At 64.0% G+C, this 57,671-nt stretch carries 49 protein-coding genes (1 of these 49 running past the window's edge); 31 read left to right on the top strand and 18 right to left on the bottom strand.

Annotated features, from left to right (window positions below):
* Window positions 1–186 precede the first annotated feature (186 nt).
* From nadC to purN, 6 genes are all read right to left on the bottom strand, one after another.
* Window positions 187–1,098 carry a carboxylating nicotinate-nucleotide diphosphorylase gene (nadC, locus tag FVF58_RS21320; RefSeq protein WP_149671836.1) on the bottom strand — a complete coding sequence of 304 codons (912 nt, stop codon included), beginning with the start codon at window positions 1,096–1,098 and terminating at the stop codon, window positions 187–189.
* Window positions 1,098–2,237 (bottom strand): quinolinate synthase NadA, encoded by a 1,140-nt coding sequence (gene nadA, locus FVF58_RS21325; protein WP_149671837.1) that lies wholly within the window; start codon window positions 2,235–2,237, stop codon window positions 1,098–1,100. The genes nadC and nadA overlap by 1 nt, the downstream gene beginning before the upstream one ends.
* A gap of 130 nt (window positions 2,238–2,367) precedes the next feature.
* Window positions 2,368–3,564, bottom strand: coding sequence for a DesA family fatty acid desaturase (locus tag FVF58_RS21330; RefSeq protein WP_149671838.1), 1,197 nt, complete (start codon window positions 3,562–3,564; stop codon window positions 2,368–2,370).
* A 202-nt stretch (window positions 3,565–3,766) separates the two neighbouring features.
* Complete coding sequence (locus FVF58_RS21335; RefSeq protein ID WP_149672008.1) at window positions 3,767–5,098, bottom strand: mechanosensitive ion channel family protein; 1,332 nt, start codon at window positions 5,096–5,098, stop codon at window positions 3,767–3,769.
* A 95-nt stretch (window positions 5,099–5,193) separates the two neighbouring features.
* On the bottom strand, window positions 5,194–6,453 hold the full coding sequence (locus FVF58_RS21340) for an RsmB/NOP family class I SAM-dependent RNA methyltransferase (protein ID WP_149671839.1): 1,260 nt from the start codon (window positions 6,451–6,453) through the stop codon (window positions 5,194–5,196).
* Window positions 6,450–7,103, bottom strand: a complete 654-nt coding sequence (gene purN, locus FVF58_RS21345; RefSeq protein WP_149671840.1) for a phosphoribosylglycinamide formyltransferase — start codon at window positions 7,101–7,103, stop codon at window positions 6,450–6,452. The genes FVF58_RS21340 and purN overlap by 4 nt, the downstream gene beginning before the upstream one ends.
* A 116-nt stretch (window positions 7,104–7,219) precedes the next feature.
* Between purN and FVF58_RS21350 the strand changes: the two genes are divergently transcribed.
* The 6 genes from FVF58_RS21350 to dut all read left to right on the top strand — a co-directional run bounded on the left by FVF58_RS21350 (window position 7,220) and on the right by dut (window position 14,616).
* Window positions 7,220–8,215, top strand: a complete 996-nt coding sequence (locus tag FVF58_RS21350; RefSeq protein WP_149672009.1) for a bifunctional riboflavin kinase/FAD synthetase — start codon at window positions 7,220–7,222, stop codon at window positions 8,213–8,215.
* Between the two features lie 167 nt (window positions 8,216–8,382).
* On the top strand, window positions 8,383–11,220 hold the full coding sequence (ileS, locus tag FVF58_RS21355; RefSeq protein WP_149671841.1) for an isoleucine--tRNA ligase: 2,838 nt from the start codon (window positions 8,383–8,385) through the stop codon (window positions 11,218–11,220).
* The gene (lspA, locus tag FVF58_RS21360) at window positions 11,220–11,738 is read left to right on the top strand and encodes a signal peptidase II (RefSeq protein ID WP_149671842.1); all 519 of its coding nucleotides are present in this window, start codon (window positions 11,220–11,222) and stop codon (window positions 11,736–11,738) included. Before ileS ends, lspA begins: the two co-directional genes overlap by 1 nt.
* 112 nt (window positions 11,739–11,850) lie before the next feature.
* Window positions 11,851–13,065 carry a bifunctional phosphopantothenoylcysteine decarboxylase/phosphopantothenate--cysteine ligase CoaBC gene (coaBC, locus tag FVF58_RS21365; RefSeq protein WP_149671843.1) on the top strand — a complete coding sequence of 405 codons (1,215 nt, stop codon included), beginning with the start codon at window positions 11,851–11,853 and terminating at the stop codon, window positions 13,063–13,065.
* 71 nt (window positions 13,066–13,136) lie between these two features.
* Entirely contained in the window at window positions 13,137–14,153 is a 1,017-nt protein-coding gene (locus tag FVF58_RS21370; protein ID WP_149671844.1) for an LLM class flavin-dependent oxidoreductase, read from the top strand.
* A 16-nt stretch (window positions 14,154–14,169) separates the two neighbouring features.
* Window positions 14,170–14,616: a dUTP diphosphatase gene (gene dut / locus FVF58_RS21375; RefSeq protein WP_149671845.1), complete on the top strand. Its 447-nt coding sequence runs from the start codon at window positions 14,170–14,172 to the stop codon at window positions 14,614–14,616.
* Window positions 14,617–14,763: 147 nt separating this feature from the next.
* Here dut and clpA read toward each other — a convergent pair whose 3' ends face one another.
* Window positions 14,764–17,061, bottom strand: coding sequence for an ATP-dependent Clp protease ATP-binding subunit ClpA (clpA, locus tag FVF58_RS21380; protein WP_149671846.1), 2,298 nt, complete (start codon window positions 17,059–17,061; stop codon window positions 14,764–14,766).
* On the bottom strand, window positions 17,058–17,372 hold the full coding sequence (gene clpS, locus FVF58_RS21385; RefSeq protein ID WP_006050100.1) for an ATP-dependent Clp protease adapter ClpS: 315 nt from the start codon (window positions 17,370–17,372) through the stop codon (window positions 17,058–17,060). Before clpS ends, clpA begins: the two co-directional genes overlap by 4 nt.
* A gap of 550 nt (window positions 17,373–17,922) precedes the next feature.
* Here clpS and FVF58_RS21395 point away from each other — a divergent pair.
* Window positions 17,923–18,129, top strand: coding sequence for a cold-shock protein (locus tag FVF58_RS21395; protein ID WP_007180614.1), 207 nt, complete (start codon window positions 17,923–17,925; stop codon window positions 18,127–18,129).
* Window positions 18,130–18,303: 174 nt separating this feature from the next.
* Here FVF58_RS21395 and icd read toward each other — a convergent pair whose 3' ends face one another.
* A complete protein-coding gene (gene icd / locus FVF58_RS21400) occupies window positions 18,304–19,560 on the bottom strand; it encodes an NADP-dependent isocitrate dehydrogenase (RefSeq protein ID WP_149671847.1) in 1,257 nt (418 codons plus the stop codon).
* A 340-nt stretch (window positions 19,561–19,900) separates the two neighbouring features.
* Between icd and FVF58_RS21405 the strand changes: the two genes are divergently transcribed.
* From FVF58_RS21405 to FVF58_RS21455, 12 genes are all read left to right on the top strand, one after another.
* Window positions 19,901–20,470 carry a pseudouridine synthase gene (locus tag FVF58_RS21405; RefSeq protein WP_149671848.1) on the top strand — a complete coding sequence of 190 codons (570 nt, stop codon included), beginning with the start codon at window positions 19,901–19,903 and terminating at the stop codon, window positions 20,468–20,470.
* Between the two features lie 423 nt (window positions 20,471–20,893).
* Window positions 20,894–21,085, top strand: a complete 192-nt coding sequence (locus tag FVF58_RS21410; protein ID WP_149671849.1) for a hypothetical protein — start codon at window positions 20,894–20,896, stop codon at window positions 21,083–21,085.
* 145 nt (window positions 21,086–21,230) lie between these two features.
* The gene (locus tag FVF58_RS21415) at window positions 21,231–21,740 is read left to right on the top strand and encodes a DUF192 domain-containing protein (protein ID WP_149671850.1); all 510 of its coding nucleotides are present in this window, start codon (window positions 21,231–21,233) and stop codon (window positions 21,738–21,740) included.
* Window positions 21,741–22,019: 279 nt separating this feature from the next.
* Complete coding sequence (gene fusA, locus FVF58_RS21420; RefSeq protein ID WP_149671851.1) at window positions 22,020–24,125, top strand: elongation factor G; 2,106 nt, start codon at window positions 22,020–22,022, stop codon at window positions 24,123–24,125.
* A 204-nt stretch (window positions 24,126–24,329) separates the two neighbouring features.
* Window positions 24,330–24,845 (top strand): cupin domain-containing protein, encoded by a 516-nt coding sequence (locus tag FVF58_RS21425; RefSeq protein ID WP_149671852.1) that lies wholly within the window; start codon window positions 24,330–24,332, stop codon window positions 24,843–24,845.
* 18 nt (window positions 24,846–24,863) lie between these two features.
* A complete protein-coding gene (locus FVF58_RS21430; protein ID WP_149671853.1) occupies window positions 24,864–25,883 on the top strand; it encodes a HoxN/HupN/NixA family nickel/cobalt transporter in 1,020 nt (339 codons plus the stop codon).
* Window positions 25,884–26,224: 341 nt separating this feature from the next.
* Window positions 26,225–27,892: an ABC transporter substrate-binding protein gene (locus tag FVF58_RS21435; protein ID WP_149671854.1), complete on the top strand. Its 1,668-nt coding sequence runs from the start codon at window positions 26,225–26,227 to the stop codon at window positions 27,890–27,892.
* 31 nt (window positions 27,893–27,923) lie between these two features.
* A complete protein-coding gene (locus tag FVF58_RS21440; protein WP_149671855.1) occupies window positions 27,924–28,934 on the top strand; it encodes an ABC transporter permease in 1,011 nt (336 codons plus the stop codon).
* Window positions 28,931–29,797 carry an ABC transporter permease gene (locus FVF58_RS21445; RefSeq protein WP_149671856.1) on the top strand — a complete coding sequence of 289 codons (867 nt, stop codon included), beginning with the start codon at window positions 28,931–28,933 and terminating at the stop codon, window positions 29,795–29,797. Before FVF58_RS21440 ends, FVF58_RS21445 begins: the two co-directional genes overlap by 4 nt.
* Complete coding sequence (locus FVF58_RS21450) at window positions 29,794–31,989, top strand: ABC transporter ATP-binding protein (RefSeq protein ID WP_149671857.1); 2,196 nt, start codon at window positions 29,794–29,796, stop codon at window positions 31,987–31,989. Before FVF58_RS21445 ends, FVF58_RS21450 begins: the two co-directional genes overlap by 4 nt.
* Window positions 31,990–32,286: 297 nt before the next feature.
* Window positions 32,287–33,111, top strand: coding sequence for a hypothetical protein (locus FVF58_RS51555; protein ID WP_188130891.1), 825 nt, complete (start codon window positions 32,287–32,289; stop codon window positions 33,109–33,111).
* 376 nt (window positions 33,112–33,487) lie between these two features.
* Window positions 33,488–33,961, top strand: a complete 474-nt coding sequence (locus FVF58_RS21455; protein WP_149671858.1) for a hypothetical protein — start codon at window positions 33,488–33,490, stop codon at window positions 33,959–33,961.
* 60 nt (window positions 33,962–34,021) lie between these two features.
* On the opposite strand, the gene FVF58_RS21460 is transcribed toward FVF58_RS21455, so the two are convergent.
* Window positions 34,022–34,867 carry an aldo/keto reductase gene (locus FVF58_RS21460; RefSeq protein WP_149671859.1) on the bottom strand — a complete coding sequence of 282 codons (846 nt, stop codon included), beginning with the start codon at window positions 34,865–34,867 and terminating at the stop codon, window positions 34,022–34,024.
* 189 nt (window positions 34,868–35,056) lie between these two features.
* Between FVF58_RS21460 and FVF58_RS21465 the strand changes: the two genes are divergently transcribed.
* Window positions 35,057–35,803, top strand: a complete 747-nt coding sequence (locus tag FVF58_RS21465; protein WP_115780853.1) for a GntR family transcriptional regulator — start codon at window positions 35,057–35,059, stop codon at window positions 35,801–35,803.
* A gap of 115 nt (window positions 35,804–35,918) precedes the next feature.
* Here FVF58_RS21465 and FVF58_RS21470 read toward each other — a convergent pair whose 3' ends face one another.
* On the bottom strand, window positions 35,919–37,310 hold the full coding sequence (locus tag FVF58_RS21470) for a CoA transferase (RefSeq protein WP_149671860.1): 1,392 nt from the start codon (window positions 37,308–37,310) through the stop codon (window positions 35,919–35,921).
* Between the two features lie 128 nt (window positions 37,311–37,438).
* Between FVF58_RS21470 and FVF58_RS21475 the strand changes: the two genes are divergently transcribed.
* The gene (locus FVF58_RS21475) at window positions 37,439–38,680 is read left to right on the top strand and encodes a citrate/2-methylcitrate synthase (RefSeq protein WP_149671861.1); all 1,242 of its coding nucleotides are present in this window, start codon (window positions 37,439–37,441) and stop codon (window positions 38,678–38,680) included.
* Between the two features lie 176 nt (window positions 38,681–38,856).
* On the opposite strand, the gene FVF58_RS21480 is transcribed toward FVF58_RS21475, so the two are convergent.
* Entirely contained in the window at window positions 38,857–39,162 is a 306-nt protein-coding gene (locus tag FVF58_RS21480) for a DUF2917 domain-containing protein (protein WP_149671862.1), read from the bottom strand.
* A gap of 179 nt (window positions 39,163–39,341) precedes the next feature.
* Between FVF58_RS21480 and FVF58_RS21485 the strand changes: the two genes are divergently transcribed.
* The 3 genes from FVF58_RS21485 (at window position 39,342) to FVF58_RS21495 (ending at window position 43,811) form a co-directional block, all read left to right on the top strand.
* Window positions 39,342–40,760, top strand: a complete 1,419-nt coding sequence (locus tag FVF58_RS21485; protein WP_149671863.1) for an aminotransferase-like domain-containing protein — start codon at window positions 39,342–39,344, stop codon at window positions 40,758–40,760.
* A 78-nt stretch (window positions 40,761–40,838) separates the two neighbouring features.
* Window positions 40,839–42,296 (top strand): multidrug transporter subunit MdtD, encoded by a 1,458-nt coding sequence (gene mdtD, locus FVF58_RS21490; protein ID WP_149671864.1) that lies wholly within the window; start codon window positions 40,839–40,841, stop codon window positions 42,294–42,296.
* Between the two features lie 240 nt (window positions 42,297–42,536).
* Entirely contained in the window at window positions 42,537–43,811 is a 1,275-nt protein-coding gene (locus tag FVF58_RS21495; RefSeq protein ID WP_149672010.1) for an EAL domain-containing protein, read from the top strand.
* Here FVF58_RS21495 and FVF58_RS21500 read toward each other — a convergent pair.
* Window positions 43,767–44,768 (bottom strand): sigma-70 family RNA polymerase sigma factor, encoded by a 1,002-nt coding sequence (locus FVF58_RS21500; RefSeq protein WP_149671865.1) that lies wholly within the window; start codon window positions 44,766–44,768, stop codon window positions 43,767–43,769. The genes FVF58_RS21495 and FVF58_RS21500 overlap by 45 nt on opposite strands.
* A gap of 262 nt (window positions 44,769–45,030) precedes the next feature.
* Between FVF58_RS21500 and clpP the strand changes: the two genes are divergently transcribed.
* Both clpP and FVF58_RS21510 read left to right on the top strand, forming a co-directional pair.
* Window positions 45,031–45,678: an ATP-dependent Clp endopeptidase proteolytic subunit ClpP gene (clpP, locus tag FVF58_RS21505; protein WP_149671866.1), complete on the top strand. Its 648-nt coding sequence runs from the start codon at window positions 45,031–45,033 to the stop codon at window positions 45,676–45,678.
* Window positions 45,679–46,064: 386 nt separating this feature from the next.
* Window positions 46,065–47,516 (top strand): NYN domain-containing protein, encoded by a 1,452-nt coding sequence (locus FVF58_RS21510; RefSeq protein WP_149671867.1) that lies wholly within the window; start codon window positions 46,065–46,067, stop codon window positions 47,514–47,516.
* A gap of 471 nt (window positions 47,517–47,987) precedes the next feature.
* Here FVF58_RS21510 and FVF58_RS21515 read toward each other — a convergent pair whose 3' ends face one another.
* From FVF58_RS21515 to xseA, 3 genes are all read right to left on the bottom strand, one after another.
* Window positions 47,988–48,557 carry a glycine zipper family protein gene (locus tag FVF58_RS21515; protein ID WP_149671868.1) on the bottom strand — a complete coding sequence of 190 codons (570 nt, stop codon included), beginning with the start codon at window positions 48,555–48,557 and terminating at the stop codon, window positions 47,988–47,990.
* A gap of 943 nt (window positions 48,558–49,500) precedes the next feature.
* Window positions 49,501–50,079 (bottom strand): superoxide dismutase [Fe], encoded by a 579-nt coding sequence (gene sodB, locus FVF58_RS21520; RefSeq protein WP_149671869.1) that lies wholly within the window; start codon window positions 50,077–50,079, stop codon window positions 49,501–49,503.
* Window positions 50,080–50,298: 219 nt separating this feature from the next.
* Window positions 50,299–51,678 (bottom strand): exodeoxyribonuclease VII large subunit, encoded by a 1,380-nt coding sequence (gene xseA / locus FVF58_RS21525; RefSeq protein ID WP_149671870.1) that lies wholly within the window; start codon window positions 51,676–51,678, stop codon window positions 50,299–50,301.
* Between the two features lie 635 nt (window positions 51,679–52,313).
* Here xseA and lpxK point away from each other — a divergent pair.
* The 5 genes from lpxK to FVF58_RS21550 all read left to right on the top strand — a co-directional run bounded on the left by lpxK (window position 52,314) and on the right by FVF58_RS21550 (window position 56,382).
* On the top strand, window positions 52,314–53,330 hold the full coding sequence (gene lpxK / locus FVF58_RS21530) for a tetraacyldisaccharide 4'-kinase (protein ID WP_149671871.1): 1,017 nt from the start codon (window positions 52,314–52,316) through the stop codon (window positions 53,328–53,330).
* Window positions 53,311–53,514: a Trm112 family protein gene (locus FVF58_RS21535; RefSeq protein ID WP_007180583.1), complete on the top strand. Its 204-nt coding sequence runs from the start codon at window positions 53,311–53,313 to the stop codon at window positions 53,512–53,514. The genes lpxK and FVF58_RS21535 overlap by 20 nt, the downstream gene beginning before the upstream one ends.
* A 138-nt stretch (window positions 53,515–53,652) precedes the next feature.
* Window positions 53,653–54,462 carry a 3-deoxy-manno-octulosonate cytidylyltransferase gene (gene kdsB, locus FVF58_RS21540; protein WP_149671872.1) on the top strand — a complete coding sequence of 270 codons (810 nt, stop codon included), beginning with the start codon at window positions 53,653–53,655 and terminating at the stop codon, window positions 54,460–54,462.
* Between the two features lie 224 nt (window positions 54,463–54,686).
* Window positions 54,687–55,352, top strand: coding sequence for an adenylate kinase (gene adk, locus FVF58_RS21545; RefSeq protein WP_149671873.1), 666 nt, complete (start codon window positions 54,687–54,689; stop codon window positions 55,350–55,352).
* 271 nt (window positions 55,353–55,623) lie between these two features.
* Window positions 55,624–56,382, top strand: a complete 759-nt coding sequence (locus FVF58_RS21550; RefSeq protein ID WP_149671874.1) for a 3-hydroxyacyl-CoA dehydrogenase — start codon at window positions 55,624–55,626, stop codon at window positions 56,380–56,382.
* 109 nt (window positions 56,383–56,491) lie between these two features.
* Here the strand turns inward: FVF58_RS21550 and FVF58_RS21555 are convergent, their stop codons facing one another.
* Together FVF58_RS21555 and murJ are read right to left on the bottom strand one after the other, a co-directional pair.
* Complete coding sequence (locus FVF58_RS21555; RefSeq protein ID WP_149671875.1) at window positions 56,492–57,334, bottom strand: SirB1 family protein; 843 nt, start codon at window positions 57,332–57,334, stop codon at window positions 56,492–56,494.
* Between the two features lie 5 nt (window positions 57,335–57,339).
* Window positions 57,340–57,671 carry the final stretch of a murein biosynthesis integral membrane protein MurJ gene (gene murJ, locus FVF58_RS21560; RefSeq protein WP_149671876.1) on the bottom strand. It continues 1,219 nt past the right edge of the window, so the window shows 332 of its 1,551 coding nt (coding positions 1,220–1,551); its start codon lies off the right edge, out of view; its stop codon occupies window positions 57,340–57,342.

Below are 57,671 nucleotides of genomic sequence, written 5' to 3' on the forward strand. Positions count from 1 at the left end.
TCCACGCTTCCTCCCCACACTCGGTCACCCTCGTGCAGTTGCGCTTCGCTTCGCTCGCTGTGATCAACTCGCGGCGGGACTTGCACCCACAAGAGTGCGCCCATGCTGGGCGCACACGAAAAAGCCATCGCCGGATTCCTCCGGCGATGGCTTTTCTCAACAAGTGCATGCGCTAACGCGCGAGTATCACACGATCCGCATCGAGTAATCCGTTGCGCGTACGTCTTTGGTCAGCGCCCCGATCGACACGCGATCGACGCCCGTCTCCGCGATCGTCCGCACGGTCTCGAAGTTCACGCCGCCGGACACCTCCAGCACCGCCCGCCCCGCTGTGATGCGGACCGCGTCGCGCATCGCGTCGAATGAGAAATTGTCCAGCAGAATGGATTGCGCGCGATGCGCCAGCGCGGTCTCCAATTGCTCGAGCGTCTCGACTTCGATCTGGATCGAGACGCCCGCATTCAATGCGAGCGCCGCGTCCATCGCCGCACCCACACCGCCTGCGGCGGCGATGTGGTTTTCCTTGATGAGAATGCCGTCGTACAACGCGAGCCGCTGATTCGCCCCGCCGCCCACGCGCACCGCGTACTTCTGCGCGAGCCGCAAACCCGGCAAAGTCTTGCGCGTGTCGAGAATGCGCGTGTGCGTGTGAGCGATCGCGTCGACATAGCGGCGCGTTGCGCTCGCCACGCCCGACAGGAGCTGCAGGAAGTTCAGCGCATTGCGCTCCGCGGTCAGCAACGCGCGAGCCGGGCCGCGCAGTTCGCACACCGGCGTATCCGCGGCCATCCGGTCACCTTCGCGGTAGAGCCATTGCACATCGATACGCGAATCGACCTCGCGCATCACCGCGTTGAACCACGGCACGCCGCATAGCACCGCGTCCTCACGAACGATGATGCGTGCATTGCGCACGTCGTCGGCGGGAACAAGGCGGCCGGTCTGATCGCCCGTGCCGATATCTTCGGCCAGCGCGTCGGCGACATTGCGCGCCAGCGCAGCATCGAAAGCCGCGCCGTACTGCGCGTGAATCTCAGCGAACAGCGGGGACACCGCCTCGGTCCGATTGCGCGCCACCGCTTCCTGAACGGCCGCCATTACGCTGCCCCCACGTTCGAATACAGTTGTGCGTCGCGCGCAAGATCGCCGCTTGCCTGCACGCGCTTCTTGTGACGCGCGGCAAAATCGAGCATGCGGTCGATCGGCAGACGCGCCCGCTCGCCGATCGCTCGATCGACGAAAATTTCGTTGTGGCCGCGCTCGAGCACGTCCGCCAGATTCGCGAGGCCGTTCATCGCCATCCACGGGCAATGCGCGCAACTCTTGCAGGTCGCGCTGTTGCCGGCCGTCGGCGCGGCGATCAGTGTCTTGCCCGGTGCGGCGAGTTGCATCTTGTGCAGAATGCCGAGGTCGGTCGCGACGATGAAATGCGTGGCGTCGAGTTTTTGCGCGGCGTCGATGAGTTGAGTGGTCGAACCCACCACATCGGCTTGCGCGACCACGTTAGCCGGCGATTCCGGATGCACGAGCACTTTGGCGCCCGGATATTCGGCACGCAGCAGATCGAGTTCGATGCCCTTGAATTCATCGTGCACGAGACACGAGCCCTGCCAGAGCAACATGTCCGCGCCGGTCTTGTCCTGGATGTAGCTGCCGAGATGCCGGTCCGGCGCCCAGATGATCTTTTCGCCGCGCGCGTGCAGATCGGCGACGATTTCCAGCCCGATCGATGAAGTCACCATCCAGTCCGCGCGCGCCTTGACCGCCGCGCTGGTGTTCGCATACACGACCACCGTGCGATCCGGATGCGCGTCACAGAACGCGGAAAATTCGTCCACTGGGCAGCCAAGGTCGAGCGAACAGGTCGCGTCGAGGTCCGGCATCAGAATGCGCTTGTCCGGACTGAGGATTTTCGCAGTCTCGCCCATGAAGCGCACACCTGCCACCACGAGCGTTTGCGCCGCGTGATCGCGTCCGAAGCGCGCCATCTCGAGCGAATCGGCCACGCAGCCGCCGGTCTCATCGGCAAGCTCCTGCAATTCTGCGTCGACATAATAGTGCGCGACGAGCACAGCCTTTTCGCGCTCAAGCAATGCACGGATGCGCGCCTTGAGCGCTACCTTCTCTGCCGCCGACGGCATCTCGGGCACCTTCGCCCAAGCCTGCCCGATCCCGCAGGTCGTGCCCTGCGCTAGCGGCCGGTCATATTCGACCGTCCTGATCGCCTGCTGATCCATGATCTCCTCTGCCTTCGCTCTGCCGCCGCCGACCGTCAATCTCGTGTCGTTGCAATTTCCGCGGCCCAAAAAGCAAAACCCCGCCAACGCGGGGTTTTGTGACGTAACGAAATTTTAATAGATTTCGCGATCAAGCATAACGGCGCAGTCGCATCGCAAAGTCTTGCAACGCTTTGATACCGCTCTGCTCAGCGCGATGACACCAGTCCTGCAACTGGATCAGCAACTGGTCGCGCGACGCATTGGAGCGCTCCCACATTGCCGCGAGTTCATTGCGCATGTCGATGTAGGTCTTGAGCTTCTGGCTGTTCGCGAAAATCTGCGGCAACAGACGCTTCTGGGGCTCGTCCAGCCCCGCTTCTTCCTTATGGAACCAGCTGCGGGCACCGCGCATGACCTGATACTTCTCGCGCGCGCCGACTTCCTTCACATGCGCCAGTTCCTGACGATACGCGCGCTTGAGCGCCTTACCGTAGCGGGCCATCACTTCGTAGCGGTTTGCCAGCACGGCTTGCAGCGTGTCCTGATCGAGCACCAGCTTGCCGGTGGTCAGACGCGGCGTAGGCGCGACCTTCTTCACCTTCGCCAGACGGAATGCCGACATGATGCGGATGTACATCCAGCCGATGTCGAACTCGTACCACTTGTTCGACAGCTTGGCCGACGTCGCATACGTGTGGTGATTGTTATGCAGCTCTTCACCGCCGATGATGATGCCCCACGGGAAAATGTTGGTGCTCGCATCCGACGAATTGAAGTTGCGATAACCCCAGAAGTGCGCGAGGCCGTTGACCACACCAGCGGCCCAGAACGGAATCCACACCATCTGCACGGCCCAGATCGTCAGACCGACCACGCCAAACAGCGCGACGTTCAGCACCATCATCAGGCTCACGCCGAGAATCGGGTACTTGGTGTACACGTTGCGTTCCATCCAGTCGTTCGGCGTGCCGTGACTGAATTTGCGCATCGTTTCTTCGTTCTTCGCTTCGGTGCGATACAGTTCCGCGCCTTCGAGCAGCACCTTCCAGATGCCGCGCGTTTGCGGGCTGTGCGGATCTTCTTCGGTTTCGCACTTGGCGTGGTGCTTACGGTGAATCGCGGCCCACTGGCCGGTCAGCATGCCGGTGGTCATCCACAGCCAGAAGCGGAAAAAATGACTGGCGATCGGGTGCAACTCCAGCGCGCGGTGCGCCTGGCAGCGGTGCAGATAGACCGTCACCCCGATAATCGTGATGTGCGTCGCGACCAGCGTGTACACGACGAGTTGCCACCACGAGAAGTGCAACAGGCCGTGGGCAAGGAAATCAAGCAAGGAATTCAACAAGGCAATTTACCTGTGGAACAAGAGATACGAGACACACGCAAAAGGCGCGTGTCAAGAAAGTGAAAGCATACAGCGGGATTGGACGATATTCTACTTGAAGCGTTCCAAGTGTTTGTAACAAATAGGGATTTTTTGTGCGGTATCAAGTGATCAAGCCTGCCGGCGCCAAATATAAGCTTGCCGGCAGGCTCGTTAGGCTCCGTCAGCAGGTGCTGTGCGCCTGATTGGCCGCCGGAGCGGTCATTGTTACCGGTGTCAGCATCGCGTCGACCGCGTTACCGACGATTCGCACTTCGCGTTGCGCGAACGGAATCGAGATGCCGTGTTCGGAGAACAGACGCCAGATATTACGGTTCACGGTCGAGCGCACGCCCGAGGTCCCGGTTGCCGCGTCCTCGATCCAGAAGCCCAGTTCGAGGTTGATGCCGTCCGGGCCGAAGCTCGCCAGATAAGGCGTCGGTGCCGGCTCCCGCAACACGCGTGGCACGCCCTCGGCGGCGCGGGCCAGCAAGCCCATCGCCTGCTCGACGTCGGACGCGTACGCGACCTGCACGGCCACCTTCGCATAGCCGCGCGTCAAATACGACGACTGGTTCTGCACCACGTCCGTAATCAGCTTTTCGTTCGGAATCAGTGTCTCGATGCCGTCCAGCCCACGCACCACCGTATAGCGGGTGCGGATCTGCGTGACCATGCCTTGCAGGCCGCTCACGTTGATCGTGTCACCGATACGCAGCGACCGGTCGAGCAGGATGATGAATCCCGACACGTAGTTGCTGGCGATCTTCTGCATGCCGAAGCCCAGCCCCACGCCCAGCGCGCCGCCGAACACGCCCAGCACCGTGATGTCGATGCCGACCAGCGACAGGCTGATCAGCACTGCCGCCAGCACGAAGGCCGCCCGCCCGACCCGCGCCACCACCACTTTCAGGTTCGCGTCGAGCGTTTTCGAGCGCATCAGGCGGTCTTCGAACGCGGAGCCGGGCCACATCGCGACGATCATCGTGACGCCCACCCACAGCAGCCCCGTGATGAGCGAGAGCAGCGTCATATGCGCATTGGCGATCCGGAAATGGACGCTGCCCATCCACGCGATCACGTCGTCCTGAATGCCCATCACGGTGAGCACCATGCCGAGCCAGACGACCGCCGAGACGACCTTTTCGACGAGGAACAGCCACGGATGGATCTGGCCGTCCCGGCTGAAAACCCGACGCGCGAAGAAAAACACGATGTAGATCAAGCCGATGCCGAACAGCGGCACCAGCGCCAGATCGAGCAGCGAGGTATGCATGAACTGGCCGGTGATCGCCCGGGCGAGCCACACCAGCGCCGCCCCAATCAGCGGGAAGGCCGCGCGGTTCAGGCTTTCCGCCCCGAACTGCAGGGTCTGATAGCGCGACCGCCTGCGCTGTTCCTGCGTGCGGCGCAACAGACGCGCGAGCAGCCACGCAATGGCGAGCGCCGCGAGCAGGATGCCGGCCTGCCATAGCATCACGGGCTGGCCGAAGTCGCGCGCGAGGTCGCCGAACATGTGAGAGAAAATGCGAGTTTCCAAGATGTCACCAGAACCGCCGGCACGCCCGGTTCGTCAACGAACCGGCGCGCGCCGGCCGAAGTCCGTTGCGCTTAGCTCTGGCGTTCCAGCACGGCGGCGAAGAAGCCGTCGGTCGCGTGACGGTGCGGCCACAGCGACAGGTAGTCGCCCATCTCCAGATCGATGCGCTGCTCGGCCAGCACGTCGCGTGCGGGCACCAGCGCGAAATCCGGATGATTGGCGAGGAACTGCTGCACCACCGCTTCGTTTTCGGCTTCGAGAATCGAGCAGGTGGCGTAGACGAGCCGGCCGCCCTTCTTCACCAGACGTGCCGAGCTCGCCAGAATCGACGCCTGCTTCGGCGCCAGCTCGGCGACCGATTCCGGCGACTGGCGCCACTTCAGATCGGGATTGCGGCGCAGCGTGCCCAAGCCGCTGCACGGCGCGTCGACCAGCACGCGGTCGATCTTGCCGGCGAGGCGCTTGATCTTCGCGTCATGCTCGCTGTCGATCAACACCGGATTCACGTTCGACAGCCCGCTGCGCGCGAGGCGCGGCTTGAGCTTGGCCAGACGCCGCTCGGAGATGTCGAACGCGTACAGACGCCCGGTGGAGCGCATCGCCGCGCCCAGCGCCAGCGTCTTGCCGCCCGCGCCCGCGCAGAAGTCGACGATCATCTCGCCGCGCTTGGGCGCGACCAGCGAGCACAGCAACTGGCTGCCCTCGTCCTGCACTTCGAGCCAACCGTGCTGGAACGCGTCGAGCTTGGTGAGCGGCGGCTTGCCGACCACGCGCACGCCGAACGGCGCGAACGGTGTCGCGCCGGCCTCGATGCCGGCCTTCGACAGCGCGTTCAGCACGTCGTCGCGGCTCGCCTTGATCGGATTCGCGCGCAGATCCAGCGGCGCCGGGTAGTTCAGCGCGGCGGCCAGTTGCGCCAGTTCCGCGGCCTCGAAACGCTTGCTCAGCGCCTGATAGATCCAGTCGGGCAGATTCAGGCGAATCCGCAGCGGCAGGCTTTCCGGGTCGATCATCGCGACGTGCTCAAGCCACTTCGACTCCGCGTCCGACACGAACGGCTTGAGCGCCGAGCGCCCGGCCGTCTGCATCAGGCCCAGCAAGGCCATGCGCCGCGCCGGGCTGCCCGCGCCGCTTTCCGCGAGGTGGGCGAATTCCATCCGGCGGCGCAGCACCGCGAAGACCGCCTCGGCGATTACACCGCGCTCGCCATGGCCGAGCTTCGGATGCGCGCGGAAGAACCGGCTGGTGGTGGCGTCGGCGGGGCCGTTGAGCCTCAGGACTTCAGCCAGCAAAGTCTCGGTTTGTCCAATCAGAAAACCATGCAATCTCATGCGCCCTCTCCGGCGGTGTGACCGGCAAAGAGCCATTGCGGCTCTGGCGGCGTAAGCGTGACACGCAGGCCGTCGAGCGCAAGACGCCCTTCGACGAACCAGCGTACCGCGCGTGGATAAATGATGTGTTCGGTTGCCAGCACGCGTTCGGCGAGCGTGGCGGGGGTGTCGCCCGTTTCGACGGGGACGGCCGCCTGCACGACGATCGGCCCGTGATCCAGCTGCGACGTGACAAAATGCACCGACGCGCCGTGCAGCCGCACGCCCGCGTCGAGCGCCTGCTGGTGGGTTTTGAGACCCGGAAAGCTCGGCAACAGCGACGGATGCACGTTCAGCATGCGCCCGGCGTAACGGTCGACGAAGCCGTCCGTGAGCACTCGCATGAAGCCGGCGAGCACCACGAGGTCCGGCGCGAAGCCGTCGATTTCCTGCGCGAGCGCGGCGTCGAAGCTGTCGCGGTCGGGAAACTGGCGGTGGTCGACCACCGCCGTGGCAATGCCATGCGACGCCGCGAACGCAAGGCCCGCGGCGTCAGGACGGTTGGCAATCACGGCGGCGACTTGCGCCGGCCAGCCTTCGTCCGAACAGGCCCGGACAATGGCTTCCATGTTGCTTCCCCGCCCCGAAATCAGGATGACGAGTTTTTTCATGGGCGGATTTTATCATTCGGCAACACCCAAACCGCGACGCGCCGCCGTCCATTGCGCCGAGCGTTTATAATCGTTTGTTTTGCGGCATCCCGGCCGCCCTACTGCAACCCGCTATCGTGAGAGTCTTCCGCGGTCTTCCCAATGCCGAAAGCCGTGCGCCCTGCGCACTGACCATCGGCAACTTCGACGGTGTCCACCGCGGCCATCAGGCTTTGCTCGCCCATGTGCGCGCGGCTGCCGATGCGCGCGGACTGCCCGTCTGCGTGATGACCTTCGAGCCGCACCCCCGCGAATTCTTCAATCCGGCCGGCGCGCCGCCGCGCATCGCGATGCTGCGCGACAAGCTGGAGGCGCTTCGCACCAACGGCGTCGACCGGGTGGTGGTGGAGCACTTCAATCACACGTTCGCGAGCCAGTCGCCGGACGCGTTCGTCGAGCGGATCATCGTGAACGGGTTGCATACGCGCTGGGTGATGATCGGCGACGACTTCCGCTACGGCGCGAAACGCGCGGGCGACTTTGCGTCGCTGAAGACCAAGGGCGAGGAGTACGGGTTCGAAGTCGAGCAGATGGCTACGGTCGCCGATCCGTCGGGCGCGCGCATTTCCAGCTCGGGCGTGCGCGCCGCGCTGGTGGGGGGCGACCTCGACGCGGCGCGCGCCGCGCTCGGCCGCCCGTATGTGATCAGCGGCCATGTCGTGCACGGCATGAAGCTCGGCCGCGATCTCGGTTTCCCCACGCTCAATCTGCCGATCGCGCACAAGCGTCCGGCGCTCGCCGGCATCTTCGTCGTGCAGGTGCACGGCGTGGCGGAGCACCCGCTGCCGGGGGTCGCGAGCCTCGGCCTGCGCCCCACCGTCGACGACTCCGGCCGCGTGCTGCTCGAAGTGCACCTGCTCGACTGGCACGGCGACGCGTATGGCAAACTCGTGCGCGTCGAATTTCTGAAGAAGCTGCGCGACGAGGAGAAGTACGTCGACCTCGAAACGCTGACCGCCGCCATTGCACGCGACGTCGCCAATGCGCGCGCGTGGTTCGCGGCCGTCGGCGCCGGCACGCCGGGCAGCCGTTCCACCGGTTTCGCCACCTCGGCCACCGACCGAATTAGATAGCCGCCGCGGTACGGGCGGGCGCCTGGCGCCACGCGTACCGTCGCTGCGCGCATCGAAAGGCGGCCGTGGATCACGACATGCCTGCCGGGCGCGCCCAACAACGCCCTCGCGCATCGCGCGCAACCCGCGCCCCGCTGCGCATAGAACGAATTCACCGCGACCACATCATGAGCAACAAGAAAGCCGATTCGAAACCGCAGTCACGCTACCCGGTGAACCTGCTCGACACGCCGTTCCCGATGCGCGGCGACCTGCCCAAGCGCGAGCCGCAATGGGTCAAGGACTGGCAGGAACGCAAGGTCTACGAGAAGATCCGCGCCGCCAGCCGTGGCCGTAAAAAGTTCATCCTGCACGACGGCCCGCCGTATGCGAACGGCGACATCCACCTCGGCCACGCGGTCAACAAGATTCTCAAGGACATGATCGTCAAGGCGCGCAATCTGGCGGGCTTCGACGCGGTCTACGTGCCGGGCTGGGACTGCCACGGCATGCCGATCGAAATCCAGATCGAAAAGCAGTTCGGCAAGTCGCTGCCGGCGGCCGAAGTGATGCAGAAGGCGCGCGCCTACGCGACCGAACAGATCGAGAAGCAGAAGGTCGGCTTCCGCCGTCTGGGCGTGCTCGGCGAGTGGGACAACCCGTACAAGACGATGAACTTCACGAACGAAGCCGGCGAAATCCGCGCGCTCGCGAAGATCATGGAAAAGGGCTACGTGTTCCGCGGCCTGAAGCCGGTCAACTGGTGTTTCGACTGCGGCTCGGCGCTCGCTGAGGCGGAAGTCGAGTACAAGGACAAGACCGACCCGACCATCGACGTGCTGTTCGGCTTCGCCGAACCGGAGAAGACCGCGCAGGCGTTCGGGCTGAATGCGCTGCCGCGCAACGAAGGCGGCATCGTGATCTGGACCACCACGCCGTGGACCATCCCTGCCAACCAGGCGCTGAACCTGCATCCGGAAATCATCTATGCGCTGGTCGACACGCCGCGCGGCCTGCTGATCCTCGCGCAGGAGCGCGTCGAAGCGTGCCTGAAGCAATACGGGCTGGAAGGCACGATCGTCGCCACCACGCCGGGCGAGAAGCTCGTCAACCTGCGCTTCAACCACCCGCTCGCGTCCGCGCACCCGGCCTACAAGCGCACCGCGCCGGTCTACCTCGGCGACTACGTGACGACTGAAACCGGTACCGGCGTCGTGCACTCGTCGCCGGCCTACGGCGTGGAAGACTTCGCGTCGTGCAAGGCGCATGGCATGGCCGACTCGGACATCATCAATCCGGTGATGGGCGACGGCCGCTACATCGAATCGCTCGCGCTGTTCGGCGGACTGTCGATCTGGGCGGCCAATCCGCAGATCGTCGAGGCGCTCCAAGGCGCCGGTTCGCTGCTGCGCACCGAGAAGTACACGCACAGCTACATGCACTGCTGGCGCCACAAGACGCCGATCATCTACCGCGCGACTTCCCAATGGTTCGCCGGCATGGACGTGAAGCCGAACGACACCGACAAGACCCTGCGCGAGACCGCGCTCGAAGGCATCGAAAACACCGCGTTCTATCCGGCGTGGGGCAAGCAGCGTCTGTTCAGCATGATCGCCAACCGCCCGGACTGGACGCTGTCGCGCCAGCGCCAATGGGGCGTGCCGATGGCGTTCTTCGTGCACAAGGAAACCGGCGAGCTGCATCCGCGCACGCTGGAATTGCTCGAACAGGTCGCGCAACGCGTCGAGCAGGCCGGCATCGAAGCGTGGCAAACGCTCGACCCGCGCGAGCTGATCGGCGACGACGCCAACATGTACGAGAAAAACCGCGACACACTCGACGTGTGGTTCGATTCGGGCACCACGCACTGGCATGTGCTGCGCGGCTCGCACAAGGACGAACTGCAATTCCCGGCCGACCTGTATCTGGAAGGCTCGGACCAGCACCGCGGCTGGTTCCACTCGTCGCTGCTGACCGCGTCGATGCTCGACGGCCGCCCGCCGTACAACGCACTGCTCACGCACGGCTTCACCGTCGACGGCGAAGGCCGCAAGATGAGCAAGTCGCTCGGCAACGGCATCGATCCGCACGAAGTGGCGAACCGCCTCGGCGCGGAAATCATCCGCCTGTGGATCGCGTCGACCGACTACTCGGGCGAGCTGGCGATCTCCGAGGAAATCCTCAAGCGCGTCACTGAAGGCTATCGCCGTATTCGCAACACGCTTCGCTTCCTGCTCGCAAATCTGTCGGACTTCGACTTCGCGCAACACGCTCGTCCGGTGGAAGACTGGCTGGAGATCGACCGCTACGCGGTGGCGCTGGCGGCGAATCTGCAAAACGACATCCTGTCGCATTACGAGAAGTACGAGTTCCACCCGGTGGTCGCCAAACTGCAGACGTTCTGCTCGGAAGACTTGGGCGGGTTCTATCTGGACGTACTGAAGGACCGCCTGTACACCACCGCGGCCGACTCCGTCGCGCGCCGTTGCGCACAGACCGCGCTGTATCACATCGCGCACGGCCTGCTGCGCGTGATGGCGCCGTTCCTGTCGTTCACCGCGGAAGAAGCGTGGAAGGTGTTCGAGCCGGACAGCGAAACCATCTTCACCGAGACGTATCACGCGTTCCCGGCCGTGCCGGAGGCCGGCGCGCTGCTCGACAAATGGACGCTGCTACGCGCCGCGCGCGGCGACGTGACGAAGGCGCTGGAAGAAGCGCGCGTCGCGAACCTGATCGGCTCGTCGTTGCAGGCGGAAGTTGAAATCCGCGCGAGCGGTGCGCGCTACGACGCGCTCGCGAGCCTCGGCGACGACCTGAAGTTCGTGCTGATCACGTCGGCAGCGAACGTCGTGAAGGTCGATAGCGAAGCGGACGAAGGCGTCGAAGTCATCACCTCGAAGTACCTGAAGTGCGAACGCTGCTGGCACTATCGCGCGGACGTCGGCGCGAACGCGGAGCACCCCACGCTGTGCGGCCGCTGCTTCAGCAACCTGTTCGGCAACGGTGAAACGAGGAGCGCGGCATAATGGCGAGAACCATGTCGAAAACCTCGGTGAAGACGTCCGCCGGCAGCAGTTCGCTGGCACCTTGGCTGGGCATCGCGCTGATCGTCATCCTGTTCGACCAGTTGACGAAAATCGCGGTGCAGAAGGTGTTCGCCTACGGCGTCGCGCATGAGGTCACGCCGTTTTTCAACCTGGTGCTCGTGTACAACCGTGGCGCAGCGTTCAGCTTCCTCGCGATGGCGGGCGGATGGCAACGTTGGGCGTTCACCGCGCTCGGCGTGGTGGCCGCACTGGTGATCTGCTATCTGCTCAGGCGCCATAGCGGGCAGAAGATGTTCTGCACGGCGCTTTCGCTGATCCTGGGCGGCGCGCTCGGCAATGTGATCGACCGGCTCGCGTATGGGCACGTGATCGACTTCCTCGACTTCCACGTGCGCACGTGGCACTGGCCGGCATTCAATCTCGCGGACAGCGCCATCACGATCGGCGCGATCCTGCTCGTGCTCGACGAGCTGCGGCGCGTGCGCGGCTCGCGCTGACGCGGCTCAGGCAGGCGCTCAGGTCCGCGCTTGCGTCCGGTTTGAAAGACGCGGCGGCGGGGGTGCAACGCCCGCCGTGCCGCCCGCCACCACGCTTAGTCGGAGGCTTTCGTTGGCAACCGCAGAACTCGCAGGAAAACACCTCGTCCTCGGCATGACGGGCGGGATCGCCTGCTACAAGATCGCCGAACTCACGCGTCTGCTGACCAAGGCCGGCGCGACCGTGCAGGTCGTCATGACCGATGCGGCCACCCAGTTCATCACGCCCGTCACAATGCAGGCGCTCTCGGGCCGTCCGGTCTACACTAGCCAGTGGGACGGGCGGGTGCCGAACAACATGGCGCACATCGATCTGTCGCGCGAAGCGGACGCGATCGTCATCGCACCCGCGTCCACCGACTTCCTCGCCAAGCTCGCGCACGGCATGGCCGACGACCTGCTGTCGACGCTGTGCGTCGCGCGCGATTGTCCGCTGTTGGTGGTCCCGGCGATGAACCGGCAAATGTGGCAGAACCCGGCGACGCAGCGCAATGTCGCGCAACTGCGCGCGGACGGCATCGACGTGCTGGGCCCTGACTCGGGGCCGCAGGCATGCGGTGAAATCGGCGACGGACGCATGCTCGAAGCCGCGGCCACGTATGAAGCGATCGCGTCGTTTTTCTCGCCCAAGATTCTGTCCGGCCGGCGCGTGCTGTTGACCGCCGGGCCGACCTTCGAACCGCTCGACCCGGTGCGCGGCATCACCAACCGCTCGAGCGGCAAGATGGGTTTCGCGCTGGCCCGCGCCGCGCAACAGGCTGGCGCCGAAGTACACCTGGTGGCGGGCCCCGTCGCGCTGGAAACGCCGTGGGGCGTGTTCCGCGAGGACGTGCAAACCGCGCAGCAGATGCATGATGCAGTGATGCGCTCGGTCGCCGACGCCGATATCTTCATCGGCGTCGCCGCGGTGGCAGACTGGCGCGTCGATCACGCGAGCGAGCACAAGATCAAGAAGACCGCCGAGCAGGCGTTGCCGAGCTTCAGGTTCGTCGAGAATCCGGACATTCTGGCCTCGGTGGCGAACCTGCCGCATCCGCCGTTCGCGGTGGGCTTCGCGGCGGAAAGCGGCAACCTCGAAGTGCATGGCGAAGAAAAGCGGGTGCGCAAAAACGTGCCGCTGCTGATCGGCAATCTCGGCCCGCTCACCTTCGGTCTCGATGATAACGAAGTGATCCTGTTCGAGGCCAGCGGCGCAACGAAGCTGCCGCGCGCGGACAAGCTGACGCTCGCACGTGCGCTAATCGCGGAAATCGCGAAGCGTCTGCCCGACACGAGCCTGATTCGCTAACTCGGACCGGCGCATCGACGTAGGCGCCGCGCGTCGCTCGGACGAATGGAATCATCTGGAGGCTGACTGACATGACGCTACTTTCCGTGCTCGATCAAACGCCCGTGATCGCCGGGTGCTCGGTGGCCGACGCGATCGCCTCCACCGTCGACCTCGCGCAACTCGCCGACGACCTCGGCTACACGCGCTACTGGTGCGCCGAGCATCACGGCTTGCGCGGCGTCGCTAATCCGGCCCCAGAGGTGATGCTGGCGCGCCTCGGCAGCGTGACGCGACGCATTCGCATCGGCTCCGGCGGCGTGATGCTGCCGTACTACAGCCCATTCAAACTCGCCGAACAATTCATGATGCTGGAGGCGCTGTTCCCCGGTCGAATCGATCTGGGCGTGGGACGCGCGCCAGGCGGCGACATGCGCACGGCGCAAGCGGTCGCCGCCGGCGAATACAATCGCGGCGACATTTTTCCGCAGCAGGTGGCCGATCTGCTCGGGCTGATGCATGGCGCGCTGCCTGACGGCCATATCGCGCGAGGCGTGCTGCTGCAGCCGCAGATCGACACGCGTCCGAAACTATGGATTCTCGGCTCGAGCGAGTTCGGCGGGCTGCTCGCGGCGCAACTCGGCATCCCCTTCTCGTTCGCGCATTTCATCAACCCGCATTTCGGCGCGCGAGTTGCGCTCGCTTATCGTGAGCGCTTCCAGCCCAGCCAGGAAACGACGCAACCGTACCTCGCCGCCGCCGTCTTCGTGATCTGCGCGGATACCGAGCAGGAAGCCGCCGACCTCGAAAAAGCCGTCGACCTGCGCCGCGTGCAAATGGCGTATGGCCTGAACGAACCCATTCCGACCATCGAACAGGGTATCGAGCAGCAGTACGGGGAGCGTGAACAGCTCGTAGTCGACCGGGAAAAGCAGCGCAGCATCATCGGCACGCCGGAGTCCGTCACCGAACGGCTGCACGCGCTGCAGGAACAGTTCAAGGCCGACGAGCTGATCGTGCTCACCGTTGCGGGCAGCTATCGCGCGCGGACGCGCTCCTATGAACTCCTCGCCGATGCGTTCCAGCTCGGCTCAAACACCACGCCCTAACCTCACTTCAATCTGCATGAAACTCGACCTGAAGATTCTCGATGCGCGCATGCGCGAGCAACTCCCGGCTTACGCCACCACCGGCAGCGCGGGTCTCGACCTGCGCGCCTGTCTCGACGAACCATTGACGCTCAATCCCGGCGAAACCGCGCTGGTGCCGACCGGTCTCGCGATTCACGTCGCCGACCCCGGCTACGCAGCGCTCATTCTGCCTCGTTCGGGATTGGGCCATAAGCACGGGATCGTGCTCGGCAATCTGGTCGGCCTGATCGATTCGGATTATCAAGGCCAACTGATGATCTCCACATGGAATCGCGGCGAGACGACGTTCGTGCTGAATCCGATGGAGCGTCTTGCGCAACTGGTGATCGTGCCGGTCATGCAAGCGAAGTTCAACATCGTCGACGACTTCGCGGAAAGCGAACGCGGCGCGGGCGGCTTCGGCAGCACCGGCAAGCATTGATCGCAATCGTCTCGGTCCGTCAGGCGCGGACCGAGGCGAATCGAAGTGCAAAAGCCAGAACGCAAAAAGCAGAACGGCGCGGGGTTGAACCCGCGCCGTTCTGCTTTCGGATCAAACTAAACGCGAACTTCGCGCTTATTCGACGCCTTACTCGACTTCGACCGCCTCCGGATTCGGATTGCGCGGCGCCGGATGCTCGTCGAAGGTCAACTGCACCTTGTCTTCCGCATCCACGTCAACCGATACCCGGCCACCGTTCATCAGCTTGCCGAACAGCAGTTCGTCGGCCAGCGCACGACGGATCGTGTCCTGGATCAGACGCTGCATCGGCCGCGCACCCATCAACGGATCGAAACCGTGTTTGGCGAGGTGCTTGCGCAAAGCGTCGGTGAAGAGCGCATCGACCTTCTTCTCGTGCAGCTGATCTTCCAGCTGCATCAGGAACTTGTCGACCACACGCATGATGATTTCTTCATCGAGCGAACGGAAGCTGATCGTTGCGTCCAGACGGTTACGGAACTCAGGCGTGAACATGCGCTTGATGTCGACCATCTCGTCGCCGGCTTCCCGGCGGTTCGTGAAGCCGATCACCGACTTGCCCATCGCCTCGGCGCCCGCATTCGTCGTCATGATGATGATGACGTTGCGGAAATCCGCCTTGCGGCCGTTGTTGTCCGTCAGCGTGCCGTGGTCCATCACCTGCAGCAGCACGTTGTAGATGTCCGGATGCGCCTTCTCGATTTCGTCGAGCAGCAGCACGCAATGCGGCTTCTTCGTGACGGCTTCGGTCAGCAGACCACCCTGGTCGAAACCGACATAGCCCGGCGGCGCGCCGATCAACCGGCTGACCGCATGACGCTCCATGTATTCCGACATGTCGAAGCGGATCAGCTCGATGCCCAGCGTGAACGCGAGCTGCTTCGCCACTTCCGTCTTGCCGACGCCCGTGGGACCCGAGAACAGGAACGCGCCGATCGGCTTGTCGAGCTTGCCGAGGCCCGCACGCGCCATCTTGATCGAGGCCGACAGCGCGTCGATGGCCGGATCTTGCCCGAACACCACGCTCTTCAGATCGCGATCGAGCGTCTGCAGCTTGCTGCGATCGTCTTGCGACACGCTCTGCGGCGGGACACGGGCGATCTTCGAGATGATTTCCTCGATCTCGTTCTTGCCGATCGTCTTCTTCTGCTTCGACTTCGGCAGGATGCGTTGCGCAGCGCCCGCTTCGTCGATCACATCGATCGCCTTGTCCGGCAGATGACGATCCGTGATGAAGCGCGCCGACAACTCAGCCGCCGCCGACAGCGCGCCCGACGAATACTTCACGCCGTGATGCTCTTCGAAACGCGACTTCAGGCCACGCAGGATCGCCACCGTCTGCTCGACGGTCGGCTCGGTCACGTCGACCTTCTGGAAACGACGCGACAGCGCCGCGTCCTTTTCGAAGATGCCGCGATATTCGGTGAAAGTGGTGGCGCCGATGCACTTGAGCGTGCCCGACGACAACGCCGGCTTCAGCAGGTTCGACGCGTCCAGCGTTCCGCCCGACGCGGCGCCCGCGCCGATCAGCGTATGAATTTCGTCGATGAACAGGATCGCGTGCGGACGTTCCTTCAATTCCTTGAGGACCGTCTTCAGGCGTTGTTCGAAGTCGCCGCGATACTTGGTGCCGGCGAGCAGCGCGCCCATATCGAGCGAATACACCTGCGCATCCGCGAGAATGTCCGGCACTTCGCCGCGCGTAATGCGCCACGCGAGCCCTTCGGCGATTGCCGTCTTGCCGACGCCGGCCTCACCGACCAGCAGCGGATTGTTCTTGCGGCGGCGGCATAGCACCTGCACCACGCGCTCGACTTCCGACTCGCGCCCGATCAGCGGATCGATGCGGCCGTCTTTCGCCATCTGGTTCAGGTTCTGCGTGAACTGGGCGAGCGGCGTTTCCTTCTGTGCGGCGGCTTCGTCGGACTCGGCATTCGCGTCGCTTGCTTTCGCGGCGTCCGTGCTGCTCGTCTTGGCGATGCCATGCGAGATGAAATTCACCACGTCCAGACGCGTGACCCCCTGCTGCTGCAGGTAGTACACCGCATGCGAATCCTTTTCGCCGAAGATCGCGACCAGCACATTCGCGCCGGTCACTTCCTTCTTGCCATTCGAGGTGGACTGCACATGCATGATCGCGCGCTGGATCACACGCTGGAATCCCAGCGTGGGCTGCGTGTCGACGTCATCCGTGCCGGGCACGGTAGGCGTGTTGTCATGAATGAAGTTGCGCAGGTTCTGGCGCAGATCCTCGATATTGGCCGCGCATGCACGCAACACCTCAGCCGCTGTCGGATTGTCCAACAGTGCCAGCAAAAGATGTTCGACCGTTATGAACTCGTGCCGCGCCTGGCGTGCTTCCATGAACGCCATGTGCAGGCTGACTTCCAGTTCCTGGGCAATCATGCTTCCTCCATCACACACTGCAGCGGATGCCCGGCCTGCCGTGCGTGGGTAACGACTTGCTCGACTTTGGTCGACGCGATGTCCCGCGTATAGACCCCACAAACTCCCCTGCCCTCGCGATGCACCTTCAACATCACCTGCGTTGCGGTTTCACGATCTTTATTGAAATATTCCTGCACGATCATCACGACAAATTCCATTGGCGTGAAGTCGTCATTCAGCAGCACCACCTTGTACATGGACGGCGGCTTGAGTTTCTTCTCCTGCCGCTCCAATACGGTGCCGTCCTGCTTGTCCGGGATAATCGCCATACACCCATTCTAAACAACTAGGACAGGCCCGCAATCCTGTCAAAACCCGGCCGTCCGGCCGATGAGCCCGTTCGCTGCCGCCTGAGGGGTATTGACCCGCCATGCATGCGCGATTCGACGAGCCGAGTGCGGAGCCGGCCCCTATCCAGTGATGCAGCGCGGCCGTGTTGCACCGCAGTCGGATCGAGTATCGCACAACCTGCCGGAGCTGGCTGATGGCGCTCGCATTGGCCTTGCTGAGGCGGGCGGCCGTTAGCACAGCATGTGAGTCGATTATGCGACTTTTCAAGACGGCCCGCTTGCGCGACCGCACATAACGGAAGCGGGAAAAACCCCTGGAAAGTGCCTGTTTGCAACGCGACAACGACATCTCAAAATTTTCTTGACACTCGAATAAAGAGCCCCAACAATCAAGCTGGCACTTTTTTCACTGAGCCATAAATTCGAAAAAATGCCGATGGTGAGCTTGTGAGGAGGGAGCGGCTGCTCGCGCGGTCGTGGAGCTTTTCGAGGGCTCGTGGTAGTGACATGAGTTACAGGGGAAGTTGGAATGGCAACTGGTACGGTCAAATGGTTTAATGACGCAAAAGGTTTTGGATTCATCACGCCCGACGAAGGGGGTGAGGATCTGTTTGCACACTTCTCGGCCATCCAGATGAATGGGTTCAAGACCCTCAAGGAAGGCCAGAAGGTGACCTTCGAGGTCGTGCAAGGCCCGAAAGGCAAACAGGCATCGAACATTCAGGCACCCGCCTGAGGCTGTTCGTTCCCGTCCTTTGAAACCCGGCTTCGCGCCGGGTTTCTTTTTTGGGGCCGACGAATCCCAAATATCGGGCATTTCGGCGCTCAAAAAAATACCCCGGCCACCTCCCGGCGCCGGGGTTTTTATGCGAACTGGATTGCCCCGTTCGCATCGCTGCATAGCTTCGTTTTACATATTCTCGATCAGCACCTGCCCGAAGCCGGAGCAGGACACTTGCGTCGCGCCTTCCATCAGCCGCGCGAAGTCATAAGTGACGCGTTTTTGCAGAATTGATTTTTCCATCGACTCGATAATCAGGTCCGCCGCTTCGGTCCAGCCGAGGTGGCGCAGCATCATCTCCGCCGACAGAATTTCCGAGCCCGGATTCACGTAGTCCTTGCCCGCGTACTTCGGCGCGGTACCGTGCGTCGCTTCGAACATCGCGACCGAGTCCGACAGGTTCGCGCCCGGCGCGATCCCGATCCCGCCGACCTGCGCGGCCAGCGCATCCGACACATAGTCGCCGTTCAGGTTCAGCGTGGCGATCACGTCGTATTCAGCGGGGCGCAGCAGGATTTGCTGCAGGAACGCGTCCGCGATCACGTCCTTCACCACGATGTCGCCGCCCGTCTTCGGATTCTTGACCTTCATCCACGGACCGCCGTCGATCAGTTCCGCGCTGAATTCCTTTTGCGCCAGCGCATAGCCGTAGTCGCGGAACGCGCCTTCGGTGTACTTCATGATATTGCCCTTGTGCACCAGCGTGACCGAGCGGCGATCGTTGTCGATCGCATACTGGATCGCCTTGCGCACCAGACGCTCGGTGCCTTCGCGCGACACCGGCTTGATGCCGATTCCCGACGACTCCGGGAAGCGGATCTTCTTCACGCCCATCTCTTCCTGCAGGAACTTGATGACCTTCTTCGCCTGTTCCGATTCGGCCGGCCATTCGATGCCCGCATAAATGTCTTCCGAGTTCTCGCGGAAGATCACCATGTTGGTCTTCTCGGGCTCACGCACCGGCGAAGGCACGCCCTTGAAATACTGCACCGGCCGCAAGCACACATACAGGTCCAGTTCCTGGCGCAGCGCGACGTTCAGCGAACGGATGCCGCCGCCGACCGGCGTGGTGAGCGGCCCCTTGATCGACACCACGTATTCCTTGAGCACCTGCAGCGTTTCTTCCGGCAGCCACACGTCCGGGCCGTACACCTTGGTCGATTTCTCGCCCGCGTAGATCTCCATCCAGTGGATCTTTTTCTTGCCTGCGTAGGCCTTCTCCACCGCCGCGTCGACTACCTTGATCATCACCGGCGTGATGTCGAGACCCGTGCCGTCACCTTCGATGAACGGAATGATCGGCTGGTCGGAAACATTGAGCGAGAAGTCGGCGTTGACAGTGATCTTGTCACCACCGGTAGGAACCTTGATGTGCTGATACGACATGATCGGACTCCAGTGAAGGCTGTGCAGAAAGCAGATGGGAGACTGCGAAAATGGGTGCTCCTCGCTACGCGCAATGCCAGACGCCGCGCAGGCGGCCTGGCCGCTATTCTAGCCCACGCGCTCGCCGCGACGAGGCCGCAACGGCTCGGGGTTTTCCAACATGGACGAAACCCGCCGTCCGCCGTGCCCTTGCCTCTCATGTCTTTTATAAGACACGGGAATGGCCGTTTCGGTTTATGCATTATCATCGCGCCATTCATCACCAAAGCGGCGGCTTTTTTGAAGCCTTCGCGACGCTTCAGCCGCGGCGGTGTCCGCGCGACCTTGATCCACTTCCTCTATGCGCCTTCTCGCACTGAACAAACCGTTCGGCACCATCTGCCAATTCTCGCCGCACGAGACACGTGCGTCGCTGGCCGACTGGGTCAAGGTGCCTGGCGTCTATCCGGCGGGCCGGCTCGACTCCGACAGCGAAGGCCTGCTGCTCCTCACCGACGACGGCGCACTGCAAGCGCGCATCGCCGAGCCGCGTCACAAGCTCGTCAAACGTTATTGGGCGCAAGTGGAAGGCGCGGTCGATCCCGCCACGTTGAAGAAGCTCGCGCGCGGCGTCGATCTCGGCGATTACGTGACACTTCCCTGTCGCGCGGACTATGTCGAGCCGACCGACACACTATGGACACGCACTCCGCCGATTCGCTATCGCGCCGCGATCCCGACCACATGGATCGAGTTGTCGATCACCGAAGGCAAGAACCGTCAGGTGCGTCGCATGACAGCCGCAGTCGGTTTTCCAACGCTGCGCCTCGTGCGCGTGGGCATCGGCGCGCTCGACATTTTTTCACTCGGACTTCAGCCGGGAGAGAGTGTCGAATTGCCGTCGAAGGCGCCGTGGGAAGGTGTCGTCTGAACGCGCGCGCTGTGATAAAAACTGTCACACGTAGCGGCTTTTCTTTGCAAAGAGACACCTAAGCCGTTGTATCGGCAAACAAAATCACGCGTGAAACCATCGCGATAAAAGCGTGAAACAAAGAGGCATTTGCATCGCACTGCCGCGATGCAAATTTTCCGGAAAATTCGCGTCAACCGCTGCGCAAGCTCACGCGTTATTCGACCCAGATGCCGCCCGAAGCTATCCGGCATTCAGCCTTAAGGGCCTTTGCACAAGCCGCTCGCGCGGTGAGCGCAGGGAGTCTGAGCGCTAAGCAGACGTGTCGAAAAAAAATTTTGTTCGATACGGCTGTCAACCGAAAGGTGGATGGCACGTTTACCGACATGACTCTACATATAGCCGGGTCATTTGGTTAATTTACTAAAGCTGAGGATTCACAAAATGAACAAACTGATCGCCGCTCTGGTCGCTGGCCTTTTCGCAACGGCAGCATTCGCACAAGCTTCGGCACCGGAAGCAGCTCCGGCAGCTCCGGCAGCAGCTTCGTCGGCAAAGAAGACCACGAAGCACGCTCACAAGAAGTCGCACAAGAAGGCAGCAACTGCTGCTGCAGCTTCGGCAGCATCGGAGTAAGTTTGTTGTAAAAACGCAGTCAAGAACTAGCTTCATTGCCGTTCTTACGGCGTTGTAAGGCAGATCACCGCAAGGCGATCTGCCTTTTTGTTTTTGACGCGCTCGCGTAACATTCGCGGGTTAATTTCCAGCAAGGAGTCATGCCGTGCGATTTTTCATGCGCTCGTTGATTGCGCGTTTCGCCGTTGCCGTTGCATTGCCGCTCGCTGCGTTGTCGTTCGCCGCCACCACTGCCGCCCCTGCTCATGCGCAGCAGATGCCGCCTGGCGCGAAGCAGCCCAGCGAATTTCCTCGCGTGAAACTGACCGCGGGCATGTTCGTGATCGACGCCGCCGTCGCGGCCAACGACGCGGACCGTGAACAAGGTTTGATGTATCGCACGAAGCTCGGACCGAACGAAGGCATGCTGTTCGTGTTCAACGAAAACGCCGGGCATTGCTTCTGGATGAAGAACACCTTGATCCCGCTGTCGATCGCGTTCATGCGCGCGGACGGCACGATCACCGACATCGACGAAATGCAGGCCGAGACCACCAACAACCACTGCCCGACACACAACGGCGTGTTTGCGCTGGAGATGCCAAAGGGCTGGTTCACGTCGAAGGGGATCAAGCCGGGGATGCAGATCCACGGCTTGCCAGCCGTTCAGCAATAAGCCGGTACCGCTTCATTTCACCGATTGTAGAAAAGCCGGCGCCCCGGTAAGGGCACCGGCTTTTTTCATTGCGGCGGTGCCGCGCGGCCGCTCCTGGCGCCCCCGGCGCAGCCGACCAAAGCCCCCTCAGCCGGCGCTCGCGCCGCCTGGCAAGATTCCTGCAAAAGCCGGGCCGACGCGCTATCCTAGTAATCTCAGTAAAGCAGCACCCAGGCTCGCCGGGTAGCACAGACTGCCGTCCGGCAAGCGTTTCAGGCGCGCTATTCCAAGGAGGTTCACGTGCCCCGCAAGACTCCCATCGAGCGCTACCGGAATATCGGCATCAGCGCTCACATCGATGCCGGCAAAACCACCACCACTGAACGCATCCTGTTCTACACCGGCGTGACCCACAAGATCGGCGAGGTTCACGACGGTGCGGCGACGATGGACTGGATGGAACAGGAGCAGGAGCGCGGCATCACCATCACGTCGGCGGCCACCACCGCCTTCTGGAAAGGCATGGCCGGCAACTATCCCGAACATCGGATCAATATCATCGACACCCCGGGCCACGTCGACTTCACAATCGAAGTGGAACGCTCGATGCGCGTGCTCGACGGCGCGTGCATGGTGTACGACTCGGTCGGCGGCGTGCAGCCGCAGTCCGAAACGGTGTGGCGCCAGGCGAACAAGTACAAGGTGCCGCGCATCGCGTTCGTCAACAAGATGGACCGCGTCGGCGCGGACTTCTTCCGCGTGCAGCGGCAGATCGGCGATCGCCTGAAGGGCGTCGCGGTGCCGATCCAGATCCCGGTCGGCGCGGAAGACCACTTCCAGGGCGTGGTCGATCTGGTCAAGATGAAGGCGATTTTCTGGGACGAAGAGAACCAGGGCATCAAGTTCGAGTACCGCGATATTCCGCCGGAACTAGCGGCTACCGCGAAGGAGTGGCACGACAAGATGGTCGAGGCCGCCGCCGAAGCGAACGAGACGTTGCTGGACAAATACCTGCACGGCGGAACGCTGACCGAAGAGGAAATCAAGCACGGCATCCGCGCGCGCTGCATTGCCAATGAAATCGTGCCGATGCTGTGCGGCAGCGCGTTCAAGAACAAAGGCGTGCAGGCCATGCTCGACGCGGTGATCGACTACCTGCCGTCGCCGGTCGACGTGCCGGCGATTACCGGTCACGACGAACATGACAAGGAAATCGAACGTCATCCGAACGACACCGATCCGTTCTCCGCGCTCGCGTTCAAGATCATGACGGACCCGTTTGTCGGCCAGCTGATTTTCTTCCGCGTGTATTCGGGCGTGGTGAATTCGGGCGACACGGTCTACAACGCGATCAAGGAAAAGAAAGAGCGCCTTGGCCGGATCCTGCAGATGCACGCGAACGAGCGCAAGGAAATCAAGGAGGTCTACGCGGGCGACATCGCCGCGGCGGTCGGCTTGAAGGAAGCGACCACCGGCGACACGCTGTGCGATCCGAACCACGTGATCATCCTCGAAAAGATGATCTTCCCGGAACCGGTGATCTCGCAGGCCGTCGAGCCGAAGACCAAGGTCGACCAGGAAAAGATGGGCATCGCGCTGAACCGGCTCGCGCAGGAAGACCCGTCGTTTCGCGTGCAAACCGATGAGGAATCCGGCCAGACGATCATCTCCGGGATGGGCGAGCTGCACCTGGAAATTCTGGTCGACCGGATGAAGCGCGAGTTCGGCGTCGAGGCGACCGTCGGCAAACCGCAGGTCGCGTATCGCGAGACGGTGCGCAACAAGGTCGAGGACGTCGAAGGCAAGTTCGTCAAGCAGTCGGGCGGTCGCGGCCAGTACGGCCACGCGGTGCTCACGCTCGAGCCGGCGCCGCAAGGCAAGGGCTACGAGTTCGTCGATGCGATCAAGGGCGGCGTGATTCCGCGCGAATACATCCCGGCGGTCGACAAGGGCATCCAGGAAACGCTGAAGGCCGGCGTGCTGGCGGGCTATCCGGTGGTCGACGTGAAGGTGACGCTGACCTTCGGTTCGTACCACGATGTCGACTCGAACGAAAACGCGTTCCGCATGGCCGGCTCGATGGCATTCAAGGAGGCGATGCGCAAGGCCAAGCCGGTGCTGCTCGAACCGATGATGGCGGTCGAAGTGGAAACGCCGGAAGACTTCATGGGCAACGTGATGGGCGACCTGTCGAGCCGCCGCGGACTCGTGCAGGGCATGGAAGACATCGCCGGCGGCGGCGGCAAGCTGGTGCGCGCCGAAGTGCCGCTCGCGGAGATGTTCGGCTATTCGACGTCGCTGCGCTCGGCCACGCAGGGCCGCGCGACTTACACGATGGAGTTCAAGCACTACGCCGAAACGCCGAACAACGTCGCCGAGGCCGTGATCAACGCGAAGCATAAGTAAGCGCTGCAATGAACACGTCGCCTGCCGCGCGCGGTCAAGGCTGCTCCACGCTAGCGACGCGAAGCCCGCTCCTTGTGAGCGGGCTTTTTTTCGTGCGCCCGCGCCGCTCGCGCGGCGCGTCTACCCAACCGTTTTTTGACCGTGCAAAAATGCCGGGCGGCGCCGCGCCGATCGACGCAAAAGCCACGCCGAGGAGGAGACATCATGAGCCAGGATCACGAACACCCGCACTACCGGGCTGAGCAACCGGCTGCGTCGGTCGATTGGCGCGAGCACGGCGTGAAGGTCATCAGGGGCGACCAGCTCGACAGCAACACCGCGCAAACGCCGGGCATGAATCGCGCCGCCGCGATCAACGCCGCGCGGGTCGGCGCGCAGAAAATCTGGGCCGGCACCGTGACGATCCATCCGAACGCGAAGACCGGCGCGCATCATCATGGCGCGCTCGAAAGTGTGATCTACGTGGTGCGCGGCCAGGCTCGCATGCGCTGGGGCGAGCACCTGGAGTTCACGGCGGAAGCCGGCCCGGGCGACTTCATTTTCGTGCCGCCTTATGTCCCGCATCAGGAGATCAATGCGAGCACCGACGACCCGCTCGAATGCGTGCTGGTGCGCAGCGACAACGAAGCGGTGGTGGTCAATCTGAACATCGACGCGGTGGAAGCGCCCGAAACGGTCTACTGGGTCGATCCGATTCACAAGCATCCGCACGATCACTAACTCCTGACCCCGCGACTCATGACGCCGACCGCTTCGCTGCGCCCTCGCCTGTTCTCGCTGTACGCCGTGCTGATCGCCGCCAATCTCGGCGCCTGGGGCTGGGCGCTGATCGCGTTTCGCCATTACCCGTTGCTGCTCGGGACCGCGCTGCTCGCGTATGGGTTCGGTCTGCGTCACGCGGTCGACGCGGACCACATCGCGGCGATCGACGCGGTCACGCGCAAGCTGATGCAGACCGGCAAGCGGCCGCTCGGCGTGGGCCTCGCGTTTTCGCTGGGACACTCGACGATCGTGATCGCCGCGACGATCGGCATTGCATGGACCGCGCATTCGCTGCACGGCCGTTTCGAGACCTTCGAGCAAGTGGGCGGCACGCTCGGCACACTCGTTTCGGCGACGTTCCTGCTGGTGCTCGCGGCCGTGAACCTCGTGATTTTGCGCGACGTGTGGCGCCGTTACCGCCACGTTCAGCACGACGGCGAAATGGCTGCACAAACGGCGGATTCGATCGCACCGGCCGGGCTGCTGTCGCGCGCATTGCGGCCGCTGTTCCGGCTCGTCACGAAAAGCTGGCACATGTACCCGGTCGGCGTGCTGTTCGGACTTGGCTTCGACACCGCGACCGAGATCGGCTTGCTGGCGATTGCCGCGTCCCAGGCCGGCACAGGTTTGCCGCTGTATTCGATTCTCGTGTTCCCCGCGCTCTTCACCGCGGGCATGACGCTGGTCGATTCGACCGACAACGTGTTGATGGTCCACGCCTACGGCTGGGCCATGGACGATCCGAAGCGCAAGCTCTACTACAACGCCAGCATCACGTTCGTGTCGGCGCTGGTGGCGATCGTGATCGGCGGCGTCGAAGCGCTGGGGCTGCTGTCGGACAAGCTCGGTTTGAACGGCGGCATATGGAACGAGGTCGCGAGCGTGAACGAGCGCTTCGGCGCGCTCGGCTACGGAATCGTCGCGGCCTTCATGGCGTGCTGGATCGGTTCAGTGCTGTTTCATCGCTGGCGGCGCCCGGCTGGGGTCGCGCGGTAAATCCGATCCCTGGCGCACGACGCAATCGGTAAAGATGCCGGCGCGGCATCGGCGATTCGTCCGTGACGGCGGAGGCGGCGTATGAGTCGCAGGCGTCGAACGTCGTGATGACTGTTGGCGACCGTTGTGGCCACGATACACAGCGGCTCCTTTATCGGCCAATCGGCGAGCCAGCAACGCCCCAGGCGCGCCGGACCCATGATCAATCGCTTACACTGAAACCGCTTTGCGCAGGCTTTCGCCCCGATCATCTCAGGCGCGTGTCAAAGGCGTGCGCCGCGCCGCGCGTATCCGGCGCGGCTTGTCAGAACCGGCAACAGAACGGACTGGACTCTCCATCGATGAAAAACCCCGCGCACCGATTTCTCGCACTCGACGCAGCCCGCCTCACCGCCGACGCCTACGGCAACCACGCCATCGACGAATTCCTCGCTGGCCGCCTCACGCGCCGCGAACTGCTGCGCCATGCGAGCGTGATCGGGTTAGCGCTCGCGGGCGGCGGTGCGCTGCTGAACGCGCCGCGAGCGCGGGCGCAGGGAACGCCTGGCGCATCCGGTCAGACGATCCGCGTCGCCCACCTGACGCCCGCCGGCGCGGTCGATCCGCTCACCGTGACCGATGCCGCCAGTCTCGCGCTCCTGAACCAGACCGGCGAGTTCCTGATCGACGACGACGGCGAGAAGCTCATGCTGAAACCGGCGCTCGCCGTGTCGTGGAAGCCGAACGACAAGGGCGACGTGTGGACCTTCGCGCTGCGCCCCAACGTCAAGTTCCACGACGGTCAGCTGTTCACCGCGAAAGACGTGGTCGCCACCTTCGACCGCCTCGCCGATCCCGCGAGCGGTTCGGCGGCGCTCTCCGTGCTCAAGGGCGTCCTGTCGAAAGGCGGCGCAAAAGTGGTCGACGATCACACGGTCGCGTTTCATCTCGACGCGCCGAACGGCAACTTCCCGTACTACGTCTCGTCGGACAATTACAACGCCGTGATCCTGCCCGCGAACTACGCGGGCGGTTATGAAAAGACCTTCATCGGCACGGGTCCGTTCAGGTTCGAGAAATATCAACCCAAGGTCGGCGCGTCGTTCGTGCGCAATCCAGATTACTGGGGTGAAAAAGCGTTACCGCAACGCGTACAGTTTTCGTTCTATGCCGACGAGCAGGCCCAGTTGCTCGCATTACAAGGCCATCAGGCGGACGTGATGGGCACCTTCACCGTGCAGGGCGGCGCCGGCATTCTGAACAATCCGGACTATAAGGCGGTCGGGGTGAAGTCGAGCGCGCATCGGCAGATTCACATGCGCAACGACAACCCGCTGTTCAAGGACAAGCGTGTGCGTCAGGCGCTGGCGTTGTCGCTCGATCGTGACGTGCTGGTGCGCGGCCTGTTCAAGGGCCGCGCGCAACTCGGCAACGACAGTCCGTTCGCGCCGGTGTTTCCGTCATCGGATGCGGGCGTGCCGCAACGCAAGATCGACATCGCAAAGGCGAAGCAACTGCTTGCGCAAGCGGGCGTGGCGAACGGCTTCGACGTGACGCTGACCACCGAAAAATACATGGAGATTCCCGACCTTGCGGTGGTCGTGCAGAACGCGGCGAAGGCGATCGGCGTGCGCATCAATCTGAAGGTCGAGAGCCAGTCGCTGTATTACGGCGCGGGCACGCCGGGCAAATCCGACTGGCTCGACTCGCCGCTCGGCATCACCGACTACGGCCATCGCGGCGTGCCGAACGTGTTCCTGAACGCGCCGCTCACCAGCACCGGCACGTGGAATGCCGCGCATTTCAGGAATCCGCAATACGATCAACTGGTCGCGCAGTTCGTCGCGGCAATCGACCTCGCGTCACAGAAGAAAATCTCCGCGCAGATCCAGACGCTGCTGCTCGACGAAACGCCCATCATCATCCCGTTCTTCTACGATCAGCTGATCGCGATGCGCAAAGGCGTGAACGGCGTGCGCTTCACCGCGCTCGCGCAACTCTATTTCGACCGCGCGGTGCTGAGCGCGTAAGCACCGGCGCAGCCTTCGACAGGAGCTCACGATGTCGGCCACGGTGCCCCCTTCGGCCTCCAGCGTATCGAGCGGCAACGCGGGCCGCGTCGCGCGCTTTCTAGGCGCGCGCATGGGCTTGTCGTTGATCACGCTATGGCTGTTGTCGGTGATCGTGTTCGCGGGCGGGCAGCTGTTGCCCGGCGACATCGGCCGCGCGGTGCTCGGACCGCTCGCCGACGCGCGCGCGGTCGCCGCGCTCAACCATCAGCTCGGCGCGGACCGGCCGCTCGTCACGCAATACGTCGACTGGATCACGCATTTCCTGCGCGGCGACATGGGGCTTTCGTACGCGTATCGCGAGACCGTCGCGCCGTTCATCATCGACGCGCTCGCGCATTCGGCGAAGCTCGGGCTGCTCGCGTTCATCGTCGTCGTGCCGCTCGGCATCGCGGGCGGCGTGTGGTCGGCGATGCACGCGGGGCGCTGGCTCGATCGTACGATCAGCATTGCCGGTTTGTCGGCGACCGTGGTGCCGGAATTCGTTTCGTCGATCGTGCTGATTCTGGTGTTCGGCGTATGGCTGCGCTGGCTGCCGATCGAAGCGTCGTATCCGCCCGAAGCCAGCGCGCTCGAACAACTGCGGCATCTGATTCTGCCGGTGCTGCCGCTGGTGCTGGTGTTTTTCGGCTACATCGCGAGAATGGCGCGGGCGGGCACTGTCGAAGCGCTCGACGCGGACTACACGCGCACCGCAATCCTCAAGGGTTTGCCGCGCCACATCGTGATCTGGCGGCACGTGTTGCGCAACGCGCTGCTGCCGACCATCACCGTCGCCGCGACGCAGCTCGGCTATATGATCGGCGGGCTGGTGGTGGTCGAGACGCTGTTCCGCTATCAGGGCATCGGCTCGCTGATCTACAACGCCGCCAAGGCGAAGGACTTTCCGATGCTCGAAGCCGGCGTGCTGACGATCGGCGTTGTTTATACGCTCGCCAATCTCGTTGCCGATGCGCTGCATGTGCTGCTCAATCCGCGGCTGCGAGTCAGGAGCGCCGAATGAGCGCCGTCGTTCCGCCGACTCAAGCTCCACCCGCCGAGCCGCGTTTCGAGCAGTTGCGCGAGCTGTTGCGTTCGCCGACCTTCGTGGTGGGCGTGATCATTGTCGTGTGGTGGGTGGTGTGCGCGCTCGCGGGCGCATGGATCGTGCGCCTCGACCCCTATGCGTCCGATCCGCTCAATTCGCTGCTGCCGCCCGATCGCACGCACTGGTTCGGCACCGACCAGCTCGGCCGCGATGTGTTCTCGCGCGTGATCGTCGGCGCGCGCGACATCCTGACCATCGCGCCGCTTGCGACCCTGCTCGGCACGGTCGCGGGCACGGCGCTCGGTTTGATCGTCGGCTATTTCGAGGGCTGGGTGGATAACGTGGTGGGCCGCGCGATCGACGCCGTGCTCGCGCTGCCGCTCGTGATCGTCGCACTGCTCGCGCTGGCCGCGGTCGGCGCGTCGAATTTCACCGTGATCCTCGTGATCGGCATCACCTTCACGCCGATCACCGCGCGCACCGTGCGGGCTGCCGTGTTCGCGGAACGGCATCTGGACTACGTGGCCGCCGCGCAACTGCGGGGCGAACGCGCACCCTACATCATGTTCGTCGAGATCCTGCCGAACGTGCTGCCGCCGATCATCGTCGAGGCCACCGTGCGGCTCGGCTATGCGATCTTCGCGGTCGCCACGCTGTCGTTTCTCGGCTTCGGCATTCAGCCGCCTTCGGCCGACTGGGGTCTCGCGCTGTCCGAGTCGTACACGCTGATGGCGGGCGGCGCATGGTGGACCGTGGTGTTCGCGGCCGGCGCGATCGCCTCGCTGGTGGTCGGCGTGAACCTGATTGCCGACAGCGTGCAGGGAGTGCTCGACCGATGAGCGTCGCACCGCCTACCCCCGCCACCCCGTTCGCCGCCTTCGACGTGTCGAAGAGCGACCGCACGGACGCGCTGACGGTCGTCGGCCTGACGGTCACGTACCGGATACGCGGACGCGATCGCGAAGTGCTGCAGGACGTGTCGTTTCGCGTGCGGCGCGGCGAAGCCTATGGGCTGGTCGGCGAATCGGGCTGCGGCAAGTCGACCGTAGCGATGGCGGCGCTGCGCTATCTGCCGCGCAACGGCAAGGTGAAGGCGGGCAGGATCACGATCGCCGGCGCGGACGTGCAGAAGCTCGACGCCGATGCGTTGCGCAACCTGCGTGCGAACACGGTGTCGATGGTCTATCAGGACCCGGCGCGCGCGCTCAATCCGTCGCTGACGATCGCGCGGCAAGTCTCCGAAGCCTTCGAAACCGCCGGCGCCGCGCGTGACGATGCGCTGCGGCGCACGCGCGAAATGCTCGAACGGGTACGCATCGCGTCGCCCGAACGCGTGATGGACAGTTATCCTCATCAATTGTCGGGCGGCATGCAGCAGCGCGTGGTGATCGCGATGGCGCTCGCGTCGAACCCCGCGCTGTTGATTCTCGACGAACCGACCACCGGACTCGACGCCACCGTCGAAGCGGAGGTACTCGACCTCGTCGCGCAGTTGCGCGAAGAACTCGGCACCGCGGTGCTCTTCATCAGCCACAACCTCGCGGTGATCGGGCGGATGTGCGAGCGCGTCGGCGTGCTTTACGCGGGCAAGCTGGTCGAGGAAGGCGCGACCGGGGACGTGTTCACGCGGCCGCGTCATCCCTACACGGTCGGACTGTTGCGCTGCCTGCCCACGGCGGGGCGCAACAAGGACAGCGGGCGGCTCGATACGATCGCAGGCGGCCTGCCGCCGCCGGGCTCGGTCACGCAAGGCTGCATTTACGCGGACCGCTGCCGTCTCGCCGACGACCGCTGCCGCCGCGAAGCGCCGCCGCCGTACCGGCTGATCGCCGCGCGGGGCGATCAGATGTCGCGCTGCCATTACCATGAGCGCGCCATCGAATTGCCTCGCGCGACCCCGGAAGCATTGGCCGACAACCCGCGCGGCTCGCTGGACGGCTCGCCTTCAACGCCCGTGCTGCGCGCACAGAAACTCTCGAAGACGTTCCACGTATCCGGCGCACCGCTGCGCGCGCTCGACGATGTGTCGATCGATCTCGCCAGTGGCGAGACGCTAGGTCTGGTCGGCGAATCGGGCAGTGGCAAGACGACGCTCGCCAAGCTGATGCTCGGACTGCTCACCCCCGACGCGGGCAGCGTGCTCGAACTCGACGGCGCGCCGCTCGCCGCGCGTGTCACCCGGCGCAGCGACGAGCAGCTGAAGTCGTTGCAGACCGTGTTCCAGAACCCTGACTCGGCGCTCAATCGCGCGCATTCGGTGAAGCGGCTGATTGGCCGCGCGTTGTCGCGCGTCACCGCATTGCGCGGCGCCGCGCTCGACCAACGGCTCGCCTCGCTGACGGCTGCGGTGCGCTTGCCCGAGCGCTATCTCGGCTCGCGCACGCGGCAGTTGTCGGGTGGCTTGAAGCAGCGCGTGGCGATTGCCCGCGCGTTTGCCGGGGCGCCGCGCGTGGTGGTCTGCGACGAGCCGACCTCCGCGCTCGATGTCTCCGTGCAGGCCGCGATCCTCAATCTGCTCGCCGACCTGCAACGCGAGCGCGGCGTGAGCTACGTGTTAATCTCGCACGATCTGCACGTGGTGCGCTATCTCGCGGATCGCATCGCGGTGCTATATCTCGGCAGGCTGCTGGAAATCGGACCGGCCGCCGCGGTGTTCGGCGGCCCGCAGCATCCTTATACCGAGGCACTGCTGTCCTCCGTGCCGACGCTCGGCGCACACGTCGGGCAGGCTCGCATCCGTCTTTCCGGCGAACTGCCGAGCGCGGCGTCGCCGCCTTCCGGCTGCGTCTTTCACACGCGCTGTCCGCGCAAGCTCGGCGCGATCTGCGAGCAGCAGGAGCCACCCTTTGTCGACGCGGGCCAGCAAGGTGACGCGGCGCAGTCGGGCGCGCATCGAATCCGCTGTCACATCCCGGTTGCCACATTGCGCGCGTTGCAAACCGCCTCACGCGACACGCCGGACGAAGGCCCAGCCAACGTCTCGCCCGAACGCTCCGCAAACGCGCCGCAGAACGCTGGCCGCAGCGAATAACGCGTTTTGACGTGACTTTGCGTGACGCGTTTCATCGCCGAAACGTTTTCACGCGTTTTTTCATCGCGTGCATCGCATATCCCTATCCGGCGCGTGTCGCGGCAAGGCTTCGCGACCCGTGGCATGGATATCGCTAATTACGGTTCAGACACTCGAAGCCGAAAGATCCGTGAAGAGACTCGGCAAAACAGATTCGGGGGGGGCAACAAGGCCCGCGTTCAGATCGGTCCGCCGCCACGCTTTCGGCATAGCAGATGGCGGCAACGAGGTACCGTCGTTCGCTCGGGGAGAGAGGCGATGAAAACCAGAAGATTCAATCAGTACTACTGCGGGGTTATTCGGCAGGCGATGATCGTGGCGGGCGTAGTGGTGCTGGCGACCGAGGTGGCGTACCCGGCATCGACCGAGGTGATTCCCAGGTGGATAGTGCTTGCCGATGCGTCGGTGCCGGGCAACGCGGAGCGCGCACCGACGCAACTGGCACAGGACGACGGCTCGTCGTCAGGCGCACTGGCGACAGGCAGCGCGCCCGGCGAAGTGACCGCCGCCGACGATGCAGCCGCGGTATTCATACCGCGCGACTGCGGCGGTGCGAGCGCCGGAGGATGCGCACGCCACGCCGGCGGCAGCGGAAGCAACGGCGCGGCAAGTGCCGGCAATGGCGGCTCGGGAGCAAGCGGCAATAGCGGGGTCGGCGCTGGGGCGGCTGGCTCAAGCGGCGCTGGTGGCAACGCCGGGGCGAGCGCCGGTAGCAAGGGAAACAGCAGCGGCGGGGGTGGCGGCGGTGGAAGTAGCAGCGGTGGAAGTAGCAGCGGTGGAAGTAGCAGCGGTGGAAGTAGCAGCGGTGGAAGTAGCGGTGGTGGAAGTAGCAGTGGTGGGAGCGGTAGCGGTGGAAGCAGTAGCGGAGGCGGAGGCAATGGCAGCAGCGGGAGCGGCAGTTGCGGGTGCGGCGGCTCCAGCGGCGGCTCGGGCGGTGGCAAGGGTGGTGGCTTTGGAGGTGGTTTTGGTGGCGGCTTCGGTGGCGGCTTCGGCGGAGGCTTTGGCGGAGGCTTCGGCGGCGGTCACGGAGGCAAGGGTGGCGGCGGCAACGGGGGTGGCAATGGCGGAGGGAACGGGCACTAGCACTAGCACTCGCCCTGTCCCAGGCAGGGTGCCCCCGCACCCTGCCCCGCTGGCGCCACACTCCCGGCATGCCGTCGCGATCCGCTGGCATCGGCGGTGATGTCTCGATCCCCCGGTCGAGCGTCACCGCCCGAGGCCGGTTGCTTTCGACGATCGCCACGGTCAGCGCCTGGGCCATCGCCGCGAAGGCCGAGTGACGCCGCTGTCGAGCGGCTTTGAAGCGCCGCAAGCCACGCGTAAACCATAGGTCAAAGGCGCCCGCCGCGCCGAGCCCGCGAAAGCGCATAAAACAACCCGGCCGCGCACACGTGTTGTGGAACCAATCCGAGGCGATCGCCTCATATCCAATTCAACGTTCGATATGAGGGCCCACAACATGCAACGAAACGTTCACCCCTCCGCAGCGCGCGCGGCCACTGGCCTGCTGATGGTTGCCGCGCTGGGCCTCGCATCGCTCGCTCATGCGCAAACGCCGGCGGCCCAGGCGGCGCAGCCGATGCCGCCGACGATGTCGCAAGCCGCGCCGCCCGTCGATCCCACCTTCTCGGCCTACTCCCTCGTCCAGACCTGCAAACAGAGAAACGACAACACCGCGCAAGGCCAGTGCGTCGGCGCGATCCGGGGCATCATCCACGGCTATCAGTACGGCGTGCTGTTCCTCGGCCAGCGCACGGCGCTCCCGCCGAACGAAACGCAGCGCGTGTCGCTGTGTCTGCGCGACGTACCCGTATCGACCATCATCGACGACTTCCTCGCGGACGCCGCCCAGGTCGACGACGATGCCCTCAAGCACACCCCCGCCGAAGTCGCGGTGCTGGGCTCCGTGCATATGCATCACGCCTGCACCTGATCCCACCCGCGCGCTGAGCCACCGCGCCGCCGTGCCGCAAGCGAGCGCCGCCGCGCCCGCCTACAGCATTTCGAGCGGACGCTTGCTGCGCGGCGGTTTGAAGTAAGCGTCGAGCGCGGCGAGTTCATCGCCGCTCAAACGCAGCTGCGACGCGCGATGGTTGTCGCGCACATGCTCGACGCGGCCCGCCTTCGGAATCGCGCACACGCCGGGCTTGAGCAACGCCCACGCGAGCGCCACCTGAAACACCGAGACGCCACGCGCGCCGGCAATGTCGTCGAGCGGCGAGCGTTTCGGCAGGCGAGCGTGATCGACCGGGCTATAGGCCATCGCCGGCATATTGCGCGCGGCGAGCCACGGCAACAGGTCGAATTCCGGTCCGCGACGCACGACGTTGTAGAGAATCTGATTGGTCGCGCACGTGTCGCCGCCGGGCGTGGCGACGAGTTCTTCCATGTCGTCGGTGTCGAAATTGCTGACGCCCCAATGCCGGATCTTGCCCGCCGCGCGCAACGTCTCGAACGCGTGGACGGTTTCCGCGAGCGGCACTGAACCGCGCCAGTGCAGCAGATACAGATCGAGCCGGTCGGTTTTCAAACGCTTCAGACTTTGTTCGCAGGCCGCGACCACACCGCGTCGGCTGGCGTTGTGCGGATACACCTTGCTGACCAGAAACACCTCGTCGCGCAAGCCGGCCAGCGCTTCGGCGAGCAGCCTCTCGGTCGCGCCGTCGCCGTACATTTCCGCGGTATCGATCAGCGTCATGCCCAGTTCGATGCCGCAACGCAGCGCGGCGATTTCCTGCGCCCGCCGCGCCGCCACTTCGCCCATTTCCCAGGTCCCCTGCCCCAGTGCGGGAATACGCTCGCCGTCGGGCAAGCTCACGCTCGCGATATCACTCGTCATGCTGACTCCTCGAAGTGGCTCGATTCAACTGATGCAATTGCGCGCGGCGCCGCGCGGCGCCGGCTACGAAACTCATAGCGACGAGTTTAGCGGCTCGATGAGCATTCGACCGCCCCCCAGGCAAAAGCCCGCTATAACGGGATGCGCCGATGTCATAGAATTGCCGCTTGCCTATCTTGCGTGAGCCCCATGACCTCTGCCTCGGAAGACCGTTGGCGCGACCTGCGCCCGGACCCGGAAAACGACACACCGCTATATCTGCAACTTGCTCGCAAGCTCGGCAGCGCCATCCACGAAAACCGCTGGAACGCCGGCGAAGCGCTACCCTCGGAGCGCGTGTTGTCAGAGGCGCTCGGCGTATCGCGAATCACCTCGCGCAAGGCCATTGCGCTGCTGGTCGAACAGGGCCTGATTCGCCGCACTCAGGGCGCGGGCAGTTTCATCACGCCGCGCTATGAAGATCCGCTGTCGCGTCTGTCGAGCTTCAGCGAAATGCTACGGCGGCGCGGCTTTACGCCGAGCTCGAAGTGGTTGTCGCGCGAGATCTCGCCGGCCAACCGCGACGAGGTGATCCAGCTCGGCTTGTCGCCGGCCGCCGCGGTGACGCGGCTGCGGCGTTTGCGCCTCGCCGACGGCATCGTGATGGCGGTGGAGAATTCCACTTTTCCGGCGGCGGTGATCCCGGACCCGCAGGCGATTGGCGATTCGCTGTACACGTACCTGGAAAACCGCGGACTGACGATCGTGCGGGCTCTGCAGCACTTTCGCGCGGTGAACGCGAACGAGGAAATCGCGCAGCAGATGAGCATCGCGCCGAACGAAGCGCTGCTGTTGATCACCCGCGTCGGCTATACCGCCGATCAGCGGGCGATCGAATTGACCGATACGTACTGCCGCAACGATTACTACGATTTCGTTGCGGAGTTGAGGAAGTAGCTGGTTGGGCGTAGCGGGCGACTGGGGTTGTGTGCCGCTTGTTTCGTGCTTGTTTCGTGCTTGCGCCGCGATCGATCAGCGACGCCGCGCGAGCACGGCGCAAAGGCTGAAACGATCACACCCATCTAGCCTCGTGCGCGCCCACCCGAACCGGTGGCAACGCATAAAAAGCAGGCGTCTGCGCCAGCTCTTCAGCCGGCTGCACCGCCAGTACGCGGCCGAACTCCGACTGCACGCTCGCCATGCAATCGCGCACGTCGTCGAGCGCGACATCGGCGGTGCGCCAGCCATCGGCAAGCATGCCGAAAGACTGCAACCACCGTCCGGTTTGCGCGAGCGAAACCCGCACGTGCCAGCTTCCGCCTTCGGCGGCCCGCCGCGTCAACGCGGTCATCGCACCGAACGCGGCCAGGTAGCCGGTCGCGTGATCCAGCGCCTGACACGGCAGATGCCTTGGCTGCGCGTCGCCTGCCGCCTGCCGCTCGGTAAAGGCAATCCCGCTCGCCGACTGCACCAGGCTATCGAACCCGCGCCGCCGCGCCCACGGCCCATCGTGTCCATACGCGGACACCGACACATACACGATCCCCGCCCGCACCCGCGCCAATTCCTCGGGGCCGAAGCCGCGCGCGGCCAGCGCGCCCGGACGATACGCCTGAAGGAACACATCGGCATCGTCTGCCAGGCCGTGCAGGGTTTCGCAGCCGGCGGCGGCGCGCAGATCGAGCACCGCCGAGCGCTTGCCGCGCCCGTTGTCGATCACCAGCGGCGCAATGTTCGGCAGATGCGGACCGTTGATCAGCAACACGTCCGCGCCATGGTGCGCGAGCGCCCGCCCGGCCACCGGCCCGGCGATGATGCGCGACAGGTCGAGCACTCGCACGCCCGCCAGCGGACGGTCCGCGCCGCCGTGGCAGAGCGGCTCGGCGGGCGCATCGCCGATACGCTCGATCTCGAACAGCGGCAGCCGCGCAATCGCTTTCGCCTGGTCGAGCGCGGCCCATTCGTCGGGCGTACGAATCAACGCGGCACACAGGCCTGCGTCGGCGAGGGTCTGGTCGAGCGCCGCACCGTCCCAGCCGCGAATCGCGGCGGCCACCGCAGCGCGCTCGTTGTCGCAGCCGAGCACGTTCAGCACGCCGCGCAGGTGGTGCGCAAAATTCGTATGCAGTTGAATCCAGCGGCCGTCGCGCGTCTCGTAGAAACCGGTGACCGGGTCGCGCAACGCAGGCGGCGGCCCGTCGTCAATGCGCAAATAGCGTTCGCTGCGAAACGCCGCCAGCGCGCGCCGCATCTCCACCGCTACCGATTGCCTGCGCCCCGTGCGCAAGCGCTGACATTCGGCCGCCGCAAGGCCGGTCGCGGCGATAGTCGCCGAGGCCAGGCTGCCGACGCGGTAGACCGACGGCAAGCCGGGGTCCGCGCCGGTCAGCGACACGGATCGCAGCGCGGCCGGGTCGCATCCCGCGACGGTCCAGATATGTTTGAGAGCGAGTTCGGGCGTCATGGCGTTCGGCTCGGAGCAGGTGGAAAGTGAATTGCGAAGTGAACCGAGTCTAGATTTCCGACCCATCGTAATCAACCTTGATTATGATAATCAACATATATTGATTTCTTCGGTTTCTCCACGTTTCCATGCCAAGCCCGACTTTTCTGAGCGCCACCGAAGCCGCCACCGCCCTCGGCATCAGCTTGCCCACCCTGTATGCGTACGTGAGCCGGGGGATGCTGAGTTCGTCGCCGGATGCGCAAGGCAAGCACCACCTGTACGACGCCGCCGAGGTGCGCCGCCTCGCGCGTCGCAAGGCGGACGGCAAGCGCGCCGGCAAGGTCGCGCAGAAGGTGCTGGACTGGGGCGTGCCGGTGCTCGAATCGTCGATCACGCTGGTCGCGGACGGCCGCCTGCTGTATCGCGGACACGACGCGACGGAACTGGCGCGCACCGCGTCGCTCGAGGACATCGCCGCGTTGTTGTGGAAGTGCAGCGCGCGGCGCATTGCCGACGCGCCGGCCGTGCCGCTCGCCGCGGCTCAGTGGTCCGCGTGGCTCAAGCTGTGGAGCGACAGCACGCCGCTCGATCGCGCACTCGTGCTGCTGGCCGCCGCCGCGGCGCAAATGCCGCGCGTGTGGGCGCTCGGCCGCGACGCGCAACTCGACACCGCGTGCGCGGTCATGCGGCTCCTGGCCGCCGCGATGATCTCGGCGGCGCCGTCGAACGAACCGCTGCATCGGCAACTGGCTTCTGCCTGGCATGTGCGCAACCGGCAGCAAGCCGGGCTGCTGCGCGCGGCGCTGGTGGCCTGCGCGGATCACGAGTTGAACGCATCGACGTTCACGGTCCGCTGCATCACGTCGACGGGGACGCACCTGTTCGGCGCGGTGGCTGGCGGACTTGCCGCCTTGGCGGGCCCGCGTCACGGCGGCGAGACGGTGCGCATCGCCGCGCTGCTCGACGAGGCGTCGCGCGCGGCCGATCTCGACCGCTATCTGGCAAACCGCCTTGTGCGCCACGAACATGGCGCGCAGGGGCCGGTGCTATCGGGCTTCGGTCATCCGCTTTATCCGGACGGCGATCCGCGTGCGCGGCTGTTGCTGGAGATGCTTGCCGACTGCGCGCCTGTTCGTTCGCCGCTTGGCGAAGTGCTGCGGCTTGCGCGCACGGTGCGCGATACGACCGGCGCAGAACCGACTGTCGATTTCGCGCTCGCCGCGATGGAACGGGTGCTCGGGTTGCCGGCTGGCGCTGCGTTCACGCTCTTCGCGGTGGGCCGGGTGGTCGGCTGGATCGCCCATGCGATGGAACAGACGAGCGATGGGCGGTTGATTCGACCGCGGGCGCGGTATGTTGGGGAGTATGAGGCGGTGGGGTTGGGGTGAGTTGCTGGGCGGGGATCGTGGGGCGGCGGTTGAACGCCCGTTGAACGCGCGTCGGACGGCGGTTCAAAGCGGCGAGAGCGTCGGCCGCTGCCCTTTTTGGCGCTCGTCTGCCGCTTATCCGCCGCCTACCCACCCGCCGCTGATCGCTCAGTTGCGGGCCGCGGATCGAAACTTCGTCAGGCCACACCCAACCAGCGCGGTAGGCGGCTCAATACCGGCAACCCAGACACCGGCTTCGGCGCCACGCGCTCAGACCCGCTCGCCAGTGCAAAGCGTGCCCCCGCCTGGCCCGCACTGATCCACGCCACCGCGCGACGCGGCAACTCGACCGACTCGCCGGTGGCGAGCCAATGATCTTCGCTGTGGCCTTCGATCGTCAGCCAGATCTCGCCCGAAATCACCTTGAAGGTGGACGGACGCGCGACACGCCAGGCCGCGACAGGCTCGCCATGTTCCAATTCGAAAATCCGGACTTCACGCATTGCCGCTCTCCTTCAAAAGGCTTCTCTGATGTACGGATTATTGACGTGCGATGATCGAAGTCCCATGCACAGTTCCGAACACTTTTATCGGAACTGTTCAGTCGAAAAGCCGGACAGTTGGCGTAGTTGTGGGGTTGACCAGGCTCGGCCGCATGTCATCAGGCAAAGGAAGCAAGCGCATGAAACTCGAAATCCAGCTCGATCGCGACAACGGCGTGCCGCTCACCGACCAGATCGTCACGGGCGTCACCGCGTGGATCCGCTCGCGCGCCGCGCATCCCGGCTCGAAGCTGCCGTCGATCCGCCAGTTCGCCGCCGACTTCGGCGTGAGCCGCTTTCCCGTAATCGAGGCCTACGACAGGCTGGTGTCGCTCGGCTATGTCGATTCGCGCCACGGCTCGGGCTTTTACATCTCCGATCGTCAGCCGGCGGGCACGCATTGCCAGGGCACGTCGGACCCGCGCCGCGCCGAGGACGAATCGGGGCATCTGCTCCAGCAATTCAACCACCCCGGCGAAACGCTCAAGCTCGGCAGCGGCTTCATTCCGGAAAGCTGGCGCGACATGGACAGCATCGCGCAAGCGATCCGCCACGTGTCGCGCACCGACCCGGCGAGCATGGTCGAGTACGCGACGCCCCTGGGCAATCCGACCTTGCGCGAGCATCTGCAAAGCCGGATCGCGCAGTTGGGGATTCAGGCGGACCCGTCGCAGATCCTGATCACCAACGGCGCGAGCCAGGCGTTGGATCTGCTGATGCGCTACATGCTCAAGGCCGGCGACACAATCTTTGTCGAGGACCCCGGCTACTACAACCTGTACGGCCTGTTGAAGTTGCACGGCGTGCGGTTAATCGGCATTCCGCGCACCCGCAACGGCCCCGACCTCGACGTGGTGCAGGCGCAGCTCAAGTTGCACCGGCCCAAGCTGCTGTTCATCAACACGGTGTTCCACAATCCGACCGGCACCACGGTCGCGCCGCAAGTGGCCTTCCGACTGCTGCAACTGGCGCGCGAGCACGGCTTCTCGATCATCGAAGACGACATCTACGCTGACTTCCAGACCGATCTCACCGACCGCCTCGCCACCCTCGACCAACTCGAACACGTGATCTACGTGGGCGGTCTGTCGAAGACGCTGTCGTCGTCGCTGCGGATCGGCTGCGTGGTGGCGAGCCACGCGATCATCAAGGACCTGGTGGACATCAAGATGCTGACGAGCATCGGTGGCTCGCGCTTCGCCGAAGCGGTCGCGGTGTCGCTGCTGGAGCGCGGCGCGTATCGCAAATATCTGGAGCGCCTGCGCCGCCGGATGCGCGACGCGCTCGGCTCGACGATTCAGACGCTCGAAGATGCCGGCTGGGAGATTTTCGAAAAGCCCGTTGGCGGCAAGTTCGTGTGGGCGCGAGTGCCGCATGTTGCCGACGCCGAACGGCTGGTGGCGTGCGGCGCGCCGCTGGGCGTGACGGTGGTGCCCGGCAACTACTTCCGGCCGAACATGGAAGCGACCCCGTGGATCAGGATTCACGTGGCCTTCGGCAACGAGCCGCGAGCGCAGGCATTTTTTCATGCGGCGGCGGCACTGCCGGCCGATGCCTGAGCGAGGCGGCTGCGTGCCGACGCGCTTTTCCCTAGAATAGCGAGTCCCAGCCCGCCCCTGCGCGCCCAGCCGCCCTTCATGTCCACGCCGACTCCGCCCGCCTCCGCTGTCAACGCCCCCTCTGCCCCTTCGGCCCGCTCGCTTACCGTGATGCTGTGGCTCGTCGCCACCGGCTTCTTCATGCAGACGCTCGACTCGACGATCGTCAACACCGCGCTCCCCTCGATGGCGACGAGCCTTGGCGAATTACCGCTGCGCATGCAATCGGTGGTGATCGCCTATTCGCTGACGATGGCGGTGATGATCCCCGTGTCCGGCTGGCTGGCCGACAAGCTCGGCACGCGGCGCGTGTTCTTCAGCGCAATCCTCGTATTCGCGGTCGGTTCGTTGCTGTGCGCGAACTCGCATACGCTGAACCAGCTGGTGACCTTCCGCATCGTGCAGGGCGTGGGCGGCGCGATGCTGCTGCCGGTGGGGCGGCTCGCGGTGCTGCGCACCTTTCCGGCGGAGCGCTACTTGCCGGCACTGTCGTTCGTGGCGATTCCGGGGCTGATCGGCCCGCTGATCGGCCCGACGCTCGGCGGCTGGCTGGTGAAGATCGCGTCGTGGCACTGGATCTTTCTGATCAACGTGCCGGTGGGTATCGTGGGCTGCATCGCGACGTTCATCTTCATGCCGGACAGCCGCAACGAACACACCGGCAAGTTCGATTTGAAAGGCTACCTGCTGCTGGTCGTCGGCATGGTGGCGATTTCGTTCGCGCTGGACGGCCGCACCGAGTTCGGGATTCAACACGCCACCGTACTGGTGCTGCTGATTCTGAGTCTTGCCTGCTTCGTCGCCTACGCGTTGCATGCGGTGCGCGAACCCGTACCGATCTTCCCGCTCGATCTCTTCAAGATTCACACCTTCAGCGTCGGTCTGCTCGGCAATCTGTTCGCGCGGATTGGCAGCGGTGCGATGCCGTATCTGATCCCTCTGCTGTTGCAGGTGAGTCTCGGCTATAGCGCCTTCGAAGCCGGCCTGATGATGCTGCCGGTGGCCGCCGCGGGCATGGCGTCCAAACGTCTGGTAACGAAGCTGATCATGAAGTACAGCTACCGAAGCGTATTGATCTTCAATACGGTAATGGTCGGGCTGACCATGGCGAGCTTCGCGCTGACCAGCGTGAATCAGCCGCTGTGGCTGCGGCTTGTGCAACTGGCGTTCTTCGGCAGCGTCAATTCGATGCAGTTCACCGCAATGAACACGCTGACGCTCAAGGACTTGGGCACCGGTGGCGCAAGCAGCGGCAACAGTCTGTTTTCGCTGGTCCAGATGCTCTCGATGAGTCTCGGCGTGACCGTGGCGGGCGCATTGCTTGCGACCTTCACCGGCCTGCTGCAACGCGTGACCGCCATCAACTCGCTGCCGGCGTTTCACGCGACGTTCCTGTGTGTCGGCATCATCACCGCATGCTCGTCGTGGATCTTCGCGCAACTCTCGCCGGACATCCGCACGCCGGCAAAAAAGACGGATCCGTCGGAGCGAACCTGACGCGGGCCGTGCCTGCCCGCGGTACCGGAACGGGGCGCGGACCGCACCAGCAAAGTGCGAATCATCTGGTTCGCACCCGAGCTGGCGCACAATCGTCGTATCAGAGCGTGGCTGCTGCCCGCCCTGCTGTGTTTCCGCACGCGCATGGTTCTTGCTCGCCTATCCTATAAACTCTCGTTTTGCGCGTGTGCATTCGCACCGAGCATGCAGGCGCGATGACACTTCCACATGACCGACATGATGAGCATGATCGAACTCGATCCTCCCGGCTTTCAGCCGCCGCGCCCGATGGCCGGCGACGAAGGCTCCAGGCGCACCGTTCTGTACGGCAGCTACACCGTTTTCAGCGTGTTTCAACCGGTTTTCTCGGTGTCGCACCGGCGCGCGATCGGTTACCACGCGTCGCTGCGCGCTCACGACGAACATGCGCAGCAAGTGCCGTCGCACGAGGTTTTCACGCAGGCGGCACGGCGCGGCGATCTGCTGGAACTCGGCCGATTGGCCGAATCGCTGCATCTCGGCAATTTCAACGCGTTCGACAGCCACGACGAATGGCTCTTCCTGAGCCTGCACCCAGCCGCGCTGATGGACACCAGCTATGGCGATGCGCTGCTTGCCGGCCTCAAGGCGCTCGGCCTGCCGCCTCAACGCGTGGTGCTCGAAGTGTCCGAGCAGGCTGGCGGAGAAACCACGCGCTTTGCCGAGATCATCGACGCGCTGCGCAAATCCGGCTTCCTGATCGCGCTCGACGGCTTCGGCGCGAAGCATTCGAACATTGACCGCGTGTGGAATCTGCGTCCGGATATCGTCACGCTCGACCGCTGCATTCTGGCTCAGGCCAGCGAACACTCGCACATTGAACGCGTGCTGCCGGGAATCGTATCTTTGCTGCACGAATCCGGACAACTGGTGCTGATGGGCGGCCTGAGCACCGAGCGGGAGGCGCTGATCGCGCTCGAATGCAACGTGGACTTCGTGCAGGGCGCGGTCTTCGCGGGCCCGAACGTCGAGCCGGTCAAACCGAAAGCTGCTGCCGGCCTGATGGACTCGCTCTCCGCCGCGCTGCGCGAGCGGGTCACCGCACGTGAACGCGCACAATCCGCACGGCTCGCACCCTACGTCCGGGCGCTGGAGACGGCCGCCGCGCAACTGATTGCCGGCGAGTCCATCGCCCAAGCCACCGCGCCGCTGCTCACGCTCGGCGAAACCGCGCGCAGCTTCGTGCTCGACGGTTCGGGCCGACAGATCGGTGACAACGTGCTGCCGCCGGGACGCACGTCGCAACGCGCGAAACGCTTCCGGCCGCTGCTGCATTCGGAAGGCGCGAGCTGGGAACGCCGGCCGTACTTTATTCAGGCGATGCGTGCACCCGGTCAGGTGCATCTCACGCCGCCTTATCTGTCGATCAACGAAGCTCACCTGTGTGTGACCGCCTCGATCGCCGCACATACGCCGCACGGTACGCAGGTGCTATGCGTAGACATCAACTGGGAAGTCGCGGCTCATCGCAATTGAGGGCGAGACTGAGGGCGTTGGCGGGTTGTGCTGAATCCGCGTGAGTAGTTGGGTGACCGCCGCGCGGCCCACCACGCGGTTCGCGGCATGCAAACGCGCCGCGCTGGTCACAATGTGCAACGCGACGATCTTCGCCGAGCCATCCGTGACACCGTTCGTCCGCACGTCGAGCACCCCGACGACCTCGCCGTTCAAAAACAGTGCAATACCCATCGCACCCTCAAGCGACACCACCTCCGCGCTGCTCGCCTGTTGCGCAAGCGACGTCACCGTATCCACCCACCCAGCGGCTGCCGGCTGACGTGCGCACATAGGTGCACTGACTGGCGCGTCGCTGACGACTTCAGGCGCGTGGCTAAAGAGCTGCAACAGGCCTGTTCGATCCTGCTCCTCCAATGCGGTGCGCAAGCGTTCGACGATGTGCGCATGCACGGCAGGATCTGGACGTTCCAACGGCGCCCCGGCGCGCTGCAAACGCGTCCTGGCGCGACGGACGATCTGGCGGCAAGCAGCCGGGGTGCGTTCGAGAATTTTTGCGATCTCCGCGTAGTCGCAATCAAAGGCCTCGTGCAGCACGAAAGCCGCACGCTCGTCGGGTTTCAGGCGTTCAAGCAGCAGCATTACGCCGTAGGACATTTCCGACGCCCGCACCGCCACTTCTTCCGCCGACGGCGCCGCCTCGTCGAGCCACGGTTCCGGCAGCCAACCGCTAGCCTGCGACGCGCGTTCGCGCTGCACGTGCCGCAAACGGTCGATCGCCGTGCGTGTGGCGAGCGTGGTGAGCCAGGCAGCCGGCGTTTGCACAGCTTGCGTGTCGGCCAGATGCCATTTGAGCCAGACGTCCTGCACCACGTCTTCCGCCTCGGCGCGGCTGCCAAGCATCCGGTACGCCAGCGCGAGCAGGCGTGCGCGCACGGCCTCGAAACTGGATGCCTTGTCGATTCCTTCTTCCGTCATATGTAGACCTCCAGATCGTGCGGGGTGAAAAAAGCGCGCCTTGCCTGCCTGCGGATTGTCTAGGCGCTCGCCGTAGTCTGCATCCTTTTCAGCTTGACGCCTGAGCACTCAACGATGTGACAGCGAAACGAAAAAATATTCCTGTCACGCGGCCGTGCGCCGCTTCGTCAAAGGAGCAACAACCGGCGCATGGGGCGTGCGGTTTTTGAACCGGGCGCGGCTTCCGGGTATTGGGTGCCGCGCTGTCAATGACGAGAAATCTATGCACTCCAAATATTCATCTGCCACCGGTCTCAGCCTCGTGCCCACTGTGATCGAACAATCAGGGCGCGGCGAACGGGCTTACGACATCTACTCCCGCCTGCTGCGCGAGCGCATCGTGTTTCTGATCGGCCCGGTCAACGAACAGTCGGCCAGCCTGATTGTCGCGCAGTTGCTGTTTCTCGAATCCGAGAACCCCGACAAGGATATTTCCTTTTATATCAATTCGCCGGGCGGCTCGGTGTACGACGGCCTCGCGATTTACGACACCATGCAGTTCATCAAGCCGGAAGTGTCGACGTTGTGCACAGGCTTTGCCGCGAGCATGGGGACGTTTCTGCTCACTGCGGGTCAGCGCGGCAAACGGTATGCATTGCCCAACGCGCGCATCATGATTCACCAGCCGTCCGGCGGCAGCCAAGGCACCGCGGCGGACGTCGAGATTCAGGCGAAGGAGGTGCTGTATCTGCGGGCACGTCTGAATGCAATGATGGCCGAGCGCACCGGGCGCAGCATTGAGGAAATCGTGCGCGACACCGATCGCGACAACTTCATGTCGGCACAGGAGGCAAAGGGGTATGGATTGATCGACGAGGTGCTGGAAACGCGCGCGGCGCTCGGCGACGTGATTCGTCGCCATGACATGTAGCGGCGCTGACCGGAGGCTCTTCAGCGTGGAACACATCAAGCCTTCGGACTTCTGATGCAACACGCCCTCGCAACTCGCAGCGCTCACTGGTGTTTCGTCCGAAAACCCGGCCGGACACTCGAGCGCGACTCGTCAATCGACTCTTCAATCTTCTGAAAGCGAACTCAATGACCCAGTCAAGCCCGCTCCTCTCAACGCCTTCAGGCACAGCACCCTGTACCCGCAAACAAAACGGGACCTGGCGCCCACCCTGATCCTTCACGCCATCGGCGGCTTTTCGCCCTCCCCGTCGGTGCGTGCGAAACACAAAAAGTGATCACCTTCGCTGGAATCGCTATCATGGTCGCGATTCGTCGAATCCGACGATCGCTTCAATGGAGATTCACATGGCGTCATCCAACGAAACCGTCAGCATGGCGCTATTCTGCGACTTTGAAAATGTCGCGCTCGGCGTGCGCGACGCGAAGTACGACAAGTTCGATATCAAGCTGGTGCTCGAACGCCTGCTGCTCAAGGGCAGCATCGTCGTGAAGAAAGCGTATTGCGACTGGGATCGCTACAAAAGTTTTAAAGGCGCGATGCACGAGGCCAATTTCGAATTGATCGAAATTCCGCACGTGCGCCAATCGGGCAAGAATTCAGCCGACATCCGGCTCGTGGTCGACGCGCTCGACCTCTGCTATACGAAATCGCACGTCAATACGTTCGTCATCATCAGCGGCGATTCGGATTTTTCACCGTTGGTGTCCAAGCTGCGCGAAAACGCCAAGCAGGTGATCGGCGTGGGCGTGCAGCAATCCACGTCGGACTTGCTGATCGCGAACTGCGACGAGTTCTTCTTTTACGACGACCTCGTGCGCGAGAGTCAGCGCACGGTCGCCAAACGGGAGTCGGCACGCCCGCAACAGACCGCCCAGCAGGCTGCCAAGCGCGTGCCCGATGAAGACAAGACCCGGCACAAGGAGGATCTGGAGAAACGCCGCACCAAGGCGGTCGAGATCGCCGTGCAAACGTTCGACGCGCTTGCATCCGAACGCGGCGACAGCGGCAAGATCTGGGCATCCGTGCTGAAGAACGCGATCAAGCGCCGGAAGCCGGATTTCAACGAGACGTACTACGGATTTCGCGCGTTCGGCAACCTGCTCGAAGAGGCGCATGCGCGCGGGCTACTCGAGTTCGGCCGCGACGAAAAGTCCGGTGCGTATGTGTACCGCAGCACGGCAGCGAACGTGGCTGGAGAAAATGTGAATGAGCCTGCCGAGTCCGAATCGGCTGAACAATTTTATGAGGCACAGGTTGTCGAAACAGTCGTAGCCGAACCGGGCGGCAAGCACGAGTCGCGTCGCAGGGGCCGTGGCAATCGCAAGGCGGGCCGCGCTCAGCAGGAGGCCGTTCAGGAAGAGCGAACCACGGTCGAGCAGGATGGCAACGTGCGACCTTGGGAGGACGACGCGCGTGCGCAGATGTCGTCTGCCGGCGAGCCGGTTGTCGAGCAGTCCGAAGCCGCTTGGTCAGTACAGGAGCATGCTCGCGCGGAATCGATGAATGATCCGGTCGCGGAACCGGTCGCTGCCGTCCACGAAGACATCAAGAAAGCGGAAGGCGAACAGGCCGAGCGCCGAAAGACGCGCGCACCGCGTAAAATGGCCGCCAAGAGAGCGAAGAAGAGCACGCCTCGAACGATCGACGACATACCGGAGATCGCCGCGCCGGCTGAAACACCAGCGTCGGCGACCGGCGCGGAAGAAGCACCCGTGGTGGCCAGAAAACCAGCGCGTAAAGCCGCGCCGCGCAGCCGTCGTCCGCGCAAGACCGCGGCGACAAACGACGCGGAGTGAGCGGGTCCCATGACGTGCTTCGTCGTGAATGGTGGTGGTGTACAGCGCCGACCATGGCGATGCAGGTGCCCCGAAAACCTGAGAGTTAAACAGAAAGCCCCTACTCATCATGAGCAGGGGCTTTTTTGTCGCCGCTTCACTGTGTAACCCATCCCGCTGAAGAATCGAATACACCTCATCAGAGCCACGGAGCTCGAAACCTATTGCCAAGCACGAACAATCCGGAACGCGCCTCTCACGGCGACGCTAACTGATTCGCACGCCTACCGCTCACTCCAGCTTTACAGAAAGGAACGTGCGCCGGCCTTCACGATGCGCTCGCCGCAGCCCAAATACCACCGCGCCATTCATCCCGCTCAAATAGACCTTGCCGTGCGAGCGTACTGCGATCACTTCCGCATCCTTAAGCTGAAGACACGAAATCTCCAAACCGACCGACCCTCACGATCAGGGTCATCAATACATCAACGATCAATACGGATAAGGCGCATACATAACCGGCGGCGGTGCCGCATATCCCGGCGGCGGCGCGTAATAGGGCTGCGGCGCAACGTAAACCGGTTGCGGCGCGGCGTAGTAACCACGCGGTTGCGCGATCGTGTCGCCCTTCGAGGTCATGCACTGAGCGTAGGCGGCGTCGTAGTGCGCCTGCAAGCCGGCGGCGGAATACTGGGCACCGTTCGCGCCATTCGCGCCGCCGATCAGCAGCCCGCTGCCCGCCCCAATCGCCGCACCCGCGCCGGCATTGCCGCCCGCTGCGCCGAGCAACGCGCCTATCGCCGCGCCGCCAAGCGTGCCCAACGCCGCGCTGTTTACGCTATTCGTGGTGGCCGCCTGTGCAGCCCCGGACGAGTTAGTGGAGCGGTATGCGTAGTCACGGCATGCATAGTCGTTCTGCTGGAACTGGTCGAGCGTTTCGCCGCTGCGCGGCAGCGCGACCACGCTCGGGGCGCTTGGCGGTGCGACTGCGCAGCCGCCGAGCGCGAGCGCAACAAGGGCAGCCGGTATTGCAATACATATCGATTTGGTGCTGGAGATCATGCTGGTGCGCTTCAGAACATTGGAATTCAAACGTTAGGCCAATTGATGCTACCTATGGTTACCGGATCGTTACAGAAAGTTTTTCGCGTTGTCGGGCGCGTTGGGCTGGTGGTCGCAAGCTTGCCGAATTCGGCACGACGATTGCGGGATGTCATATCAGGTAACGCTTGTAAGTGCGTCGGCAATCAAATTCCACGGCACCCCGTCTAGACTCGCATCGAACATTATCGCGCAAGCCACGCACCGACGGCGTGGTGCAAGCAATACACGGCTGCGCGACTATACGCGCATTGGCTGAATGCCAGTATCGAGCTTGACTCATGTCCATGATGAAAGGAAGGAGGACTCAATGAACCGGCTCGTATGCGCCGTGAGCGTAGGCTGCGCCGTCTGTGTCTCGCCCGTTTTCGCGCAGTCGAATTCGACCCTGCCGAACGACGCGATCCAGCAACCGGCGACGACATTTCCAAGCACTGCCATCGCGCAAAATTTCCAATACATGAACCATCCTCCACCTCCGGCACCCGCCAGTTCAGCAGCGCCCACGGGCGGCGGCCGTGGCCATCGGCATCGACAGATGCCGGCCAATTCCGATAGCAGTACATCGGCGCAACCTTGATCCGTACAGGCAAGATCTGCGCAAGCGGAAAAAGCTCCACGTGACACAGGATCAGTCATTGCGCCGCAGTTACCAACTGTGACAACTTTGCGTCTAAAGTGGCTTGCTATCTCTAAAAAGAAGACGCTTTCGTCATTGCGTCAAGCAGCGGGGGCAAACATCCCGAATCCGCTGATTACCCAAGCCCCAAAAAGAAAAAGCCCTCGCGTACGAGGGCTTTCATTTTTCACTGACATTGCCGAACGCCATGACGGCGGGTAGTTCGAAATTGCCCAACTCATTAGGCTATGCCAACTACCCCCATCAACGCGGCAACCAGCAATCTCACGCGAAGTTCTTCGCAGCGAATTCCCAGTTGACGATGTTCCAGTACGCTTCAACGAACTTCGGACGCGCATTGCGGTAGTCGATGTAGTACGCGTGTTCCCACACGTCGATCGTCAGCAGGGCTTTTGCATCCGTGGTCAGCGGCGTAGCGGCGTTGCTCGTCGACACCAGGTCGAGCGAACCGTCGGCCTTCTTCACCAGCCATGCCCAGCCCGAACCGAACGTGCCGACCGCGGTCTTCGCGAATTCTTCCTTGAACTTGTCGAACGAACCCCACTTGGCGTTGATCGCGTCAGCCAGCGCGCCGGTCGGTGCGCCGCCACCTTGCGGCGACAGGCTGTTCCAGAAGAACGTGTGGTTCCACACTTGAGCCGAGTTGTTGAACACGCCGCCCGACGACTTCTTGACGATCTCTTCCAGCGACAGGTTCTCGAACTCCGTACCCTTGATCAGATTGTTCAGGTTGGTCACATAAGTCTGGTGATGCTTGCCGTAATGAAACTCGAGCGTCTCTTCCGACATGTGCGGAGCGAGTGCGTTTTTCGCGAACGGCAGCGGCGGGAGCGTATGTTCCATGGTGCTTTCCTTCTGTCTGTATCTGTTGTGGGGGAGTCTGCGGATAACGCTTTAGAACACTCGATTGTAGGCGAGTTGGAATAACCCCGCAAACCAACGGACTTTATGCCCGGCATCGGCAAACAGGCCGCGCACAAAGCGTAATTAGTGCATTCGCGTTACGTGTGTCGGGCTCATCAGGCAGTCAAAAGTACGGCGCGCGCGGCCGTCGGCGAAGTGTCAGAAACCGTCGGCGAGACGCTCCTGCACATCGGCCAGTGCGATGTCGGCCGAACCTTCGGCGAGGTGCACCGTGAGGCGCCGCCCCGGTTTCAACGACGACGGCGCGCGCACCGCCCGGCCGCTGCGTGCATCGATCATGGCCGCATAGCCCCGCTCCAGGGTGCGTTGCGGACTCAGCACCTCGAGCCGCGCGGCAAGCGTATCGATGCGCGCGACCTGACGTTCATGCTGGCGCAACAGCGCTGCGTCCAGACGTTGCGCGAGATTGCCGAGCCTCGTTTGATGGGCGGCGAGATCCGGACGCCAGCGCTGCCAGCGCATCTGCAACAGCGAAAAGCGCGCTCGCGCGTCACGCACCGGACGCGCACCCGCCGACGCGAGCCGCACGCTCAATTGCTGCAGATGCGTGCGTTGCCGCGTCAGACGCTCGGCCGGCGACACGAGCCGGCGCGCGAGCCAGTCGAGTTGCTGCGCGCGCCGCTCCATCATCCTGCCGAAGCCGCGTGCGAGCGTCGCGTGCCGATGATCGAGATCGCGCAGCAGTAGCACGCGCTGCGGGCTCACCAGCTCGGCGGCGCCGGTCGGCGTCGGCGCACGCACGTCGGCGGCGAAATCGGCGATCGTGAAATCGGTTTCGTGACCGACGCCGCTCACCACCGGGATCGCGCTTTCCGCAATCGCGCGGGCCAGCACTTCTTCGTTGAAGGCCCACAGATCTTCAATCGAGCCGCCGCCGCGGCACACAATCAGCACGTCGACTTCGCGTCGCGCGCTGGCCGCCTCGACCATCGCCGCAAGCTTGCTGCTGACGCCGACGCCCTGCACCGGCGCCGGATACACGATCACGGGAATGTGCGGCGCGCGGCGCGACAGCGTGGTCAGCACGTCACGCAGCGCCGCGGCCTGCAACGACGTCACGATGCCAATCGCACGCGGATGAACCGGCAGCGCGCGCTTGCGCTCGGCGGCGAAAAGACCCTCGGCTTCGAGCTGCGCTTTCAGTCTGAGAAACGCTTCGTACAAGCGCCCCTGACCGGTGCGGCGCACCGCTTCCACGTTCAGTTGCAACTCGCCGCGCGGCTCGTACATCGTGACGAGCGCGCGCACTTCGATGCGGTCGCCTTCGCGCGGCGTGAACTCCGCGTACTGCGCACGGCCGCGGAACATCACACAACGCATCTGCGCCTGCGCGTCCTTGATCGAGAAATACCAGTGGCCGCTCGCCGCGCGCGTGAAGTTCGACACTTCACCCGCCACCCAGACAAGCGGAAACGAGCGTTCGAGCATCGTGCCGATCGCGCGATTGAGCGCGGAAACGGGAACGACGACTTCACCGCCGGGCACCGCCGACGAGGAAAAGGGACTTTCGGGATTCATGCGAGGGAGGTATCTGTGACTGGCCGGACAGACGATAGACCGAGTGGCCAGCGGCGTCCAGCGTAGTCGCTGGATTATTAAAAGTGTCCACATGGCGGGACCCGCCAGACGAATTCCGCCAAATCGCCCGCCAAACCCCATAAACACCAATCATGTCCTTGATTTATATGGTGTTTATATCTCGCCAATGGTAACGATTGCCGATACGGAAGGCTCGCCACGGCCCTCCCAGCCCATTGGACAGAAGGTTCTCCACAAAGTTATCCACAGGGCATGAGGAGCGTTGCAAGCCACGGCTCGTCGGTATGCGCGCGCCGCACGACTTGCCGGGCGGCACGCCCGCGCGCTAGAGTGGCGGGTTCGACGGCATGTCGCGCGGCCGCCGGGCGCGCTGTTGCCGCGACGGCGCGGCAATGGCACGGCAACTGCATGGCAACTTCGTACGCACCCCGCGCGCCGCATTTTCACGAGCGTCACGAGCGCGCCAAACGCCGCGCTGCCCGATTTTTCGCTTCACTTTCGATTGTCCGGAGGATCGCGTTGATGCTGACCCCGCGTATTGCGCATGGCGCCTCCACGCCGCCGCGCCGCCCCTTGCTGGCGAACGGCGTGCCGCTCATCCGGGCGACTTGCCCATGAGCGCACTCAACGACCGTCTCGAAGCCCGCCTCGCGCGCGAGTGGCAACAACGCGGCCCGTTCGCGTGGGCGCTCACGCCTTTGGCCTGCGTGTTCGGTGCAATTGCCGCCGCGCGCCGCGCCGCGTTCTCGCTAGGCTGGTTGAAGTCCGTGCGAGTCGGCGTGCCGGTGGTGGTGGTCGGCAACGTAACCGTCGGCGGGACCGGCAAGACGCCAACCGTGATCGCGCTGGTCGAAGCGCTGCGCGCCGCCGGCTTCACGCCCGGTGTGGTGTCGCGCGGTTACGGCGCGCGCGTGAGGACACCGACGCCGGTTACGCCCGCGTCGGCGGCGCGGGTCGGCGGCGACGAACCCTTGCTGATCGCACGCCGCACCGGCGCGCCGGTGTGGGTTTGTCCGGACCGCGTGGCCGCTGCGCAAGCTTTGTGCGCCGCGCATCGCGAAGTCGACGTGATCGTCAGCGACGACGGCTTGCAGCATTACCGCCTGGCGCGCGACGCCGAACTGGTCGTGTTCGATCACCGGCTCGGGGGCAACGGCTTCCTGCTGCCAGCCGGTCCGTTGCGCGAGCCGCTGTCGCGCCGCCGCGATGCGACGCTGATCAACGATCCCTACGCGCGCACCCTGCCCGCGTGGCCGAACACGTTCGCGCTACAACTCGCCCCCGCCGACGCGTGGCATCTCGACAACCCCGCTCTGCGCCGTCCGCTCGCGCAATTCAGCGGCGAGCGCGTGCTGGCCGCGGCCGGCATCGGCGCGCCGGAGCGCTTTTTCGCGACGCTGCGCGCCGCCGGCCTCAAACCCGCCACCCGCGCGCTGCCCGATCACTACGCGTTCGAGCGCAATCCTTTCGCCGACGTGGACGCCGATGCGATCCTGATCACGGAAAAGGATGCGGTAAAATTAGGGTCCTGGCACGACGCGCGCATCTGGGTTGTCCCGGTCGAAGCCGCGCTCGATCATCGCCTCATTGCATTAGTTGTGGAGAAAGTCCGTGGACGCTCGCCTGCTTGAAATTCTCGTCTGCCCGATCTGCAAGGGCCCGCTCAGCTACGACCGTGCCGCGCAGGAGCTGATCTGCAATGCGGACAAGCTCGCCTATCCGATCCGCGACGGCATCCCCGTGATGCTGGTCGACGAAGCGCGGCAGACCGTGGAAGGCACGCCGGTCGATCTGAATCCGGGCTCGGTCGCTTGAGTCGGCTTTGACCGCGCGGGCAGGCGTCATCCGCCACGGCCCGCGCCGCTGGTTCGCATCACTCGCCGCTGTTCCGTTTGCGCCGCGCTCGCTGCACGCTGAGTGCTCCCTCCGGTTGTACCGCCGCCCGCTTTTTCGATGACCCACGCCAATCTCACCCCTGCTCCCGCGACTCCGTTCGTCGCCGTCGTGCCCGCCCGGCTCGCTTCGACACGTCTGCCCAACAAGCCGCTCGCCGACATCGGCGGCAAACCGATGGTGGTGCGGGTCGCCGAGCGCGCACGCGAATCGGGCGCGCAGCAGGTGCTGGTCGCATCGGACGCGCAAGCGGTATTGGATGTTGCGCGCGAGCACGGCTTCGAAGCCGTGTTGACGCGCGCCGATCATCCGTCCGGCACGGACCGTCTGGCGGAGGTGGCGACCCAGTTCGGTTGGAGCGACGACACCATCGTCGTCAACGTGCAAGGCGATGAGCCCCTGATCGATCCCGCGCTGGTGTGCGGCGTTGCGTCGCACCTCGCAGCGAGCAGCGGCTGCGCGATCGCGACGGCCGCGCACCCGATCACCGATCCGGCCGAGATTTTCAATCCGAACGTCGTCAAGGTCGTGCTCGACGCGCGCGGCGTGGCGTTGTATTTCTCGCGCGCGCCGATTCCGTGGGCTCGCGACGCCTATCTGCCGCACTGGCCCGATGTCGCGTCGATGCCCGCGCCGCCCGCGCCTGCCGTGGTCCACCGGCATATCGGGCTGTACGCGTATCGCGCGCAATTCCTGCGCACCTACCCCAGTCTCGCGATCTCGCCGATTGAACAGGTCGAAGCGCTCGAACAGCTGCGCGCGATGTGGCATGGCGAGCGCATCGCGGTACTCGTCACGCACGACGTGCCGCTGCCCGGCGTCGACACGCCCGCCGATCTCGCGCGCGTACAGGCGTTATTCGGGTCTTGAGCACAAAATCCCATGGCATAATCAAACGGTTCTGCGCGTCTCCCGTAACAAACGAAACCTGGGGTTTGCCCGGTCGCACCGTTGCCGTCTTGCAGCGCCGTCGTCATCACATTGATGCCGACGTGCAGCGCGAGCCACCGCAACGGCAACCGATGCGGGTCCTTCGGCGAATCGTGGGAGCTTGCCGCAACAGCAAAGAATTCACATAGATCTGGAGATATCACATGCGTTTGATCCTTTTGGGTGCGCCGGGCGCGGGTAAGGGCACTCAGGCAAACTTCATCAAGGAAAAGTTCGGCATTCCGCAAATTTCCACGGGTGACATGCTGCGCGCGGCCGTCAAGGCCGGCACGCCGCTCGGTCTCGAAGCCAAGCGCTTCATGGACGCGGGCGAGCTGGTCACGGACGAGCTGATCATCAACCTGGTGAAGGAACGTCTGCAGCAGCCGGACTGCGCGAACGGCTATCTGTTCGACGGCTTCCCCCGCACCATTCCGCAAGCGGAGGCGATGAAGCAGGCTGGCGTCGCGATCGACTACGTGCTCGAAATCGACGTGCCGTTCGACGAGATCATCGTGCGTATGAGCGGCCGCCGCTCGCACGCCGCTTCGGGCCGCACGTATCACGTCAAGTTCAATCCGCCGAAGGTCGAAGGCGTGGACGACGTAACCGGCGAGCCGCTGATCCAGCGCGATGACGACAAGGAAGAAACCGTCCGCAAGCGTCTGGAAGTGTATGAAGCGCAAACCAAGCCGCTGATCGAGTACTACAACAACTGGGCCACGAAGGGCGATTCGTCGACCACGCTGAAGGCGCCGCAGTACCGCCGCATTTCGGGCCTCGGCAGCGTCGATGAAATTCGGGCTCGCGCGTTCGACGCGTTGAAGTAAGCTCGCTGCCGACTGCTTCTGTCGTACGAAAACCCGCCCATGCCGGCGGGTTTTTTGTTGCATGCGCGTTGCGCTATATCAGCAGCCTGCTTCATGCCCCGGTATTAATTAGTTAGATATCCGTATCGGTTTGATTACCCTCAACCACACGACACGCGGATCACGCCGTCAACCCGCGTCGCTTTCCGCGTTGCAACATAGCCGCTACAATCGACCATCGAAAAGATATTCGATCGAGACATAACTGAACAACCGTAGCAAAGGAGAAGACATGGAGATTCGTGACAATGCGTTCCTGATCACCGGCGGTGCATCAGGACTGGGCGCCGCCACCGCGCGCCTTCTCGTCGAAAACGGCGGCAAGGTCGTGCTCGCCGATCTGAATCAGGCTGCCGGCGAGGCGCTCGCGAAGGAACTCGGCGGCGTGTTCGTCAAATGCGACGTGAGCCGTGAAGAGGACGCCACGCAAGCCGTCGAAGCCGCGACGAAGCTCGGCACGCTGCGCGGCCTCGTCAATTGCGCGGGCGTAGCGCCGGCCGCGAAAACCGTCGGCAAGGACGGCCCGCATCCGCTCGACTCGTTCGCGCGCACCATCTCGATCAATCTGATCGGCACGTTCAACATGATCCGGCTCGCCGCCACGGCAATGTCGAAGAACGAGCCGAATGCGCTCGGCGAGCGCGGCGTGATCATCAACACGGCATCGGTCGCCGCCTATGACGGCCAGATTGGTCAGGCGGCCTATGCGGCATCGAAGGGCGGCGTGGTCGGCATGACGCTGCCGATCGCGCGCGACCTGTCACGCAACGCGATCCGCGTGATGACGATCGCGCCGGGCATCTTCGAAACGCCGATGCTGCTCGGCATGCCGCAGGAAGTGCAGGACGCGTTGGGCGCAATGGTGCCGTTCCCGTCGCGGCTCGGCAAACCGGCTGAATATGCGATGCTGGCCAAACAGATTCTCGACAATCCGATGCTCAACGGCGAAGTGATCCGTCTGGACGGCGCGATCCGCATGCAGCCGAAGTAACGACGCCCGCCTCCGCGCGTTGCCTGATTGCGGCGCGCACAAAAAAAAACGCCTGCACATGGATCACGTGCAGGCGTTTCCGTTTTGCGGGGTTTGCAGCGCCATTCAGCTAGTCGTGATCGTCGTGCTGCGTGCGTTGGCGCAACTCGTGCAGTTGCGACTCCACCACCGTCGCGTCCTCGGCATCCGGTCGGTCGCCGAGATAACTTTCGAGGTCTTCGAGCGCCGGACGCAGGTAATCGAGCCGCGCGTATGCAAAGCCGCGATCGCGCACCTCTTCGATATTCTCCGGCAGCAGGATCACGAGCCGCTGCTGCACCGCCAGCAAACGCTGCCAACGCTCCGTCTGCAGATAAATCGACTTCAGATTGCGCAGCATCCGCGCGATGATCTCGCGCCGCGTGGCCGGTTGCAGCAGCATGCGCAGCGCCTGGCTCACCGACTCGCCCGCCGACGCCACATACGGCTCCAACATCTCCACCATCTGCGTCTCGGTCAGCGACTGGCCGGTAGTCGGATCGAGCATGACTTCGCCGTCGGGCGTCGTCACGCGCAACAGGAAGTGCCCGGGAAACGACACGCCGCGCACCGGAACGCCGATCTGCTCGGCCATCTCCAGATACAGCACCGCGAGCGAAATCGGTATGCCGCGGCGGCGTTTGAGCACCGCGTTCAGATGACTGTTGTCGGGGTCGTAATAATCGTTGAGGTTGCTGGCGAAACCCAGCTCGCGGAAGAAAAACCGGTTCAGCATACCGACCTTCTGCCTGCTGTCGGCGTCGTCCGGCATGCGGCGCTGCAAACGCACCACCAGCTCGTCGATCTCGGCCAGCGCGGCTTGCATGTCGAGATCGGGATAAGCGTCCTGCGCGAGAGAGAGCGCCGTCTCGGTCAACGGCAGGCTATCGTCTTCGGCCACGAGCGTACTGAAATAGTCGAGAACTCGCGTCATCGTGATCACTTCACTCGCCTTTTGAAATACGCGTACTTGAAGCCCATCAGCCACAGCATACCGAAATATAGCGCGGCGAACAGCACCAGGCACGCGCCCAGCAACACCATCCGTTCGACCGGCCGTTCGTGCATGGCGATCCAGTCGAAGCTGATCGCAAGCCAACGCATCACGCCCGCCAGCACGAGGCAGGCGCCGAACAATTGCACGAAGAATTTGAGCCAGCCGCTCGACGGCATGTAGATACCGCGCTTGCGCAGGCCGAGAAACAGCAGCAACGCGTTGACGCAGGCGCCGAGCCCGACGCTCAGCGTCAGGCCCGCATGCGCGAAAACCG

The organism is Paraburkholderia panacisoli (assembly GCF_008369935.1).
In the GTDB taxonomy this organism is placed as follows: Bacteria; Pseudomonadota; Gammaproteobacteria; order Burkholderiales; family Burkholderiaceae; genus Paraburkholderia; species Paraburkholderia panacisoli.

What these genes read in the sequence shown, in the direction of transcription:
- FVF58_RS21510 (WP_149671867.1), top strand. Translation starts at nt 46,065, where the DNA reads ATGGCGTCATCCAACGAAACCGTCAGCATGGCGCTATTCTGCGACTTT.
- lpxK (WP_149671871.1), top strand. Translation starts at nt 52,314, where the DNA reads ATGAGCGCACTCAACGACCGTCTCGAAGCCCGCCTCGCGCGCGAGTGG.
- FVF58_RS21480 (WP_149671862.1), bottom strand. Translation starts at nt 39,162, where the DNA reads ATGCGTGAAGTCCGGATTTTCGAATTGGAACATGGCGAGCCTGTCGCG.
- FVF58_RS21340 (WP_149671839.1), bottom strand. Translation starts at nt 6,453, where the DNA reads ATGAGATTGCATGGTTTTCTGATTGGACAAACCGAGACTTTGCTGGCT.
- FVF58_RS21470 (WP_149671860.1), bottom strand. Translation starts at nt 37,310, where the DNA reads ATGACGCCCGAACTCGCTCTCAAACATATCTGGACCGTCGCGGGATGC.
- purN (WP_149671840.1), bottom strand. Translation starts at nt 7,103, where the DNA reads ATGAAAAAACTCGTCATCCTGATTTCGGGGCGGGGAAGCAACATGGAA.
- FVF58_RS51555 (WP_188130891.1), top strand. Translation starts at nt 32,287, where the DNA reads ATGAAAACCAGAAGATTCAATCAGTACTACTGCGGGGTTATTCGGCAG.
- FVF58_RS21445 (WP_149671856.1), top strand. Translation starts at nt 28,931, where the DNA reads ATGAGCGCCGTCGTTCCGCCGACTCAAGCTCCACCCGCCGAGCCGCGT.
- FVF58_RS21475 (WP_149671861.1), top strand. Translation starts at nt 37,439, where the DNA reads ATGCCAAGCCCGACTTTTCTGAGCGCCACCGAAGCCGCCACCGCCCTC.
- icd (WP_149671847.1), bottom strand. Translation starts at nt 19,560, where the DNA reads ATGTCGTATCAGCACATCAAGGTTCCTACCGGTGGTGACAAGATCACT.
- kdsB (WP_149671872.1), top strand. Translation starts at nt 53,653, where the DNA reads ATGACCCACGCCAATCTCACCCCTGCTCCCGCGACTCCGTTCGTCGCC.
- ileS (WP_149671841.1), top strand. Translation starts at nt 8,383, where the DNA reads ATGAGCAACAAGAAAGCCGATTCGAAACCGCAGTCACGCTACCCGGTG.
- FVF58_RS21450 (WP_149671857.1), top strand. Translation starts at nt 29,794, where the DNA reads ATGAGCGTCGCACCGCCTACCCCCGCCACCCCGTTCGCCGCCTTCGAC.
- FVF58_RS21550 (WP_149671874.1), top strand. Translation starts at nt 55,624, where the DNA reads ATGGAGATTCGTGACAATGCGTTCCTGATCACCGGCGGTGCATCAGGA.
- FVF58_RS21555 (WP_149671875.1), bottom strand. Translation starts at nt 57,334, where the DNA reads ATGACGCGAGTTCTCGACTATTTCAGTACGCTCGTGGCCGAAGACGAT.
- FVF58_RS21455 (WP_149671858.1), top strand. Translation starts at nt 33,488, where the DNA reads ATGCAACGAAACGTTCACCCCTCCGCAGCGCGCGCGGCCACTGGCCTG.
- lspA (WP_149671842.1), top strand. Translation starts at nt 11,220, where the DNA reads ATGGCGAGAACCATGTCGAAAACCTCGGTGAAGACGTCCGCCGGCAGC.
- FVF58_RS21465 (WP_115780853.1), top strand. Translation starts at nt 35,057, where the DNA reads ATGACCTCTGCCTCGGAAGACCGTTGGCGCGACCTGCGCCCGGACCCG.
- FVF58_RS21495 (WP_149672010.1), top strand. Translation starts at nt 42,537, where the DNA reads ATGAGCATGATCGAACTCGATCCTCCCGGCTTTCAGCCGCCGCGCCCG.
- FVF58_RS21395 (WP_007180614.1), top strand. Translation starts at nt 17,923, where the DNA reads ATGGCAACTGGTACGGTCAAATGGTTTAATGACGCAAAAGGTTTTGGA.
- mdtD (WP_149671864.1), top strand. Translation starts at nt 40,839, where the DNA reads ATGTCCACGCCGACTCCGCCCGCCTCCGCTGTCAACGCCCCCTCTGCC.
- FVF58_RS21485 (WP_149671863.1), top strand. Translation starts at nt 39,342, where the DNA reads ATGAAACTCGAAATCCAGCTCGATCGCGACAACGGCGTGCCGCTCACC.
- FVF58_RS21425 (WP_149671852.1), top strand. Translation starts at nt 24,330, where the DNA reads ATGAGCCAGGATCACGAACACCCGCACTACCGGGCTGAGCAACCGGCT.
- FVF58_RS21430 (WP_149671853.1), top strand. Translation starts at nt 24,864, where the DNA reads ATGACGCCGACCGCTTCGCTGCGCCCTCGCCTGTTCTCGCTGTACGCC.
- FVF58_RS21405 (WP_149671848.1), top strand. Translation starts at nt 19,901, where the DNA reads ATGCGCCTTCTCGCACTGAACAAACCGTTCGGCACCATCTGCCAATTC.
- FVF58_RS21500 (WP_149671865.1), bottom strand. Translation starts at nt 44,768, where the DNA reads ATGACGGAAGAAGGAATCGACAAGGCATCCAGTTTCGAGGCCGTGCGC.
- FVF58_RS21440 (WP_149671855.1), top strand. Translation starts at nt 27,924, where the DNA reads ATGTCGGCCACGGTGCCCCCTTCGGCCTCCAGCGTATCGAGCGGCAAC.
- nadC (WP_149671836.1), bottom strand. Translation starts at nt 1,098, where the DNA reads ATGGCGGCCGTTCAGGAAGCGGTGGCGCGCAATCGGACCGAGGCGGTG.
- FVF58_RS21460 (WP_149671859.1), bottom strand. Translation starts at nt 34,867, where the DNA reads ATGACGAGTGATATCGCGAGCGTGAGCTTGCCCGACGGCGAGCGTATT.
- adk (WP_149671873.1), top strand. Translation starts at nt 54,687, where the DNA reads ATGCGTTTGATCCTTTTGGGTGCGCCGGGCGCGGGTAAGGGCACTCAG.
- clpP (WP_149671866.1), top strand. Translation starts at nt 45,031, where the DNA reads ATGCACTCCAAATATTCATCTGCCACCGGTCTCAGCCTCGTGCCCACT.
- dut (WP_149671845.1), top strand. Translation starts at nt 14,170, where the DNA reads ATGAAACTCGACCTGAAGATTCTCGATGCGCGCATGCGCGAGCAACTC.
- FVF58_RS21335 (WP_149672008.1), bottom strand. Translation starts at nt 5,098, where the DNA reads ATGTTCGGCGACCTCGCGCGCGACTTCGGCCAGCCCGTGATGCTATGG.
- FVF58_RS21410 (WP_149671849.1), top strand. Translation starts at nt 20,894, where the DNA reads ATGAACAAACTGATCGCCGCTCTGGTCGCTGGCCTTTTCGCAACGGCA.
- FVF58_RS21370 (WP_149671844.1), top strand. Translation starts at nt 13,137, where the DNA reads ATGACGCTACTTTCCGTGCTCGATCAAACGCCCGTGATCGCCGGGTGC.
- FVF58_RS21515 (WP_149671868.1), bottom strand. Translation starts at nt 48,557, where the DNA reads ATGATCTCCAGCACCAAATCGATATGTATTGCAATACCGGCTGCCCTT.
- FVF58_RS21435 (WP_149671854.1), top strand. Translation starts at nt 26,225, where the DNA reads ATGAAAAACCCCGCGCACCGATTTCTCGCACTCGACGCAGCCCGCCTC.
- sodB (WP_149671869.1), bottom strand. Translation starts at nt 50,079, where the DNA reads ATGGAACATACGCTCCCGCCGCTGCCGTTCGCGAAAAACGCACTCGCT.
- clpS (WP_006050100.1), bottom strand. Translation starts at nt 17,372, where the DNA reads ATGGCGATTATCCCGGACAAGCAGGACGGCACCGTATTGGAGCGGCAG.
- xseA (WP_149671870.1), bottom strand. Translation starts at nt 51,678, where the DNA reads ATGAATCCCGAAAGTCCCTTTTCCTCGTCGGCGGTGCCCGGCGGTGAA.
- clpA (WP_149671846.1), bottom strand. Translation starts at nt 17,061, where the DNA reads ATGATTGCCCAGGAACTGGAAGTCAGCCTGCACATGGCGTTCATGGAA.
- nadA (WP_149671837.1), bottom strand. Translation starts at nt 2,237, where the DNA reads ATGGATCAGCAGGCGATCAGGACGGTCGAATATGACCGGCCGCTAGCG.